This is a genomic window from Pseudomonas sp. FH1, assembly GCF_000510895.2.
Lineage (GTDB): Bacteria > Pseudomonadota > Gammaproteobacteria > Pseudomonadales > Pseudomonadaceae > Aquipseudomonas > Aquipseudomonas azotoformans_A.
In genome coordinates, this window is record NZ_AOHM01000001.1 from 1 (window position 1) to 55,911 (window position 55,911).

The window sequence follows — 55,911 nt, forward strand, 5'->3', positions numbered from 1 at the left end:
GTTACGCAGCGAGCCTGGAGAGTGTCTAGGAAACCCGGGGCGATTCAATGCTTGCAGGTCTTGAGGCTAAGCGCCAAAGATTGGCTCCTTGAGAATCTGACAGAAAAATCTGAACGACCACCTCAACTGTCTTACGCCGCCAGTTCCCCCCCGTGGCCCCTCTCGCGCCTGAGCCTTATCGCATGGGCGCGCATGGGGTCCTTATCGTGCGCCTGGGCGCCTCTGTAAGTTCTGCCGAGCGTTCCCCAAGAACGCCCTGCGCTGTTACAACTCAAGGACCAACTTAGGTTACAAACCTCTGGCAAACCCTCTCAGACCTCGTTAGGATTTGCCCACCTGAGTCCTTGCAGACTTACTGACTGGCAAACCTGATCTCCCTGGTCTCCCCCATCAACAACCCCTGATTCTGCTCCGTCACTTCCCTGATGTAGTCCCACAACAACGTAATCCGCTTCAACTTCCTCAGATCCTCCCGGCAATACATCCAGAACTGGCGAGTGATGGAAATCTGCTCCCCCAACACCGGCAACAACCGTGGATCCTGCGCCGCCAAAAAACACGGCAATATCGCCATCGACCGCCCTTGCTGCGCCGCCACGTACTGCGCGATCACGCTGGTACTGCGCAGGCTGGCGCTGGCGCCGGGCACCACGTTGGCCAAGTACAACAGCTCCGAGCTGAACGCCAAGTCATCCACATAGCTGATAAACGGATGCTCGGCCAAATCCGCCGGTTTGCGGATCGGCGGGTGTTGGTCGAGGTATTCCTGGGTCGCGTACAGCTGCAGTTTGTAGTCGCACAATTTGCAGCACACATAGGGCCCATGTTCCGGGCGTTCCAGGGCGATGACGATGTCGGCTTCGCGCTTGGACAGGCTGATGAAGTGGGGCAGGGGCAGGATGTCCACCGAGATTGCGGGGTAGGTGTCGACGAAGTGGCTCAATTGCGGGGTGACGAAAAAGCTGCCGAACCCTTCGGTGCAGCCCATGCGTACATGGCCCGACAGCGCCACGCCGGAACCGGAGACTTGCTCGCAGGCCATGTGCAGGGTGCTTTCGATGGACTCGGCGTAGCCCAGCAAACGCTGGCCTTCGGTGGTGAGGACGAAGCCGTTGGTCCGGGATTTTTCGAACAGCAACGTACCGAGTGACACTTCCAATGAACTGATGCGCCGCGACACCGTGGTGTAGTCCACCGCTAGGCGCTTGGCGGCCACGCTGGCCTTGCGGGTACGGGCCACTTCGAGGAAAAACTTCAGGTCATCCCAGTTCAGGGAGCCCAGCGACGTGATGTTTTTTTGCATATTGGTCCGGCTTTTATGTGCGTTCTTATTAGAGATTTGCACATCTATACTCCAAAAACAGTCCGAACGCCTCATTTCCCAAGGCGGTTACGCGCCTTGTCTCTGTATAAATATAAGATTGGAGACCACATGAACGCATCTGCCGATATTTCCGTGCAACAGGTCAAGTTGCTGATCAACGGCGAGTGGGTCGAGTCCAAGACCACCGAGTGGCAAGACATCGTCAACCCGGCCACCCAAGAGGTGCTGGCCAAAGTCCCGTTCGCCACCGCCGATGAAGTCAACGCTGCCATCGACGCTGCCCATCGTGCCTTCCAGACCTGGAAGCTGACGCCGATCGGCGCACGCATGCGCATCATGCTCAAGCTGCAAGCCTTGATCCGCGAACATTCCAAGCGCATCGCCGTGGTGCTCAGCAACGAGCAGGGCAAGACCATTGCCGATGCCGAGGGCGATATTTTCCGTGGCCTGGAAGTGGTGGAACACGCCTGCTCCATTGGCACCCTGCAAATGGGCGAGTTTGCTGAAAACGTTGCCGGTGGCGTCGATACCTACACCCTGCGCCAACCCATTGGCGTGTGCGCCGGCATTACGCCGTTCAACTTCCCGGCGATGATTCCGCTGTGGATGTTCCCGATGGCGATTGCTTGCGGTAACACCTTCGTGCTCAAGCCGTCCGAGCAGGACCCGTTGTCGACGATGCTGCTGGTGGAGCTGGCGCTGGAAGCTGGCGTGCCGGCTGGCGTGCTCAACGTGGTGCACGGCGGCAAGGATGTGGTGGATGCGCTGTGCACCCATAAAGACATCAAGGCCGTGTCCTTCGTCGGCTCGACCGCCGTGGGTACTCATGTGTATGACCTGGCCGGCAAACACGGCAAGCGTGTGCAGTCGATGATGGGCGCCAAGAACCACGCCGTGGTGCTGCCGGATGCCAACCGCGAACACACCCTCAATGCCCTGGTCGGCGCCGGTTTCGGTGCGGCGGGTCAGCGTTGCATGGCCACTTCGGTGGTGGTGCTGGTGGGCGCGTCCAAGCAATGGTTGCCGGACCTGAAAGCGCTGGCGCAAAAACTCAAGGTCAACGCGGGCAGTGAAGCGGGCACCGATGTCGGCCCGGTGATCTCCAAGCGTGCCAAGGCACGCATCCTGGAACTGATTGAAAGCGGCGTAAAAGAAGGCGCCAAGCTGGAACTGGACGGCCGCGACATCAAGGTGCCGGGCTTCGAGCAAGGCAACTTTGTCGGTCCGACCCTGTTCTCGGGCGTGACCACCGATATGCAGATCTACACCCAGGAAATCTTCGGCCCGGTGCTGGTGGTGCTGGAAGTGGCGACCCTCGACGAGGCCATCGCCCTGGTCAACGCCAACCCGTTCGGCAACGGCACCGGCCTGTTCACCCAGAGCGGCGCGGCGGCGCGCAAGTTCCAGAGCGAAATCGACGTGGGCCAGGTCGGCATCAACATCCCGATCCCGGTGCCGGTGCCGTTCTTCAGCTTCACCGGTTCGCGCGGTTCCAAGCTCGGCGACCTCGGCCCGTACGGCAAGCAAGTGGTGCAGTTCTACACCCAGACCAAAACCGTCACCAGCCGCTGGTTCGATGACGACACGGTCAACGATGGCGTCAACACCACCATCAACCTGCGCTGATTCCGGGAGACGACCATGAAGATTGCATTTATCGGCTTGGGCAACATGGGCGCACCCATGGCCCGCAACCTGATCAAGGCCGGCCATGCGCTGAACCTGTTCGACCTGAACCAGACGGTGCTCAAGGAGCTGGCCGAGCTGGGTGGCACCATCAGCGATTCACCGCGTGATGCGGCCACGGGCGCTGAACTGGTGATCACCATGCTGCCCGCTGCTGCCCATGTGCGCAGCGTGTGGCTGAATGAAGACGGTGTACTGGCCGGCATCGGCCCAGGCGTACCAGCGGTGGATTGCAGCACCATCGACCCGCAGACCATTCGCGATGTGGCGGCTGCGGCGGCCAAGCAAGGTGTGACCGTGGCCGACGCCCCCGTCTCCGGCGGCACCGGCGGCGCCGCCGCAGGGACGCTGACCTTCATGGTCGGCGCCACCCCCGAACTGTTCGCCACCCTGCAGCCGGTGCTGGCGCAGATGGGCCGCAACATCGTGCATTGCGGTGAGGTCGGCACTGGGCAAATCGCCAAGATCTGCAACAACCTGCTGCTGGGGATCAGCATGGTCGGCGTCAGTGAAGCCATGGCGTTGGGCGATGCGCTGGGCATCGACACGCAAGTGCTGGCGGGGATCATCAACAGCTCGACCGGGCGTTGCTGGAGTTCCGACACCTACAACCCATGGCCGGGCGTCATCGAAACCGCGCCCTCGTCGCGGGGGTACACCGGTGGGTTTGGTGCTGACCTGATGCTCAAGGATTTGGGCTTGGCCACCGAAGCGGCGCGTCAGGCCAAGCAACCCGTGATTCTGGGCGCTGTGGCCCAGCAGTTGTATCAGTCGATGAGCCAGCGTGGGGAAGGGGGCAAGGACTTCTCGGCGATTATCAACAGCTATCGCAAGCCCAAATAAGGTTGTAACAACGCTTACTGTGGCGAGCGGGGCAAGCCCGCTCGCCACAGGTTGAGTGGCGAGCGTTAGAGAGGGCTCAAGCAAACACAAAATACTTACGCACCGTCTCGACCACTTCCCACGTCCCCTTCATCCCCGGCTCCACCACAAAGATATCCCCAGCCCGCAAGTGAATCGGCTCCAGGCCTTCCGGGGTGATGATGCAGTAGCCTTCCTGGAAGTGGCAGTATTCCCACTTCACGTAGTCCACGTACCACTTGCCCGGGGTGCAGATCCAGGTGCCCATGATCTTGCTGCCGTCTTCGCTGGTGTAGGCGTTGAGGTTGACGGTGTGCGGGTCGCCTTCGAGCTTTTCCCATTTGCAGGCGTCCAGGACCGGCAGGGGATGGGTGTCGCGCAGTACGGTGATGGGCTTGGACATGATGTCTCCAGGGCAGGGAATGGAAAGATCCACCCTAAGGCCTTGGGCGTTGGGTCAGTGGTCTGAACTCGACATCGGGATGCCCAGAAGCGCAGCGGTGTTTATTTGATATAACCCATCGCCAATCCGCCATTTCCTCGCAGTAAGTGCGAAAGATTTCCCGCTTCGCGCCAGAGTTCGCAAGAAAATTCGCAGCAGGCCCTCGTATCATTCACCCCAGTAACCGCCGAGAGCCTTGAAATGAACCCAATAAAAACGTGGTGGGATATCAGCCCGCCCTTGAGTACGGCGACCCCGACCTGGCCGGGGGATACGCCGTTCCAGGAAGAGCGCGTGTGGCAGTTTGGCCCGGAGTGTCCGGTGAATGTCGGGCGTATCACGCTATCCCCACATACCGGCGCCCACGTGGATGCGCCGCTGCATTACAGCGCGGACGGCGCGCCGATTGGCGAGGTGTCGTTGGATGTGTACCTGGGGCCATGCCGGGTGCTGCATTGTCTGGACAGCGGTGCGCTGGTGCAGCCGCATCAGTTGGAAGGCCGTGTGGATAACTTGCCCGAGCGCGTGCTGCTGCGCACTTATCCACAAGCGCCGCTGACTGAATGGGATTCGAATTTCACCGCCATCGCTCCGCAAACCATCGAGCTGCTAGCCAGCCTGGGTGTGCGCTTGATCGGCATCGATACGCCATCCCTGGACCCGCAGCAGTCCAAGACCATGGATTCCCACAACGCCGTGGCCCGTCATGGCATGGCGATTCTCGAAGGCATCGTGCTCGATGACGTACCGGAGGGCGACTATGAATTGATCGCACTGCCGCTGCGGTTTGCCAACCTCGATGCCAGCCCGGTCCGCGCAATCTTGCGCCCGCTCAAGGAGCCCACGCGATGAGCCAATGTCCTTTCTCTGCTGACTACCAGCCGCCTGAAGAATGGCATAACGCCGAACTGAATTTTTCCGAGTCCATGAGCTACGGCGATTACCTGGACCTGGGCAAAGTCCTCAGCGCCCAGCATCCGCTGTCGCCGGACCACAACGAAATGCTCTTCATCATCCAGCACCAGACCTCCGAGCTGTGGATGAAACTGATGCTCCACGAACTCAAGGCCGCCCGCGAACACGTGCGCCTGGGCGAGCTGCCGCCGGCGTTCAAGATGCTGGCGCGGGTGTCGCGGATCTTCGATCAACTGGTGCACGCCTGGGCGGTGCTGGCGACGATGACGCCGTCGGAGTACAAGTCGATCCGCCCGTTCCTGGGGCAGTCGTCGGGGTTTCAGTCGTTCCAGTACCGTGAGATCGAATTTATCCTCGGCAATAAAAGCGCGGCGCTGTTGCGGCCCCACGCCCATCGGCCAGAGCTGTTGAACGAGTTGAAAGTGGCGATTGCCACGCCGTCGCTGTATGACGAGGCGATCAACCTGATGGTCAAGGCGGGTCTGGCGATTGATCCGAAACGCGCCGAGCGCGACCCGACGGCGGCGACGGTTCACGATGAATCGGTGGAGGCGGCGTGGCGCGAGGTGTATCGCAATCCGAGCCGGTATTGGGATTTGTATCAGTTGGCCGAAAAGTTTATCGACCTGGAGGACTCGTTCCGTCAGTGGCGCTTCCGCCATGTGACCACGGTCGAGCGGATTATCGGCTTTCAGCCGGGAACCGGTGGCACGGAAGGGGTGGGGTATTTGCGCAAGATGCTAGATACCGTGCTGTTCCCAGAGCTGTGGCGAGTACGCTCAACGCTCTAAACAAAAAGCCCTGGAATTCCGGGGCTTTTTATTGGCTGTCAGTCAGTAATCAGGCGACTGCCATCTTGGCCTTTCTGACCCGCAACCGGTAGGCAATGTAGATAATCCCCACCCACACCGGCATCGCATACACCGACTCGCTGATGCCCGGAATCGCCAGCATCACGCTGATGATCATCACCATGAACGCCAGGCACAGGTAGTTGCTGAACGGGAACCAGAAGGTCTTGAACGATGGCGTCAGGCCTTGTTCGCCCATGGCTTTGCGGAACTTGATGTGGGTGATGCTGATCAGCGCCCAGTTGATCATCAGTGAGGCAACCACCAGCGCGAACAGCAGTTCCAGCGCGCTCTGCGGTGCCACGTAGTTGACCACCACGCACAGCATCGTCACCAGCGCCGAAATCGCCAGGGCGCGGATCGGCACACCTTGCTTGTTCAGCTTCATCAGCGATTTCGGTGCATCGCCTTGCTCGGCCAGGCCGAACAGCATGCGGCTGTTGCAGTACACGCCGCTGTTGTACACCGACAACGCCGCGGTCAGCACCACGAAGTTGAGGATGTGCGCGGCGGTGTCGTTGCCGATCAGCGAGAAGATCTGCACGAACGGGCTACCGCTGTAGGCATCGCCCGAGGCGCCGAGGGTTTGCAGCAACTGGTCCCACGGGTACAGCGACAGCAGTACGGTCAGGGCGCCGACGTAGAAAATCAGGATCCGGTAGACCACCTGGTTGATCGCCTTCGGGATCACCTTGCGCGGCTCGCTGGCTTCGGCGGCAGTGATGCCCACCAGCTCCAGGCCACCGAACGAGAACATGATGAACGCCATGGACATCAACAGCCCCATGCCGCCATTCGGGAAGAACCCGCCGTGGCTCCACAGGTTGCTGACCGAGGCTTGTGGGCCGCCGGTGCCGCTGAACAGCAGGTAGCAGCCGAGCACGATCATGCCGACAATCGCCACCACCTTGATGATCGCGAACCAGAACTCGGCCTCACCGAAGAACTTCACGTTCAGGGTGTTGATCAGGTTCACCGCGACAAAGAACACCAGTGCACTGACCCAGGTCGGGATCTCCGGCCACCAGAACTGGATGTACTTGCCCACCGCCGTCAGTTCGGCCATGCCCACCAGCACGTAGAGTACCCAGTAGTTCCAACCCGCCAGGAAGCCCGCGTAGCCGCCCCAGTATTTGTGCGCGAAGTGGCTGAAGGAACCGGCCACCGGCTCTTCAACGATCATTTCGCCGAGCTGGCGCATGATCAGGAACGCGATGAAACCGGCAATCGCGTAGCCCAGGATCATCGACGGCCCCGCCGACTTGAGCACCCCGGCCGAGCCGAGGAACAACCCCGTGCCGATCGCCCCTCCCAAGGCGATCAGCTGAATGTGCCGGTTCTTCAAGCCACGCCTGAGGCCTACCGGGTTAACCATGTCATCCGCCATTAACATTCCCTTCTACTTGTTTTTCTCAGGGTTGAGTGCACGCCGCATCAGCCCCTCAGAAGTACTGAGGGTCAGATATTACTCTGCGTAAACTTTTCGTAATACAGCTGAACGCCATCAAGTGCCTGATCCGCCAGCCATTGCTGGATGGATTCGACCATTGGAGGGGGGCCGCACAGGTACATATCCGCCGAACTGTCCCGCAATTCGGCCAGGTCAAAATGCTCAGTGAGGTAGCCGCGCTTGCCGGGCCAATCCTCTGAAGGTGCGCTGAGGACTTCGGTGTAGCGGAACTTCGGAATTTTTGCAGCATAACCCTGGATACGCGCCGCTTCGCACAAGTCTTCGGCACCGCGCACGCCGTAATACAGGTGCACCGGTTGGTCACAACCCTTGGCGGCCAGTTCATCGAGCATGCCCAGCAAGGCCGATAACCCCGTGCCACCCGCCACCAGTACCAATGGCTGGGTGACGTGGCGCAGGTAGAAGGCGCCAAGGGGCGCTTCCATCAACAGCTCATCGCCCACTTGGCAACGCTCGCGCAGGTAGTTGCTCATCACCCCATCGGGCAACAGGCGCACTAAAAATTGCAGGTGATTGCCCGGCAGGTTGGCGAAAGAATAGGACCGCCAACTGTCCGTGCCAGGCACCGCTAGGCGGGCATATTGGCCCGGCAGAAAGTCCAGCGCCTGATCCAACTGCACCTGCAGGATCGCCGTGCTGGCCGACACCTGCTCCACCGCGCTCACGCTGCCCTTGACCCGAACCGGCCCCGGCGCGTTGCACAGACTCGAATCAAAGTCGAAATAGAACGTCGCGTCGGACTTCACCCGCGTCTGGCAACTGAGCATCTTGCGCTGTTGCAGGTCGAGGCTGGACAGCGCCTCTTCGTCGACATAGTCCTGGCTGTAATCGCCGGATTCGCAACGGCCCTGGCAGGTGCCGCACACACCTTCACGGCAATCCAGTGGGATCTTGATGCCGTTGCGCAGCGCTGCATCCAGCAGGATTTCATGGGAGCCCACCGGGAAAAACAGGGTTTTGCCGTCGGCAAAACTGAAGGCTACTTTGTGATTCATTCGCGAAACTCCACGCATGTATTGCTGGCGCATAACTTGTGGCGAGGGAGCTTGCTCCCGCTGGAGTGCGCAGCGCTCACAAGATTTTGGGGCCGCTACGCAGCCCAGCGGGAGCAAGCTCCCTCGCCACAAGGTGTGATGTGCTGGGTTAGAGGTGATAGAAATCCAGCACCGAGTTGATGGTGTCGTTGAGCAGCAACGCATGCTTGCGGGTGATCAACCAACTGTCGCCATTCGGCTTGAGGCTGTAGGTCGCATGTCCGTAGAACTGCTCTGACGTAGCCAGTCGGTAAAACAACGTGTGCCAGTTCAGCCGCACCTCCAGCGTTCCCTCCGCCTGCTCCGCCACGCGCACGTTATTGATCAGGTGCAAGGTGCGCGGCATCGGTGTCGCCGACGCGGCTTTGCCGGTGCGCAAACGGAACACACGGTCTTCCAGGCCCGAGCGGTTGGCGTAGTAGATCAACGACATCTCGCGCTTGGGATCACGGGTGTAGACGTGTTCCGAGTCCCACTGCGGCAGGTGGAACTCGCTCTGCGGGTCGAACAGCTGCACATAGGCGTCCCAGTCCTGGGCGTCGCACAGCTCGGATTTGCGGTAGAAGAACTGCTCGATCTGGTACTGCAGTTGCGCATTCATCACTTCACCTCCCGCAATGTCAGTGCTTGTCTGTCCAGGCCCTTGAGCAGGAACTGCTGCCAGTTGCGATGCTGGTTCACGTAGAGGCCTTCATGGGTGAATTCGGTGCCGGTCATGGCCGGTTGGATGCCGATGGCTTCGCTGTTGGGCGTGGGGCCGGTTTCCCAGCGATGGCTGCCCCGTGAGATGTCGCTCCAACGTTCCAGGCGGCCCTGGAAGCCGCGTTGGGCTTCGCGAAATTCCACCAGGTCATCCGGTGTGCCCATGCCCGACACGTTGAAAAAGTCCTCGAACTGACGAATACGGTTTTCGCGATCCGCGTCGGATTCACCCTTCACCCCCAGGCACTGGCTGATGATCTCGGTTTTGTTCCACGCCACCGGGCGGATAATGCGCAGCTGCGAGCTGATCTGGTCGAGGAAGAACAGGCTGGGGTAGATATTCAGGTTGCGCAGGCGGTGCATCATCCACTCGGCCTTTGGCTGGCCGTGTTCTTCCACCAGGCGCGGCATGATCGTGGCGTAGCCGGAGCGCACGCTGGGGTTGGGCATGTCGCTGAACAACACACTGTGACCATTGTTGAAGGCAAACCAGCCGTCATCGGTGTTGGCGTCACCCGCGCCAAGCTTGCTGTAATCGAGGGTGCTGCCTGCGCCGGTACCGTTCTCGGTGTTCACCTGCTGGCGATGCTGCACCGTGGCCACGTAGTTGTAGTGCACGGTGCTGACGTGATAACCGTCCAGGCCGTTCTCGTTTTGCAGCTTCCAGTTGCCGTCGTAGGTGTAGGCGGATTTGCCCGGCAATACCTCCAACTCACCGGTAGCGGACTGGGCGACCATCATGTCGAAGAACACTTTGGCGTCGCCCAGGAAGTCTTCCAGGCTGTCGGTGCCTGCCACATCCAGGCTGATGAACACGAAGCCTTTGTAGCTCTCGATGCGGGCTTTTTTCAGCCCGCGCGTCGCCTTGTCGAAACCCTCCGGGTATTCCCCCGGCGCCTTGACCTTCACCAGCCGGCCATCGCTCTTGTAGCACCAGGCATGGAACGGGCAGGTGAAGGTGGACTGGTTGCCCTTGCCGACCCGCGTCAAGGTTGTGCCGCGATGCTGGCAGGCGTTGATCAGCGCGTTGAGGTGGCCTTCGCCGTCGCGGGTGATGATCATTGGCTGGCGCCCGGCGCGCATCGTCACGAAGTCGTGGTTATTGGCCAGTTCGCTTTCGTGGCAGGCGTAGATCCAGTTCTTTTCGAAGATCAGTTCCATCTCCAGATCGAACAGTTCCGGCTCGGTGAACATGTCACGGGCGATGCGGAACACTGCATCCGCCGGGCGAAAATCCAGACAACCTTCGATAAATGTTTTCCACTGCTCGACGCTTCTTGCACCACTCATGGGAGGCACCTTTTGATAGGGCTAATCGGTGGTTTATTAGAGGCAGCGGGGCAGGGCGCGGGCTATCCGCTTAGTGGGGGAACCTGCGCCGGATAATTGGGCAGCAAATACCCAACCCGGTGCGCAGCGGTGACGGGATGCGCTACTGTCTGGCAGGGCAAGGGTCGAAAAAGTAAGCGTCTTATCCACTTAATCGACCCTTGCTATCCATCCGCTGGCGATTGCGCCGGCGTGGCGCATTATTTGCTGTCGAACAACAACGACGCGCCGCCAGAGCGCGCAACAGCCTAACCGCCGTGGGTGCACCCTGATGAGCAGCCAAACGATTCAACGCTTCGACCTGGAGGGCGCACGCAGCTGGATGTCCGGCATCTGCGGGCCCCATCGCCTGGCCACCGCCACGCCCGAGCGCCTGCGTTTCCACCACAGTGCCAACATGTTCAAGTCTCGCGCCACCACCTTGGGCGTGATCGAATACGGCACCGACGTGACCATCGACATCGAAGACGCGGAGCACTTCAGCAGCTACAGCCTGAGCCTGCCGTTGGTGGGCGAGCAGGAGTTGAGCAAGAACGGTGAGCGCCTGAGCTCCAACCGCGACCAGGGCGTGATCATCTCGCCCAACGAGCATCAGGTGCTGGCGATTTCCGGCGACTGTCGCAAGGTGCAGGTGGTGATCACGCGGGCGGCGATGAGTGAGTCGCTGGAAGGTTTGCTGCAACGGCCGATTGAGGCGCCGCTGCGCTTTGAGTCGGTGATGGACGCGGTGGACGGCGCTTCGGCGGCGTGGTGGCGCATGGCACGCTACTTCATCGCGGAGTTGGAACACGGCAGTGAATTGTATGAGCAACCGGCGTTTTCCCGTGACCTGGAAAGCTCGCTGATCAAGGGCCTGATCCTGGCCCAGCCGAACAATTACTCCGAAGAGCTGCGCGATGTCCTCGGTGTGAAACTGCCGCATTACCTGATCCGTGCGCGCCAGTACATCCACGACAATGCTCGGGACGCCGTGCATCTGGAAGACCTGGAGGCCGCGGCCGGCGTATCGCGGTTCAAGTTGTTTGATGCCTTTCGCAAATACTTTGCGCTGTCACCGATGGCCTATTTGAAAAAGCATCGGCTCTCTGCGGTGCGCCAGGCCATCCTTGAACAGGGCTCCACCAGCACCATCTCCGAGATTGCCCTGGGCTGGGGCTTTACCCACCTTGGGCGGTTTTCGGCGGAGTATCGCAAGTTGTTCGATGAGTCTCCGAGCCAGACCCTGCAGCGTAATGATGCCCGGCGCCTGCGTGGCTAGATCAACTCTTCCACCAGTTGCAGGCAATGACTGAGCCCCGGCGACTGGTCATTCACCCGTCGGCTGAGGATGATCGGCGAGGTTGCCGTGGCCTCCACCACCGGCGTGTAGCCGATGTCCGCACGGTGCAGCACTTGCACCGAGGCGGGCACCAGCGTCACGCCCATGCCGGCGCCGACCAGGCCAATGGCGGTCTGCAATTCGTTGGTCCACTGCGCCACCTTAAGGCTCAGGCCATGGGCGTCGAACAGCGCGATCACATGGTCGGCGTAGCTGGGGCGCGGGTTGCCGGGGTAGAGCACAAAGGGCTCGGCGGCCAGTTGGGCGAGGGTGGCGGGCGCATCGAGCAACGGGTGGCCTGCAGGCAGCACGGCAACCAGCCGATCCTCCACCAAAACGCGCTGGACGATGGCCGGGTCGTCGATGCGAATCCGCCCGAACCCCACGTCGATGCGCCCGGCCTTGAGCGCTTCGACCTGCTGCAAGGTGGTCATTTCCGCCAGCCCCAACTCCAGCTCCAGCGCCTCATGGGTGCGCAGCCGGCGGATCAGTTCCGGCAGCACGCCATACAGGGTCGAGGGCGCAAAGCCGATGCCCAGCCAAGTCTTCTCGCCTTGGCCGATGCGCCGGGTGTTGTCGCAGACCTTGCTCAGTTGTTCCAGCAGCACGTTGGCATGCTCATAGAAGAACCGCCCGGCTTCGGTCAGCCGCAACGGTCGGCCACGCTCCAGCAGGATCACCCCCAACTCATCTTCCAATTGCTGGATCTGCCGGCTCAACGGCGGCTGGGCGATGTGCAAACGTTCGGCGGCGCGGGTGAAGTTGAGGGTTTCCCCCAGCACCTGGAAATAGCGCAGATGACGCAATTCCATAACCACTCCTTTCATACCTTGAGGGTATTGCTTCAGACCCATTCTATATTGGAAGCCTTTAAAAATACGGCACAGAATCGGCTCAAACCTAAAAAGAACCCAACGGGTATAGCCATGCCGATTTGCGCCATCGAGTCGATCGACACGATCATCGTCGACCTCCCCACCATTCGCCCGCACAAGCTGGCGATGCACACGATGCAAAACCAGACCTTGGTGATCATCCGCCTGCGTTGCGCCGACGGTATCGAAGGCATCGGTGAAGCCACCACCATTGGCGGCCTGAGCTACGGCAATGAAAGCCCTGATAGCATCAAGGTCAACATCGACCGCCACTTCGCGCCGCTGCTGATCGGCCAGGACGCGAGCAATATCAACGCGGCCATGTTGCGCCTGGAACGCAGCATTCGCGGCAACACCTTTGCCAGGTCCGGGATCGAAAGCGCCTTGCTCGATGCCCTGGGCAAACGCTTGAACCTGCCGGTCAGCGAACTGCTCGGCGGCCGTGTGCGCGATGCCTTGCCAGTGGCCTGGACCCTGGCCAGCGGCAACACGGAAAAGGACATTGCCGAAGCGGAAAAGATGCTCGACCTGCGCCGCCACCGCATTTTCAAATTGAAGATCGGCGCCGGTGAAGTCAGCCACGACCTGGCCCATGTGATCGCGATCAAAAAAGCCCTGGGCGACCGCGCCAGTGTGCGCGTCGACGTCAACCAGGCCTGGGATGAGGCGGTGGCACTGCGTGCCTGCAAGGTGCTCGGCGACAACGGCATCGACCTGATCGAACAACCCATCTCCCGCAACAACCGTGGCGGCATGGTGCGGCTCAACCTGTCGAGCCCGGCGCCGATCATGGCGGATGAGTCCATCGAATGTGTCGAGGATGCCTTCAACCTGGCCCGCGAAGGTGCGGCCTCGGTGTTTGCGTTGAAGATCGCCAAGAACGGCGGCCCGCGCGCCGTACTGCGTACGGCCGCCATTGCCGAAGCGGCGGGCATCGGCCTGTACGGCGGCACCATGCTCGAAGGCGGCATCGGCACCCTGGCCTCGGCCCATGCCTTTCTCACGCTGAACAAACTGGCATGGGGCACCGAGTTGTTCGGCCCGTTGTTGCTCACCGAAGACATCCTCACCGAACCGCCGGTGTACCGCGATTTCCAGCTGCATGTTTCCACCGCACCGGGCCTGGGCCTGGCCATCGATGAAGAGCGCCTGGCGTTCTTCCGTCGTGACAAACACTAAGAGGCGCCTGCCATGTTGTTCCACGTAAAAATGACCGTGAACCTGCCCCTCGATATGAATCCCGAGCGCGCCGCTGCGCTCAAGGCCGAAGAAAAAGCCTTGGCGCAGCGCCTGCAACAGCAAGGCAAATGGCGCCACCTGTGGCGCATCGCCGGGCATTACGCGAACTACAGCGTGTTCGATGTCGACAGCGTGCAGGACCTGCACGATGTGTTGATGCAACTGCCGCTCTTTCCCTACATGGCCATCGAAGTGAATGCCCTGTGCCGTCACCCGTCGTCGATCCATGAGGATGACCGCTAAGCCGGTTTTCACCCTAATAACTACAAGATGAGGAATGCACCATGTCCATCCGACTGTCCCAGACTGCCCATGCCCAACAGTTTCTCGAAGAAGCCAGCGGCAACCTCAATGACGGCGGTAACCCGCGTACCAAGGCGCTGATCTACCGGATCCTGCGCGACACCGTGAACATCATCGAAGACCTGGAAGTGACCCCGGAAGAGTTCTGGAAGGCGGTCAACTATCTGAACGACTTGGGCAAGAACCAGGAAGCTGGCTTGCTCGCCGCCGGGCTGGGCCTGGAGCATTACCTCGACCTGTTGATGGACGCCGCCGACGAGGAAGCCGGCAAATCCGGCGGCACACCGCGCACCATCGAAGGCCCGTTGTATGTGGCCGGTGCGCCGCTGTCGAAGTATGAGGCGCGACTGGATGATGGCAAGGACGACGCGGTGCCGCTGTTCATGCGCGGGCAAGTACGCGACACCGAGGGCAAGCCGCTGGCGGGGGCGATTGTGGACGTGTGGCAGGCCAATACCGGTGGCACCTATTCGTGGTTCGATCCCACGCAGTCCGAGTTCAACCTGCGCCGGCGCATCGAGACCGATGCTCAGGGCAACTACCGGTTTCGCAGTATCGTGCCGTCGGGCTACGGCTGCCCGCCGACCGGGCCGACCCAGCAACTGCTCGATCAACTGGGGCGCCACGGGCAGCGGCCGGCGCATATTCACTTCTTCATTTCGGCGCCGGGGCATCGACACCTGACCACGCAGATCAACCTGTCGGATGACCCGTACCTGCATGATGATTTTGCCTATGCGACGCGGGATGAGTTGATCGCCGAGATTCGCTTCAGTGAAGATCCGCAGTTGGCGCGAGAGTTTGGCGTGGAAGGGCGGTTTGCGCAGATTGATTTCGACTTTGAGTTGCAAGTGGCGGATGCGCCGGTAGAGCAAAAGCGCATGCAGCGCGTGCGCGCCCTTGAGGACTAAACGCGGTTAAAAATGTGGGAGCTGGCTTGCCTGCGATAGCAATGGTGCATTCACCACCGTCATCGCAGGCAAGCCAGCTCCCACAGAGTGCGGTGGTGTTGCCGCTATTTGCGGATGACCAGGTCCAACACCTCATCCCGATCCTTGATCTTCTGCAGCACAATCTCCGAGCGTATATCCATCACCCCCGCCGTGCGGTTCAGGTGGTTCACGATAAAGTCCGAAAAATGCTTGAGGTTGCGGGCCTGCACCCGCAGCACATAGTTGCTGGCGCCGGTGATCACGTAGGCGCTGGCCACTTCCGGCCAGCCCTGCACTTTCTTGATGAACGTCTCATGCCAATCCTCCACATCCTGGCGTAACGACAGGTGGACGATGGCCTCCAGCTCGATCCCCAATTGCTCCGCATTCAGCACTGCGCGGTAGCCGCTGATGATTCCCTCGCTCTCCAGCAAGCGCAAACGGCGCAGGCAGGCGGACGGCGACAGTGCGACTTTTTCCGCCAGTTCCTGGTTGCTGATGCGGCCATCCTGTTGCAGGAAATGCAGGAGGCGCAGGTCGGTGGCGTCGAGAATCATGGTTAGAATAAATCCGCGTGATTGGGGGTTAAATTCGAATTTCCTACAGCTTAATTAGCCTGTTGCTACTCACTTTGCACGAAAATTCTCTAAAACTTCGTTCATTATTTGGTCCATTCTTACTTATAAAAACCAGGATCGCCCATGACCCCTCGAAGCCATTGCCAAGCCCTCGACGCCCAGGACCCGCTGGCACCGTTGCGCAGCCAGTTCGCCTTGCCGGAGGGCGTGATCTACCTCGACGGCAACTCGCTCGGCGCCCGCCCGGTGGCGGCGTTGGCGCGGGCGCAGGCGGTGATTGCCGAAGAGTGGGGCAACGGGCTGATCCGCAGCTGGAACAGCGCCGGCTGGGCGGATTTGTCCCAGCGCCTGGGCAATCGCCTGGCGCCGTTGATTGGTGCGCGTGACAACGAAGTGGTGATCACCGATACCACCTCGATCAACCTGTTCAAGGTGCTGAGCGCCGCATTGACCGTGCAGCGTCAACGCCAGCCGCATCGCAAGGTGATCGTCAGCGAGGCGAGCAACTTCCCTACCGACTTGTACATCGCAGAAGGCTTGGCTGAACTGCTGCAACAGGGCTATTCCCTGCGCCTGGTGAACAGCCCGGACGAACTGCCCCAGGCGGTCGATCAGGACGTGGCGGTGGTGATGCTCACCCACGTCAATTACAAGACCGGCTACATGTACGACATGCAGGCGCTGACCGCCTTGAGCCATGAGTGTGGCGCGCTGAGCCTCTGGGACCTGGCGCATTCGGCAGGCGCTGTGCCCATCGACCTGCATCAGGCCGGCGCCGATTATGCGATCGGCTGCACCTACAAGTACCTCAACGGTGGCCCGGGTTCCCAGGCGTTTGTGTGGGTGAGCCCGGCGTTGGTAGATGTGGTGCGTCAGCCGTTGTCGGGCTGGTTCGGGCATACCCGGCAGTTCGCCATGGAGTCGACGTATGCACCGAGTGCCGGTGTCGCCCGTTACCTGTGCGGCACTCAACCGATCACTTCGCTGGCCATGGTGGAGTGCGGTCTGGAGATTTTTGCCCAGACCGATATGGCGAGTTTGCGCAGCAAGTCCCTGGCGTTGACCGACCTGTTTATCGCGTTGGTCGAAGCCCGTTGCGCTGCCCATGACTTGAAGTTGATCACCCCACGTGAGCACGCCAGACGTGGCAGCCATGTGAGCTTTGAACACCCCGAAGGCTACGCGGTGATCCAGGCCTTGATCGCCCGTGGGGTGATCGGTGATTACCGTGAGCCGCGCATCATGCGGTTTGGTTTTACGCCGTTGTACACGAGCTTTACCGAGGTGTTTGACGCTGTGGAAATCCTTGGCGACATCCTCGACAACCACACCTGGGACCAGCCGCAATTCAAAGTCCGCAACAGCGTCACCTGACACACCTACCGACCACCTGTGCAATCACAATAATAAAGGGGCACACCACGTGACCACGCCAGACAACGGCTTTGCAGAGATCACCCACCGCGAACTGGGCCTGCGGCGCCAGCTCACTTCCGGCCAGATGAGCATGATCGCCATCGGCGGCGCCATTGGCACCGGGCTGTTCATGGGCAGCGCCTACGCCATCGGTTATGCCGGGCCCAGTGTCTTGGTGAGCTACGCCATCGGCGCATTGATCACCTTGCTGTTGATGGGGTGCCTGGCGGAGATGACGGTGGCCCATTCCACCTCGGGCTCCTTCGGTGCCTATGCCGAGTTCTACATCAGCCCGCTCGCCGGGTTCCTGGTGCGTTATGCCTACTGGGCGGCGATTGTGTTGGCGGTGGGCGCCGAGGTCACGGCGGTGGCGATGTACATGAAGTACTGGTTCGCCAACGTGCCGGAATGGGTGTGGATCGTGTCGTTTTCCAGCGTGTTGATCCTGCTCAATGCGATCAGCGTGAAGACGTTTGGCAACTTCGAATACTGGTTTTCGACGATCAAGATCAGTGCGATTGTCGGCTTCATCATCCTTGCCGTGTACGTGGTATTCGGCTCCGGCAACCCGGAGTATGGCGTGCAGAACTACACGGCCCACGACGGCTTTTTCCCCCATGGCCTGAGCGGCATGTGGATGGCGGTGATCGTGTCGATCTTCAGCTATTTGAGTGTGGAGATGATCGCCGTGGCCGCCGGTGAAGCCGCCGACCCGGAACAGGCGGTGAAGAAAGCCTTCCGTGCGACCATCGTGCGCCTGGTGGTGTTTTACCTGCTGACCCTGGCGCTGATGCTGGCCATCGTGCCGTGGAACCAGGCCGGGCAGACCCAGAGCCCGTTCGTCACGGTGATGCAGACCATCGGCATTCCCGGTGCGACCGGCGTGATGAACTTCGTGATCCTGATCGCCGCGCTCTCGGCGATGAACAGCCAGCTCTACATCACCACCCGCATGATGTTCAGCCTGTCCCGCGCCGGCTTTGCCCCCAAGTCCATGGGCGCGTTGAGCAAGAGCGGCATCCCGTTGAACGCGTTGCTGCTGTCCAGTTCGGGCATTGCGCTGGCGACGTTGCTGAACGTGGTGTACCCGGAAAGCTCGTTCACCCTGATGATGGCGATCTCGATGTTTGGCGCTATCTTCACCTGGTTCATGATCTTCCTCACGCACCTGTTCTTCCGGCGCTACCGCAAGCGTCACGGTGGGCCGAAATTGTCGTTCCAACTGCGGCTGTTTCCCTACAGCACGTTGCTGGGGCTGGTGCTGATGGGCGCGGTGATGATCACTACGTATTTCACCGAGGCATTCAAGATGACACTGGTGTTTGGCGTGCCGTTTCTGCTGATTCTGTCGGCGGTGTATTACGGGTTCTTCCGCAAGGGCAGGGCCAAGGCATCGAACAAGGCCTTGGCATAACCGGGCAGTTGTTCGAACGAACGCGCACATAACAGCAGTTTCCTACAGGCCCACTCCTCTTGCAGAGGGTGGGCCTTGACGCTGGGTTCCAGCGGCCAACGTTCCAGCGCGGCCTGGGGCACGATACCCAGGCCAGCGCCGCGGGCGACCATGCGAATAACCCCATCAAACCCTTCGGCACGGATGCGCGTCTGCATACGAAAGCCGGCGTGCAGTGCCTGTTCTTCAAGATAAACCGTCAACGCGCTGTGAGTGGCGAGGCCGACAAAGTCGTGTTGCAGGCTATCGACAAAACTCCCAGCGGTGAACGGATGATCCAGCGGTGCGATCAGCACCAGCGGGTCGTCGCGAAAGGGCAGAGTCTGCAGACCGTGAGTGTCCACTGCGTCGGAGATGATCCCAATATCCGCCGTGCCCTGGCGCAAGGCCTGGGTGATGCGCAGGCTCGGCAGCTCCTGCAGGTCGATATCGAGGTTGGGGTGCTCGCACAGAAAGTCCGCCAGCAGTTCCGGCAGGTATTCGCTGAGGGCGGTGGTGTTGCACAGCAGGCGCACCTGGCCTTTGATGCCGTTGGCGTACTCCGCCAGGTCCTGCTGCAGGTGTTCGGCTTGTTGCAGCAATAAGCGGGCGTGGCGGGCCAGGGCTTTGCCGGCGGGCGTTGGGGTGACACCTCGGCGGTTACGCTCCAGGAACTCGATACCCAACGAAGCCTCCATCGCCCGGATACGCGCACTCGCGGCGGCCAGGGACAAATGGCTGCGCCCGGCACCGGCGGTGATGTTGCCGGTGTCGAGGATGTGCAGATAGAGGCGCAGGTCGATCAAGTCAAAGTGCATGGCACCAGCCTAAGGGAAAACAAGAGTCTGCCTCAGTATATGGCGCATTTCCGACCTCACCGAAAAACCGCACAATCCCCCCATGAATACCTTCCTCACGTTCTACCAAGACATCGGCCCCGCCATGACGCTGCTGGTGATCGGCACCTTCGTGCTGGCCGGCACTGTCAAGGGTGTGATCGGCCTGGGCTTGCCGACAGTCTCCATGGGCTTGCTCGGCCTGGCTATGTTACCGGCGCAGGCTGCGGCTTTGCTGATCATCCCGTCGACGATCACCAACCTGTGGCAACTGACGTTCGGCGGGCATTTGAGCGCATTGGTCAAACGCCTGTGGCCGATGTTGCTGCTGATCTTCCTCGGTACCGGGTTGGGCACCTTGTGGCTGGGCATGAGCGGGGGAAGCTGGGTGGGGCATGCGTTGGGCGGTGCGTTGCTGGTGTATGCACTCAGCGGATTGTTCCTGCCGACGTTCAAGGTAAAACCTGAGACTGAACGTTGGCTGGGTCCTATGTGCGGCATCGTCACGGGAGTCATTACTTCAGCGACCGGCGTGTTCGTGATTCCCGCCGTGCCCTATCTGCAGGCCTTGGGCTTGAACCGTGATCAGTTGGTGCAGGCGCTGGGGCTGTCGTTCACGGTTTCCACCCTGGCGTTGGCCGCCGGGCTGGCCTGGCGCGGCACGCTCGGTGGCGGGGAGGTCAACGCCTCGCTGCTGGCGCTGGTGCCGGCACTGCTGGGCATGTGGCTGGGCCAGGCGGTGCGTCAGCGCATCAGTGCCGTGTTGTTCAAGCGCGTGTTTTTCGTTGGCATGGCCTTGCTGGGGGCGCATCTGCTGATCAGCGGTTAACAATTGGTGGTGCATTTGTGCTTTCTGGTCAAATGTATTTTGCCGTGCCGCCGCTTATTCCGAGGGGCCAATGTCGATAGCCTGCCGGCAGACATTTTTAACCCTTACGGATGCCCTCCCATGAAAAAAATCCTCCTGCTCAACGGCGGCAAAAAATTCGCTCATTCCGATGGCCGCTACAACAGCACCCTGCATGACGCCGCCGTGGCCGTGCTGGACCGTGCCGGTATCGACGTGAAAGTCACTCACATCGACGAAGGCTACGACGTGGCCGAAGAAGTGGCGAAATACCTCTGGGCCGACGTGATCATCTACCAGATGCCCGGTTGGTGGATGGGCGCGCCGTGGATCGTCAAGAAATACATCGACGAAGTCTTCACCGAAGGCCACGGCAGCCTGTACGCCAGCGACGGTCGCACGCGCTCCGACTCGTCGCAGAAGTACGGCAGCGGCGGCCTGATCCAGGGCAAGCAGTACATGCTCTCGCTGACCTGGAACGCGCCGCAGCAAGCCTTCGACGACCCGACCGACTTCTTCGAAGCCAAGGGCGTGGACGCGGTGTACTTCCCGTTCCACAAGGCCAACGAGTTCCTTGGCATGACCGGCCTGCCGACCTTCTTGTGCGTGGACGTGATGAAGCGCCCGGCGATCGAGGCTGACGTAGCACGCTATGAGCAGCATCTGGCGCAGGTGTTCAATTTCTCGGTGTAAGCTGCTGGGAACCGATAACGAGGAGCGCCTGTGAAAGCCCGATCCGATGAGCTACAGATCTTCGTCAGCGTGATTGAATGCGGTTCGATTTCCGCTGCCGCAGAACAAGTCGGGCAAACGCCCTCGGCGGTCAGCCGCACCTTGTCGCGGCTGGAAGCCAAGCTCGACACCACGCTGATCAACCGCACCACGCGGCGCATGGACCTGACCGAGGAGGGCAAGTACTTCTTCGAACAGGCCAAAGTGATCCTGGCGCAGATGGATGAGCTGGAGGAACGCCTGTCGTCACGCCAGAAGAAACCGGCGGGGCGCCTGCGCATCAATGCGGCGGTGCCCTTTATGCTGCATGGGATCGTGCCGTACATTGCGGAGTTTCGCAGTCTTTACCCGGATATCCAGCTGGAGCTGAACAGCGATGACCTGATCATCGACCTGCTGGAGCAGAGTACCGACATCGCCATCCGCATCGGTGTGTTGGCCGACTCCACTCTGCACGCACGTGCGCTCGGCTGTACGCCGCTGCATATTCTCGCTAGCCCCGACTACCTCAAGCAATACGGCACGCCGACCACGGTTGCCGAATTGGCGGACCACACCTTGCTGGGGTTCACCCATACTGAAACCCTCAACCACTGGCCGCTGCGCCATGTGGAGGGCGACCGCTGGTTGATCCAGCCCGGCGTGGCCGCGTCCAGTGGTGAAACCGTGCGTCATTTGGCGCTGGAAGGGCAGGGCATCTGCTGCCTGTCGAACTTCATGACCATCGACGACATCGAAGCCGGACGCCTGGTGCCAGTCTTGGAAGCGTTCAACAGCGGTTATCGCCAGCCGATCCACGCGGTGTTCTACCGTAACTCGCAGCTGGCCTTGCGCATCCAGTGTTTCCTCGACTTCATGCAGGCCAAGCTGGCGCGGTATGCCTGCTGATTCGTGACCTTCGCGCAAGAGTGAATTGGGCAATAGGGGCTTATTCGTCAGGGATCGGCCCTTGATACTGGTCCTATCACTTACCCAGTCAGGAGCAGTCTCCATGAACGTATTCGTTACCGGCGCAGCAGGTTTTATCGGGGGTTCCATCGCAACCGGCCTGGTCAAGGCTGGTCACAGTGTCACCGGCCTGGTGCGCAGCGCCGAGCAGGCGGCCGAGATGACCGCATTGGGTATTACCCCAGTGATCGGCACCCTGGATGACGCCGCTGTATTGACCGAGCAAGCGCAAAAGGCCGATGCGGTGATCAATGCCGCGAGCAGCGACCATCGCGCTGCCGTGGAAACCCTGCTGGCAGCCTTGAAGGGCTCGAACAAGCCATTCCTGCACACCAGCGGTTCAAGCATTGTCGGTGATGCGTCGGGCGGCAAGTCCAGCGATGTCATCTACTTTGAAGACAACCTGCCGGAGCCGACCGTCGACAAGGCGGCACGCGTTGCCATCGACAACCTGATCCTGGCGGCGGCCAACGACGGCGTGAACTCGGCGGTGATCTGCAACACGCTGATCTACGGTCACAGCCTGGGTGTGAAGCGCGACAGCGTGCAATTGCCGCGTTTGCTCAAGCAGGCGCGCAAGAGTGGGGTAGTGCGCCATGTGGGCAGCGGGCAGAACATCTGGTCCAACGTGCACATCGAAGACGTGGTGGCGCTGTACCTGCTGGCACTGACCCAGAACGTACCGGGCACCTTCTACTTCGTGGAAAGCAGCGAAGCGGCGTTTATCGACATGACCACCGCCATTGCTGAAGCCCTGAACCTGGGCAAACCGCAGGATTGGCCATTGGCCGACGCCGAAGCCGAGTGGGGCTATGAAATGGCCAACTATGGCCTGGGCTCCAACAGCCGGGTGCGGGGCAAGCATGCCCGTGAACTGCTGGGCTGGGCGCCGAAGCGGACTTCGGTGGTGGAGTGGATTCGCAACGAGATGGTGTAAGTCTCCCTGTGGCGAGAGGGCTTGTTGTGGCGAGCCCGCTCGCCACAATCACAGATACAGCCACAACCGTAACCACAACCACAGGGTGTAGCTCGCCTTAAAAATCTGGTTCTGCCCCGGTCAATTCCGTACCATTCCCCGCCTTATCCCCCGCATTACCCTGGTACCTCATGAACCTCACCCGTCTGCGCGCCGATGCCCTGGCCGGCCTCACCACGTCGTTTGCGTTGCTGCCCGAATGCATCGCCTTTGCCCTGGTGGCCCACCTCAACCCGCTGATGGGGCTCTATGGCGCCTTTATCATCTGCACACTGACCGCATTGTTTGGCGGCCGCCCCGGCATGGTGTCCGGTGCGGCGGGCTCGATGGCGGTGGTGATCGTGGCGCTGGTGGTGCAACACGGCGTGGAATACCTGCTGGCGACGGTATTGCTCGGCGGGTTGATCATGGTCGCCTTCGGCCTGCTGCGCCTGGGCAAGCTGGTGCGCATGGTGCCGCATCCGGTAATGCTGGGGTTCGTCAACGGCCTGGCGATCATTATCGCCCTGGCGCAGTTGGAGCATTTCAAGAGCGGTGAACACTGGCTCAGCGGCACGCCGCTCTACGTGATGATCGGCCTGGTGCTGGTGACCATGGCCATCGTCTACCTGCTGCCGCGCATCACCCGCGCGGTGCCACCTGCATTGGTGGCGATCCTCGGCGTGGGCCTGGCGGTGTACCTGCTGGGCTTGCCGACTCGGACCTTGGGCGACATGGCCCACATCGCTGGTGGCCTCCCCAGCTTTGCCCTGCCGCAGATCCCCTGGACCCTGGAAACCCTCGGCATCATCGCGCCCTATGCGTTCCTGATGGCCATGGTCGGCCTGCTGGAAACCCTGCTGACCCTCAACCTCACCGATGAAATCACCGAAACCCGTGGCTACCCGGACCGCGAAAGCGTGGCCCTTGGCGCGGCGAATATGGTCTCGGGCCTGTTCGGCGGCATGGGCGGCTGCGCGATGATCGGGCAAACCGTGATCAACCTCAGCTCGGGCGGGCGCGGGCGTTTTTCCGGAGTGTTTGCCGGGGTCATGATCCTGCTGTTCATCCTGTTCCTGTCGCCGTTTATCGAGCGGATCCCGCTGGCGGCGCTGGTGGGTGTGATGTTCGTGGTGTCCCAGCAGACCTTCGCCTGGGCCTCCTTGCGGGTGATCAACAAGGTGCCGCTCAATGACGTGCTGGTGATTATCGCGGTGACGGTGATCACTGTGTTCACCGACCTGGCCACGGCCGTGCTGTGCGGGATCGTGATTGCGGCGCTGAACTTCGCCTGGCAACAGGCGCGCGAGCTGTATGCCGATGAACACCTGGAGGCCGATGGCAGCAAGCTCTATCGCTTGCATGGCACCTTGTTCTTTGCCTCGACCACGCCGTTCCTCAACCAGTTCGACCCGGCCAACGACCCGGCCCAGGTGACGCTGGATTGCCGTCACCTGAGCTTTGTCGACTATTCCGCCATTGCGGCGCTGATGACCCTGCGTGAGCGTTACACCAAGGCCGGCAAGCACCTGCGGGTGCTGCATTTGTCGGAGCGCTGCAAGAAGCTGCTCAAGCGCGCCCGGGTCCATCATGAGTAAGTGATCACGGCCCGACCAGGTCTTCCAACTCCTGGGCGCGGGTCTGGGTCATGTCCAGCAGGCAAGCGGAGCCGTTGACCTGGTCGATGGTGCCACCGGTCGCGGAGCCGGCGAAGCCGCAATTGGCATCACGGTATTTTATCCACAGGCGCTGCACGTCTTGCAGTTGCTGCTTGCGCGCACCTTCCTGGGCGGCGAGGGCAGTCTTGTAGGCCTTGTTCAGGCGCGTGTCCTGCACCTTGGCTTCCTTGGCGTTGCAATTGACCATGTCCGCGGTCGTGTTGGCGCTGTCCATGCATTTTTTCAACGCCGCGTTATCGGCGGCCGACGCAGTGCCGCACAGGGCAAGAAACAAAGCGCTGACGGCGAGGGAGGTGCGAATCATGTTCGATTTTCCTGGGCATGAGGGGAGGCGCATTCTATGACTCGATGGCGGCGTTTGAGTTTCCAGCATCTTCTGATCTTCATGTAAGAACACCCCTCGAATTTTCATGGGCGACCGTTGGGCATATCCCAACGCGACAGCGCTTATCTGTGGGCGAAAATTACTTTCATAAAAATTGAAAATACTCCTCGGTAATGATTTATGAGTTTCACAACCAATTCGACGTGACCCTTTCCGAGGAGTACCGCATGGCCGCATCACCGGGCTTCGGGCTATTGGCATACGCTGCCATCGCCATCATTGCTTTGATCGTGCTGATTGCACGTTACCGGCTCAACCCGTTTATCGTCATCACCCTGGTGTCCATTGGCCTGGCGCTGATGGCCGGGATGCCGGCGGACACCATTATGGGCTCGTATGAAGCGGGCGTCGGCAAGACCTTGGGGCATATCGCCCTGGTGGTAGCGCTGGGCACCATGCTCGGCAAGATGATGGCCGAGTCCGGCGGTGCCGAGCAGGTGGCGCGCACGTTGATCAACCGTTTTGGCGAGCGTAACGCGCACTGGGCCATGGTGTGCATCGCCTTCCTGGTGGGGCTGCCGCTGTTTTTCGAGGTCGGTTTTGTGCTGCTGGTGCCGATTGCCTTTACCGTGGCGCGGCGTGTGGGCGTATCGATCCTGATGGTCGGTTTGCCGATGGTCGCTGGCCTGTCGGTGGTGCATGCGCTGGTGCCGCCGCACCCGGCGGCGATGATGGCCGTGCTGGCGTACAACGCGTCGGTGGGGCAGACCGTGCTCTACGCGATTCTGATCGGTATCCCCACGGCAATCATCGCCGGTCCCGTCTACGCCAAATTCATCGTGCCGCGTATTCATTTGCCGGCAGAAAACCCGCTGGAACGCCAATTCATCGAGCGCGAGCCGCGCACCCGCTTGCCGAGTTTTGCGCTGACCATGGGCACCATCCTGTTGCCGGTGGTGCTGATGATGATCGGCGGTTGGGCCAATGTGATTTCCACGCCGGGCACCGGTTTCAATCAGTTCCTGTTGTTTATCGGCAACTCGGTGATCGCGCTGTTGGTGGCGACCTTGGTGAGCTTCTGGACCTTGGGGATCGCTCAAGGCTTCAACCGCGAATCGATCCTCAAGTTCACCAATGAGTGCCTGGCGCCGACCGCGAGCATCACTTTGTTGGTGGGCGCGGGCGGCGGTTTGAATCGCATCTTGGTGGACGCGGGGGTGACCAACGAAATTCTCGGTCTGGCCCATGCTTTCCATCTGTCGCCGTTGGTGATGGGCTGGCTGTTTGCGGCGTTGATGCGTATTGCTACGGGCTCGGCCACCGTCGCTATGACCACCGCGTCCGGCGTGGTGGCGCCGGTTGCGATGGGGCTGGGTTATCCACACCCCGAATTGCTGGTGCTGGCCACCGGCGCGGGTTCGGTGATCTTTTCCCACGTGAACGACGGCGGCTTCTGGCTGATCAAGGAATACTTCAATATGACGGTGATCCAGACCTTCAAGACTTGGACCGTGCTGGAGACTCTGATATCGGTGGTCGCCTTCGGTCTCACCTATGGTCTGTCCTGTATCTTGTAACCCGGAGCCCCCCATGGACATCCTCTACCAGATCCGCGCCCGCCAGGACTCCTTCAGCGCCGGCGAAGGCCGTATCGCCAAGCTGATGCTCGATGACGTGGGCTTTGCCGCGTCGGCCAGCCTGGAGGCGTTGTCCCAACGGGCCGAGGTGAGCACGGCCACCTTGTCACGCTTTGCACGCAGCGTAGGGTGTCGGGATCTGCGGGATTTGCGCCTGCAATTGGCCCAGGCCAGTGGCGTCGGCAGCCGCTTCCTCGACCCTGCGGGGTTGCCGGAGCAGTCGGCGTTTCATCGGCAGATCCTGGGGGATATCGAGGGGACCTTGCGTCAGCACTTGTCGGGGTTCAACCAGGCGAGTTTCGTCGATGCGGTCAACCTGCTGGGCAAGGCGCGAATGATCCATGCGTTCGGCATGGGCGGCCCGTCGAGCCTGTGCAGCGATGAGTTGCAGGTGCGTCTGGTGCGCCTGGGTTATCCGATTGCCGCTTGCCACGACCCGGTGATGATGCGCGTCACGGCGGCGACGCTGGGGCCCGAGCATGCGCTGATTGTGTGCTCCCTGACCGGCCTCACCCCTGAGTTGCTCGACGTGGTGACGCTGGCACGTAACTACGACGCGCGCATCGTCGCCATCACCCTGGCGGATTCGCCCTTGGCGCAGTTGGCCGATGTGCTGCTACCACTGCAACCGGCCGAAACCAGTTTTATCTACAAGCCCACCGCGGCGCGCTACGGCATGCTGCTGGCCATCGACCTGCTCGCCACCGAGCTGGCCTTGGCCCTGCCGGACGACAACCAGGAACGCCTGCGCCGGATCAAGCTGGCCCTGGACGATTATCGCGGCGGCCCCGACAGCCTGCCGCTTGGAGACTGATATGAAGTACGACACATTGATCCGCCAGGCGCTGATCATTGATGGCAGCAACACCCCAGGTTATGTGGCCGATGTGGGGCTGCGCGACGGGCGCATCGAGACGATCGGTGATTTGTCGGCGGCGATGGCCGAGCATGAAATCGATGCGAGCGGACGCGTGTTGGCGCCGGGTTTTATCGACGTGCACACCCACGATGACACCGTGGTGATCCGCCAGCCGCAGATGCTGCCCAAGCTCAGCCAGGGTGTGACCACGGTGATTGTCGGCAACTGTGGTATCAGCGCGTCGCCGGTGACGTTGCGCAGTGATCCGCCGGACCCGATGAACCTGTTGGGCAGCGCTTCGGCGTTTGTTTATCCGCGTTTCAGCGACTATCGAGCGGCGGTCGAAGAGGCTCATCCGGCGGTTAACGTCGCCGCACTGATCGGCCATACTGCGTTGCGCAGCAACCATATGGACGACCTGCACCGCACCGCTTCAGTGGATGAAATCGCCGCCATGCGCGTGCAGCTGCAAGAGAGCCTCGAAGCCGGTGCCCTCGGCTTATCCACAGGCCTGGCCTACGCCAGTGCGTTCAACGCCGAGACCGATGAGGTGTTGCAACTGAGTGAAGAGCTCACCGCGTTCGGTGCGGTGTACACCACCCATTTGCGCAGCGAGTTCGAACCGGTGCTGGAGGCGATGGACGAGGCGTTCCTGATCGGCCGGCATGCCAAGGCGCCGGTGATCATTTCCCACCTTAAATGTGCCGGTGCCGGTAACTGGGGGCGTAGCCCGCAGCTGTTGGCGTCGCTGGAACTGGCGGCTAAAACCCATCCCGTGGGGTGTGATTGCTATCCGTATGCGGCGAGTTCTTCGACCCTGGACCTCAAGCAGGTGACCGACGCGTTTCGGATCACCATCACCTGGTCGACGCCGCATCCCGAAGTGGGCGGGCGTGATTTGCAGGATATTGCCGCTGAGTGGGACGTTGCGTTGATCGACGCAGCCCGTCGGCTACAACCGGCAGGGGCGGTGTACTACGGGATGGATGAAGAGGATGTACGACGGATCCTGGCGCATCCATTGTCGATGGTCGGGTCGGACGGGTTGCCGGAGGATCCGTTTCCGCATCCGCGCTTGTGGGGGGCGTTTCCACGGGTGTTGGGGCACTTCAGCCGGGATGTGGGGTTGTTCCCACTGCACACCGCCGTGCACAAGATGACGGGGTTGTCGGCGGCGCGGTTTGGTTTGGCTGAACGCGGTGAAATCCGTGAAGGGCACTGGGCCGACCTGGTGTTGTTCGACCCGTTGCGCGTGCGCGATGTGGCTGATTTCAAGGCGCCGCAGCGCGCGGCGGAAGGCATTGATGGGGTGTGGGTCAACGGCGTGTTGAGCTACAGCGACGGGCAGGCGAACGGTCAGCGGCCGGGTCGGTTCCTGGCGCGCAGTGGGGATTTGCGTCGGGGTTTTTCGTCTCTATAGTGGTCGCTCAATTAAACGGAGCGGTTGCCATGCACTTAGGAAAAGTCATCCCCATCCTGCGGATTTTCGACGAGGCCAAGGCGTTGGAATTCTACGTCGATTTTTTGGGGTTCAAGGTGGATTGGCAGCATCGTTTCGAGGCGAATTTTCCGCTGTATTTGCAGGTTTCGCTGGGCGAGTGTGTGTTGCATCTGACCGAGCATCATGGTGACGCATCGCCGGGCGCGGCGGTGCGGATTCAGGCGCAGGGTGTGGACGCTTACCAGCAGCAGTTGCTGGGCAAGGATTATCGGTACGCCAAGCCAGGGGTTGAGGAAATGCCGTGGGGCTCGCGGGAGATGAGCATCAAGGATCCGTTTGGGAATCGGGTGGTGTTTGTTGAGGAAGGCGAGGGTTGAGAGGTAAATCGCAGGCAATAAAAAACCGCCTTAGTAGGGCGGTTTTTTTTGCAAACCCAGTTAGTGGCTGGGGGTGCGATCTCAAAGATGCGTTGACCCGCAGGCGGATACTACCGCCAGCCAATTTATCGCGCAAGGTTAGGCGATGGTCGGCACTGATGATCTTGAGCATTTCATTTTGTCGATTTCCGCTGCAAAAGTTTGCAATAGATCTTCGAAACAAATACCGGGTGTTTAACCACTGTCTGTCACACCTTCTTGGCGGATTTTGGTTAGGCTTCACCCCGTTCTGCGTTGGTTGCTTTTAGGTGAGCCGGGTACGCGCGCGCGAATTTTTGGACTGATCGCCACGGGCTAGTAATCCGTGCCGGATTCATGCGAGATGCCCACTAGCCCGGCCGCCTCAAAGATGCGATGACCCGCGTCCAAAGGCTCACATGTTCCGGTAAGTGCGCTGGAGGTAAGGCCCAACCTAGGGAGGGCCGAGTATGTCTAAGTTTGCACGACGTACGTGGAACCTCGTAGTGAACTGCCTGCGTGCTTATCACGTCTGGAAGTTCCTGCGGGACAGCTTCGATGACCGCTAAGGTCTGAGAAGTGGAGCCGCCCCGGTTTAGGCTGAGGCGGCTTTTTGGTTTCTTACACCCGGAAATGGCTGACCATCTGCTGCAACTGGCTACCCAACCGTGCCAGTTCAACACTCGACTTGGCGGTCTCGTCACTTGCCGTAGCGGTCTGCTCCGACACATCCCGCACATTCACAATGCTGCGGCTGATTTCTTCAGCCACGGCGCTCTGCTGCTCGGCGGCGGCGGCGATCTGCTGGTTCATCGACTGGATATTCGACACCGTACGGGTGATGTTCTCCAGTGACACACCGGCCTTGCGCGTCAGTTCGACACTGCTGTCAGTGAGGCTGCGGCTGTTGTTCATCACGTTGGCCACTTGCTGGGTGCCGTTCTGCAAGCCGGCGACCAGGCCTTCGATTTCCTCGGTGGATTTCTGTGTGCGCTGGGCCAGGCCGCGCACTTCGTCGGCGACCACGGCAAACCCACGGCCGGCTTCACCCGCCCGTGCGGCTTCGATCGCCGCGTTGAGGGCCAGCAGGTTGGTCTGTTCCGCGACGGCCTTGATCACGTCCATCACGCTGCCGATCTTGTTGCTCTCTTGTTGCAGGTGGGTCATGGCGTCGGTGGAACGTGCCACTTCAGCGGCCAGACGCTCGATCTGGGCGATGGCCTCGGCCACCACTTTGTCGCCTGCGCGGGCTTGGCCGTCGGCATCGGCCGCAGCCAGGGAAGCCTGCTCGGCGTTGCGCGCCACTTCCTGCACGGTGGCAGTCATTTCGTGCATCGCCGTGGCGACCTGATCGGTCTCGATCTTCTGGCTGTTGACGCCGGCGCTGGTCTGCTCGGTCACGGCCGACAGTTCTTCAGCGGCGCTGGCGATCTGGGTCACGCCGTCGCGAATACCGCTGATCAATTCACGCAAGGTCGTGCCCATGCGCTGGATGCCTTGTTGCAGCACGCCCAGCTCATCGCGGCGAGTGACCTGGATGTTGTGGCTCAGATCGCCGGAGGCAATGCGCTCCACCACGGCCAGGGTTTCCTGGATTGGGCGAGTGATCTGGCGCGTGATGACCCATGCTGCGATCACGCCCACCAGCAGCGCCAGCAAGGTGCTGATCAATTGCAGGCTGCGGGCCTGGGCGCTTTCGGCGTCGCGGCGGGTCAGCTGGATGTCGTACAGTTTGTCGCTGATCGTGACGATATCAGCGCCTTGGGTGGTCATTTCGGCACGGGCGGTGACGATGTTGGCGTTGGCGGACTTGTAGTTCTGCACGGCGCTGCGATAGGCACCCAAGGCGGTTTCCAATGCGGTCAGCGCGCTTTGCTGGCTGGCGCCGAAGGCGGCGCTGAGGTCTTTCAAACCGGCGATGGCTTTTTCAATCTGTGCGGCTGCGCGGGCTTCAGTTTCCGGGCTGACGTTGCCGGTGTAGCCACGCACTTCGTAGCGAGCCAACTGAAATTGCATCTTGGCGTCGGCCACCGCCTGGAACTGAGCCAGGTGCTCCGAACTGTCAGGCATTTGCTTCACGCTGGTTTCCAATGCGTTGATCTGTGCATTGGCGATATCCGCCTTGTCGCCCATCACCTGGCGAGAGGCGTTGCCGTTGCGGTAGGCCTCGCGCATTTTGTTCAGTGACTGTTGGTAAGCGGTGATGATGGATTTCTGCTCGTTGAGCAGCTTGAGGTTTTCCGGGCTCTTGAAGCTGTCGAGCAATTTCTGTTGCTGGGCAGCGAAGGCGTCCAGGTTGGTCTGTACATTCTGGGCCACGGCTTCGTCGCCATTGGCCAGCATGTACTGCAGGCGCACGATACGCAGTTTGGTCAACGAAGCATTGAGCTGAGTGATATCGCTCATCCAGTTGCTGCGGTCGATCAGGCCGCCCAGGCTGGTCCAGCCGGTCAGTGCCAGGATCGAGGTAAGGACCAGCACCAGGCCGAAGCCCAGGCCCAGTTTGAGATTGACGCTGATGTTGCCGAACCAGCTATTCATCGAATGCTCCGCAAAGTTGATGTCTGTCTGCTGGACGGTGTTGTTGTTTGAGCCAGCCAAAGTGTGTAGGTGGGTATCGGCGGCGAGACGTGAATCTGAAATGGTTTTTCAATGGGCCGATGAAAGGTGAACCCCGCCCGATTGCCGGGCGAGGTTAAACGTTGCACGTGTCAGGTTATTTGTCGCAGTCCCGCGCCTTGAGGAGGGTCGGCCTTGAGTGTTTCGATCAGTGCCGATAAATCATAAAAGCGCTGATTTTTTAGCGCGCTCCAGTATTCGATGAAGTACTGGCCTTTGCCGTTGATCTGAAACGGGGTTGTGACGATTTGGCCGCTGCGTGAGCGGTGAACCAGGTTGACGTCGAATTCGCTCGGATACTCGATGAAGAACTGCCCAGGTTCAGTGAGCCTGGTGCGGTCTGGCAGTGTTGGGGTGCGAGTCGCAGGGGCTTTGAGGTTGCCCACGTCAATCCTGAAGTCACTGCGTAAGGCGACGATTGAGCGCGTGTCCGTTACGTGGCCCCAGCCGCCGCCGCGTAGCCGTTTTGCGCGCTGGGGAGTCGTATCGTACACATGCAGACTGATCGCATCCTGCAACTCGACGAGGCCCGGTACACCCTTGTGCATATCGGTGTGGGCGGTGCCCACAAAGGCCACCCATTTGTGGGCGCCCTTCGCGAGTTGGTCAGCCTTGATCACTTCATTAGCGAAGTAGCTGAACAGTTCGAGCCTGCCGACTTTGCCAGTGAGGCCTTTGACGTGATAGCTGGCACTGCAGTCCAGTGCACGCACGCGGATCCCAAACTTATGCGCCGTTTTGACTATGTTCGTGTAGGTGTAATCGCCGCCGTACATTGGCATACGGTCGCTATCGAGTAACTCCAGGTAGTTTTTCAGGGCCTTCGGCATTTTCGAGGTGCGGTGATAAATATCCAAGGCCTCTTGATGCAAGTCGGTGAGCAAGTGCTCTATGTAGAGTGTTTTGACGCCTTGCTTTTTCAGCAGCTCCATGTGCTCGTTCAATAGTTGTTTGGCAGATCTCTGGATGTGACTTTCGCCAATCACCAGGCCGAGTTTCTGTCGATATACCTGCTCAAAAAATGCCTGTTCGCTTTGCGTAGAAATCGTCGTCAGTGGCGTGCGTGGGGTCGCTGGGTAGTGGCTGAAAGCGTTTTCAGCAGTACTGGCCAACTCGCTGCGTACGCTTCTGAATCTGGCCAAGGCCCCGGATTCGGGCGAGGTGGGGTCCATGAATATGTAACCCGTGTCCAGCCCATGAGGAGCCGCTTGCATCTGCTCAATGAGCGGTCGAATGTCGTGCGGCAGGTCGAACTGGGCGAAATGAGTCACGGCAGCAGACGGTGGCGAAACGGTTCCCGAGGTGCTGGGTGTCGGGACGTCAATCGGCATCGACAAGACGTAGTCACCTTTGGATAGACCCCGCGCATTCGTATCGGGCACCACGCCAGTGGGCGTTGTGGACGGTACATCCGTAATCCGCAGGGCCAGGGCATATTCCAGGTCCGCCAGCCCTACGACGCGTGCATAGGTGCCCAGCCGCTCCGACGCCACCAACGCAACCCAACCTTCGCCTGGGTTGTTGCTCAGGTTGTGCTCAATGATGGTGTGTGAGTAGAAATTACGTAGCCTGTTACTGCGCGGTGAGAAATAGGTGCCGGCGCGCCGGCTTGGCGCGTGATCCAGATGGTAGGACACGGCACCATCCAGGCCATCTATCTGCACATTGAGCCGCTGGGTTTCATCCAGCAATTTGCTGTAGTTGAAGGGGGCGCCCGACAGGTTCAGAACCTTGTCGGCTTCGGCCAGTTGCTGCTTTATCTGCTGCAGGGCACGGGCTTTGTTGCCTGTGACCTGGTTATTGAGGATTCTCAGCTTGTTATAAAACAGGTCTCGGGGCAGGTACTCGATGTACACGCGTTTGAGCCCTTGTTCGACCAGCGTGGACAGTTGTTCGATCAACAGTTGCAGGCTGGTGGCCGGGTTCTTGCCGGAGCCGATGAGCAAACGGTTATCGCGGGCGAACAAGGTATTGACGATATTGCTGTGCGTGGCATCGGGGGCCAGTACTGGTACGGGGTCTTTGAGCGTGGTGGGAGGGCGTGGGGCCTGGAAGAAGGTCTCGGCGCGCTGGGTCACACTCTTAACCTTCTGGGCGTAGGCGCTGCGCAGTACGGAAGTACCGACAATGGACGCTTCTTGGAATAGGTCGTCAGGATCAGTCGCCGAGACTTTGTATTCCGGGCTGATCATGTGGCGAAAGTCTGTGGCGTGCTTTCCCGTCAGGTCAAAGTCTTCCAGCGGGCTGGTCTGCTCGTTTACCAGCGCTTCGTATTTCTTTCCGCCGTGGCGTGCGGTCGGGCGTACCCATTGTCCGCTAGGGTTCCGTTCTACCTGGCGAGCGGTCGAATGGAGCTGGCCGGTGTCCTCATCAAGGCGGTACAACACATAGCGGCCCTCGGAGGTTGGCGTTTTCGATACCCATAGCTTGCGCCCTTCGAACAGCACAGGTTGCATGCCTTCTGGCGTGAGCGCGTCGAGTTGCCCGATCAAGGCGCTTTGCGTCGCTTGCGGGCCGGGTTTTATGACCGGGCGCAAGGCGCGCAGCGATTTCAACGCGTCTTTTACAACAGGCCGAACATCAAACAACACCGAGCCACCAACATTGGCCAGGTAACCGATGTAGTGGTCCAGGGCTGCGCCCTTATCATTTTGGTAGTAGGCATTCAGGGCGAGCATGGCGTCCTTGAACGCGAGCAACCCGCCGAGGGCCAGGCTGAGCACGGGAAAAGGCATCGTGGCGATAGCCGCTACCCATTCGATGCAGGTCCACAGAATGCCGGTGATCATTTGCGCGCGATTGACGGTGGTGCCGTGCACGTCATCGATCTTGCGTTGCAGGCTCATGTTGTAGAACTCATGGCGCAAGTCGCTGAGGGGCGAGATCTGGGCGATCCCATCGTGCCGGGGCGGGCTGGGTGTGCTGCGATTGATATCGTGCGGCAGGCCGTTTTTGGCGTTTTGCAGAAACAGCCCGATGCGTGCCATTGATGGCTTTGGCACCCGCGCACACCAGTAGGTGGGCATGCCCTCGACTTTTTTGAGCAGGTAATTGAACAGCCGTGCTTCGCGAAAGGCAATGCCGTCCGGTGCGTCGGGGGTGTAAAGCAGCACCGGGTTATCCGCGTGGCTGAACAGGTAATTGCCGATCACCCAATCGCCATTGATAACCAGCCGATGCACCTTATAGGTGTTGCGCTCGCTAGTGACGGTACTTGCCAGGCTGTCGATGGCCTGTTCAAGCCATGTCAGATCGATGCTGGCGATATGCCCTTGGAGTCGCGATTCGAGTGCGGCGTTTTTCATTTGCAGTTGCTGGATCGCCAACACCGCGTCGCGGCGCTCGGCGTAGCCCGCGCTACTGCTGCTTTGCAAGCGTCGGCGCACTTCATCAGTGTAACGTTGACCAATCCACACACCGGTCACCGAGCGTGCAACGTTCTGCGCGGTCAGCGGGCTGATGTCCACGCCGGGCGGGCCACGAAAGGTGGCGGACCTTGAAAATTTCTCGTCGAGAAAGCCGATGCCGTCGTCGTACCCGTCACGGAACAGCGTGGTGTAGGAGACAGGCTCATCCCCGGCGCCGAGCAAAGGTTTGGGGGCGTAGGCGAAAACGGTGTCTGGGTCGATGTCGTTTTGACGACGGCCCAGCAGAGTGTTCAGGCTGAGCTTGGCCTTTTCATACAGGTAGCTGTCGAAGCTCGGGAAATTGGCTTCCGAGTCCGGCCGTGCGTTGTAGGTGCGCAACGCGCCCGTCGCGTCGTCTCCCAGCTTGGTCAGGCGCGTGTGATCCGCTGCCGATGCGGCGCGATACCAGGCGGGAGTGGCCAGCTCATAGTCGTCCTGTAGCTGTGTCAGCCGGTGCGCGGCCATGGCGTCCAGGCAATCGGCGTGGCTGCAGGGTTTACCAAACGTTACTTCCTGGTGTTCCAAGGCGTCAGGCCGGAAGCCGATCCCCTGAATAACCTTGCTCATGGCGGGGCGAAAGCGCAGGGGCACTTGCTCCAACACGTAGTCGGTCATCCCGCGCCCTTTGATCTGCGCCTTGTCATCCAGCCAGCCGAGAATATGGGTCTGGCATTCGAGCAGGCTGTCGAACCCACGGAACTGCTGTGCGCGAGGCGCGTCGGGTGTGCACAGCAACAAGCGTTTTACCTGCCCATTGGTGTCATCTTCGCGCAGCAGCCACAGGTCTTTGAGTTGCGCGCCGTGGAACAGCACGGTTTGAGCGCAGAGTTGTGGGCGTGGGTGTTCTCGCAGTTGTTCAAACAGCTGGAAATCCGCTGAGCTGAGGTGGCCTTGCAGTTTGGCGAGGTAAGCCATGCTCACCAGGCGCTGATCGAAAAAAGTGCGCACGGCCTGTCTGATTGCCGCCGAGCCCAACACGGCTTTCTGGACGTTGGCAAAGTCCAGGCGTGGTTGCAGGCCTTGCAGTGGGAGGATCAGGTCTTGCACGGTGACGTAGGCATGGGCCTCGCCAAGTGGGGCGCCGGCATAACTCAGGGTGCTGTGTTCGAGGAAGTCTGAACCTGCGATCGCATCACCTGGGTGCAGGCCACGCAGGGTCAGTTCCATCAGGGAGCGTTGTTGGACGTAGGTGCCGACTTTGGGGACTGTGCGTCGAGTGGTGATCTGCAGTTGCTCGGGGGCCAGGTCGTGGACGTCCCACTGGCTCGCCAGGTATTCCGCCCACTGGTGCCGGGCCAGGGCGTGGGGCGTCGAGGCCGGGCCGAACAGGTCCAGGAATGTCTGGCGCGCTTGGTTGTAACTGCGCAGATGTTGGTCGAGCGTGCTGCGTTGGTCGTTGCCTAAGCTGCGGTACCAGTCGGGCAACGTGTTGAACAGGTCGCGCTCAAGCAGCAGTTGGGCCCTGAAGTCCAGGCGCATGTTCAACTCTGGCAGTGCGGCCTTGATGGCATGGTCGAGGTGTGCCTTGAGCTGAGCTGCGTTGAGCTGGCCGTCTGCTGCAAGGTTCAGGGCGTAGCCGATATCGTTTGCGCGTTTGTCGAGTACGGCTTGATACGCGTGTTCAAACAGCGGCTCGTCTTCGATGGGCTGCAAGCCCAGAGGGAAAATGCCGATCGCGTCGAGGTGCTGATAGCGCACGGGCAGATGACGGTTCAACTCTGCAAGCCCTGCGCCCGTCGCCATCACTGATTGCAAACCTTGGTTGAGGTCAATGAGGGAGTCGAAGGCCTCCAGGCCGCGATGCGGGGTGAATAACAACACGGGGCCTGGATGGGCAGCGCTCAAGCTGTCGACGACAGGACTGGCTTGACGGGTGAGCACGAACGCGCCGGCGAACGCCACTGTCTGGTCCTGATAGTCGAAGGTCAGTGCATACATACCTGGGCGAAAGGTCGGCCCGCGTGAGCAGTCTTCGAGCATGATCTGATCGGCAGGGGACAACAGATAGTCGCTGACGTTGAGGCGGGTCTCCTGTTCCAGGGCGCTGATGCCAGCGGTGAAGGTCATGAAGGTTTTACGGCTCTGGCCATCGACGGTGCTGGTTTCATCAAGGCGCTGAAGCTGTTGCACCAGCCGGGTTTTCAATGTGGCCAACCGTTGTTGACCGCCAGCCTGGCTGAGATCGGAGTGTTCCAGGTCTGCGTAAAGCCGTTGCGCCTGCTGCTCATAGGCGGTGTTTACGCGCTTGAGCGTGGCATTGGTGGTTTCCAGGGCACTTCGCTCAGCCGGCAAGGTGACAGGGCGTTTGCTGTGCGTGCGAAGTGTGGGGTCAATTTCCAGCAGGTGGCTGTGAATTTGCTGCAGCGTGGGTGATCGGTGACGGTTGTTCGGCGTACTCATTGCACGGCCCCAAGGTGATGAATGGAATCATCAGCATGGCGAGGGGCTGCGGGTGTCCGGCTGTAGATAGGTATACAGGGGCGCTCATCAAGGCCGGGTGTTGTGTGCTAGTCTGCTGGCCCTTTTAGTTTTGGATGACCAGGAAAGCGCGGCCTACGTGCGGCTTTTTGTGTGTCGTCCTACAGCGGAGCACCTTCATGTCCGAAGTTAATCTGTCCACCGACGAAACCCGCGTCAGCTACGGCATTGGCCGTCAACTGGGCGACCAACTGCGCGACAACCCACCACCGGGCGTGAGCCTGGACGCGATCCTGGCTGGCCTGACCGACGCGTTCGCCGGCAAGCCAAGCCGTGTGGACCAAGAGCAAATGGCCGCCAGCTTCAAAGTGATCCGTGAAGTCATGCAAGCCGAAGCGGCTGCCAAGGCTGAAGCGGCTGCTGGCGCTGGCCTGGCCTTCCTGGCTGAAAACGCCAAGCGCGATGGCATCACCACCCTGGCTTCCGGCCTGCAATTCGAAGTGCTGACCGCAGGTGACGGCGCCAAGCCGACCCGTGAAGACCAGGTACGCACTCACTACCACGGCACCCTGATTGACGGCACTGTGTTCGACAGCTCCTACGAGCGCGGCCAGCCTGCAGAATTCCCGGTAGGCGGCGTGATCGCCGGCTGGACCGAAGCTCTGCAACTGATGAATGCCGGCAGCAAATGGCGCCTGTATGTGCCGAGCGAACTGGCTTACGGCGCTCAAGGCGTTGGCAGCATCCCGCCGCACAGCGTTCTGGTGTTTGACGTCGAGCTGCTCGACGTTCTGTAAGACCTGCTGATTACCTGTGGGAACGAGCCTGCTCGCTCCCACAGTGTTTTACTGGTTTTTTCATGGATGGAACTTGCCATTCAGCTCAGTCGCTGGGCGCAACGCTCGGGCATAGCAGAACAGAAACAGATTGCGCACCACTTCCTTCAGCACGCCGGGTTCGCTCGAACTCAGCCCGTTGACGTCCAGGTCGCCCTGGTCCTGTAGTTCATTCAGCGCTTCTTCTTCCAGTACCGCACAGACTTCACCGGTTTCCCGATGCAGGATCCGCAGGTAAGGGTGTGGTCGGTCCAGCCAGGCGTCTATCAAATAAGTCATGGGTCTCATCTCCTTGATGGGTTTCAATGAGAATAATTCTTATTCGTAGAATAGCAAGTGCCTATTGGCGGTTTCTGGGTTTTTCTGTGTGGATATTGCGCGGGATCAAACAAGAGGGCGAAACGCCATCCCGCGGCAGGCGCGGGATGGAGGCAGCCTATTCAGACTTTGCGCACGAACTCGGACTTGAGCTTCATCGGGCCGATACCGTCGATCTTGCAGTCGATATCGTGGTCGCCGTCGCACAGGCGGATGTTCTTGACCTTGGTGCCGACCTTGACCACCAGGGACGTGCCCTTGACCTTGAGGTCCTTGATCACGGTGATGGTGTCGCCGTCCTGCAGCACATTGCCGACGGAGTCTTTTTTCACGGCGTCATCGCTGGCCGCTTCGGCCTCGCCATTGGCGGACCACTCATGGGCGCATTCCGGGCAGATCAGCTGGGCGCCGTCTTCGTAGGTGTATTCGGAATTGCATTTCGGGCAGGGTGGCAACGTGCTCACTAAGGCTCCTTGAGAGTCAGGATGGCTAAAGGGCGCACATTATATAGGGTTTTGCGGTCTTACAGGTTGTATGAAATCTAAATGTGGGAGGGGGGCCTCCCACATAGGCCCGCGTTTTAGTGCGTACGCGCAACCGCGAACTCACTCAGCTCGACCAGGGCGTCGCGGTATTCGCTGGCGGGAAGGGCTTGCAGGCATTGGATGGCACGGGCCACGTAGTCACGCGCCAGTTGCGCGGTGTACTCCAGCGAACCCGAGGCTTCCACGGCGGCGCGGATGGCCTCCAGGTCTTCGATCCCGCCTTTCTGGATCGCCTTGCGCACCAGGGCGGCCTGTTCCGGCGTGCCTTCGCGCATGGTGTAGATCAGCGGCAGGGTTGGCTTGCCTTCAGCCAAGTCATCACCGACGTTCTTGCCCAGGGTTTCAGCGTCGCCCTTGTAGTCGAGCAGGTCGTCGACCAGTTGGAACGCGACGCCCAGGTGATCACCAAAGGTGCGCAAGGCCTCGGCCTGCTCGGCCGTTGCGCCGCACAGTGCAGCGGCGCTATGGGTGGAGGCTTCGAAGAGCATCGCGGTTTTGCCGCGGATCACTTCCATGTAGGTTTCTTCGGTGGTGCTGGCGTCACGGACCTTCGACAGTTGCAACACTTCGCCTTCGGCGATGATGCGGGTGGCCTGTGAAAGAATCTTCATCACCGGCATCGAGCCGAGTTCAACCATCATTTCGAACGAGCGCGAGTACAGGAAGTCGCCCACCAGCACGCTTGGGGCATTGCCCCACATGGCGTTGGCGGTCTCGCGGCCACGGCGCATGCCGGACATGTCGACCACGTCGTCATGCAGTAGGGTCGCGGTGTGCAGGAATTCGATCGTGGCGGCCAGCAGGCGCAGGTCATCGCCTTCGCGACCCAGAGCCTTGCCGCACAGCAGCACTAATAAAGGACGCAGGCGCTTACCGCCCGCCGACGTAATATAGTCGCCAATTTTGGAGACCAGCGGCACTTTAGACGTCAGCTGCTGCTTGATGATGCCGTCGACGGCGCTAAAATCGTCCGCGACCGCGCGGTAGAAAGCTTGGGGTTGCATCAGCGACAGTCGCTCCAGAAGGGTTGCGCGGCATGCTAGGACCCAGGCCCCCCAGTGTCAAGGCGCGATAGACGGCCCCTTGCAACACCCATTTACCTTGCGTACAATCGCGCACCCTGAACTTCCTGGGCAGCACCTGCCTTACGCAATTGCATTAGGGACGTCCATCCCATGCAGCCATGCCAGCCAATACCTCTTCTTATAAAGCGCTGGGTGAGCAGGATTATCGGAGAAATACCATGTCGTACGCAGTAATTGTTACTGGTGGCAAGCAATACAAAGTCGCCCCAGGTGAATACCTGAAGATCGAAAAACTGGAAGTCGCTACCGGCGAATCCGTTACTTTTGATCGCGTTCTGTTGGTCGCCAATGGCGATGACGTGAACATCGGCGCTCCAGTTGTTGCTGGCGCTACCGTTGTGGCTGAAGTGATCTCCCAAGGTCGTCACGATAAAGTCCGCATCATCAAGTTCCGTCGTCGTAAGCACCACATGAAGCGTATGGGCCACCGCCAGTGGTACACCGAGATCAAAATCACCGGTATTCAGGCTTAATTTCAGCCTAATTCCTCACTAGGAGAATTGACTCATGGCACACAAAAAAGCTGGTGGTAGTACCCGTAACGGTCGCGACTCAGAAGCCAAACGCCTTGGCGTGAAGATGTATGGCGGCCAGAAAATCATTCCGGGCAACATCATCGTGCGTCAGCGCGGCACCCAATTCCACGCCGGTTACGGTGTAGGCATGGGTAAAGATCACACCCTCTTCGCGAAAATCGAAGGCGTGATCAAGTTTGAAGTAAAAGGCGCGTTCAACCGCCGTTACGTGAGCGTTGTCGCAGCTTAATTGCGAGATCGCTGGAAAAGCCCTGTCTTGCGACGGGGCTTTTTCGTTTGTGGGGTGAGTCTCTTGCAAAGCTGTTTGTAATGGGCTCAGGCGCTGGTTTTGCGGTCGCTGATTGAGGTCGCTGCGCTCATTTTTGCAAGAGTCTTATGTCTTGGTTTCTTAAGCTCGTCCGTGCGGCGAGAGGCGTTTTGTTATGAAGTTCGTTGATGAAGTTTCCATCCGAGTAAAAGCAGGCGACGGCGGTAACGGTTGCATGAGTTTCCGTCGCGAAAAATTCATCGAAAACGGTGGCCCCAACGGCGGTGACGGCGGTGACGGCGGTTCCATCTACATGATGGCCGACGAAAACCTCAATACCCTGGTCGACTACCGTTACACCCGGCACTTCGATGCCGAGCGTGGCTCCAACGGCGGCAGCACCGACTGCACCGGTAAGAAAGGCGAAGACCTGGTACTGCGCGTACCGGTCGGCACCACGATCATCGACTCCGCGACCCAGGAAGTGATCGGCGACCTGACCAAGGCCGGCCAGAAGCTGATGGTGGTACAGGGCGGCTGGCACGGTCTGGGTAACACCCGATTCAAGTCCAGTACCAACCGCGCGCCACGCCAGACCACGCCAGGCAAGCCGGGCGAGCAGCGTGACCTCAAGCTGGAAATGAAAGTACTGGCTGACGTGGGCCTGCTGGGTCTGCCGAACGCTGGCAAAAGTACCTTCATCCGCTCGGTTTCGGCCGCCAAGCCGAAAGTCGCCGACTACCCGTTCACCACCCTGGTGCCAAACCTCGGTGTGGTCAGCGTCGACCGTTGGAAAAGCTTCGTGATCGCCGACATTCCCGGCCTGATCGAAGGGGCTTCCGATGGCGCAGGCCTGGGGATTCGCTTCCTCAAGCACTTGTCGCGTACCCGTTTGCTGCTGCACCTCGTCGACATGGCGCCGCTGGATGACACCAGCGCACCGGACGCCGCCGAAGTGATCGTCAGCGAACTGACCAAGTTCAGCCCGGCCCTGGCCGAGCGTGATCGCTGGTTGGTGCTGAACAAGTGCGACCAGATCCTGGAGGAAGAGCACGAAGAGCGCGTCAAGGAAATCGTTGACCGCCTGGAGTGGGAAGGTCCGGTCTACGTGATCTCGGCCATTGCCAAAGAAGGCACCGAGCGCCTGACCCGCGACATCATGCGCTACCTCGAAGACCGCGCCGACCGCCTGGCGGCCGATCCTGTGTTCAAGGCTGAGCTGGCTGAGCTCGATCAACAGATCGAAGACGAAGCCCGTGCCCAGCTGCAAGCGCTGGACGACCAGCGTGCCCTGCGCCGCAGCGGCGTGAAGTCGGTCCACGACATCGGTGACGATGATTGGGACGAAGAAGACGTGGATGATGAAGACGGTCCTGAAATCATTTACGTGCGCGACTGAGTCGTTGCGATAAACTTGAACGCCGCTCCTGTTGGAGCGGCGTTTTAGTATCCGGGTTTAACGTTATGGGCCGCGCTGGGTCGCGCAGCCCTCAATCTAAGGTTGAAGATGATGCGGAGCAAAGTGACAGGTGCGCAGCGCTGGGTCGTAAAGATCGGCAGTGCGTTGCTGACGGCGGATGGCAAGGGGCTCGATCGCGCAGCCATGAGCGTCTGGGTCGAGCAGATGGTGGCCTTGCATGAGGCCGGTGTGGAGTTGGTGCTGGTGTCGTCCGGGGCGGTTGCCGCCGGGATGAGCCGCCTCGGCTGGACCGCGCGACCCAGCGCGATGCACGAACTGCAAGCCGCCGCCGCCATTGGTCAGATGGGCCTGGTGCAAGCCTGGGAATCGAGCTTTGCCGAGCACGGCCGCCATACGGCGCAGATCCTGCTGACCCACGATGACCTGTCCGACCGCAAGCGCTACCTCAACGCCCGCAGCACCTTGCGCGCGCTGGTGGAGCTGAAAGTCATCCCGGTGATCAACGAAAACGACACCGTGGTTACCGACGAAATCCGTTTTGGCGACAACGACACCTTGGCCGCCCTGGTGGCCAACCTGGTGGAAGCCGACCTGCTGGTGATCCTCACCGATCGCGACGGCATGTTCGACGCCGACCCGCGCAACAATCCGGAGGCCCAGCTGATCTACGAAGCCCGCGCCGATGACCCCGCGCTGGACGCCGTGGCCGGCAGTGTCGGCGGGGCCCTGGGCCGTGGTGGCATGCAGACCAAGTTGCGTGCGGCGCGTCTGGCGGCGCGTTCCGGTGCCCACACCATCATCGTCGGCGGGCGCATCGAGCGCGTGCTGGATCGTCTCAAGGCCGGCGAGCGCATCGGTACGCTGCTGTCGCCGGAACGCGGCATGCTGGCGGCGCGCAAACAGTGGCTGGCCGGTCATCTGCAAACCCGTGGCACTCTGGTGCTGGACGCTGGCGCCGTGTCTGCGCTGTCCCAAGGCAATAAGAGCCTGCTGCCGGTCGGCGTCAAGTTGGTACAGGGCAGCTTCCGCCGGGGCGAGATGGTGGTGTGCGTGGCGCCGGACGGTCGTGAGATCGCCCGTGGCCTGGCCAACTACAGCGCGCTCGAAGCGCAGAAAATCATTGGACAATCCTCCGATGCGATTGTCGGACTATTGGGTTACATGGCCGAACCGGAACTGGTTCACCGCGATAACCTGATCCTGGTCTAACCAAAGGAATACACCATGCGTGTCATGAAGGGATTGCTCGGCCTGCTGTTGGCCATGCCATTGTTGGCCTCTGCTGAAGAAATCGGCCAGGTGTCGACGGTGTTCAAGTTTGTCGGCCCCAACGACCGGATTGTGGTTGAAGCCTTCGATGACCCCAAGGTCGACGGCGTGACCTGCTACCTGTCCCGCGCCAAGACCGGCGGCGTCAAAGGCGGCCTCGGGCTGGCCGAAGACCGCGCCGAAGCCTCGATTGCCTGCCGCCAGGTCGGCCCGATCCGCTTCAAGGGCGAACTCAAGGACGGCGACGAAGTGTTCAAGGAGCGCACCTCCCTGGTGTTCAAGACCATGCAGGTGGTGCGCTTCCTCGACAAGAAGCGCAACACCTTGGTTTACCTGGTGTACAGCGACCGCCTGATCGAAGGCAGCCCGCAAAACGCCGTGACCGCCATTCCGATTTTGCCCTGGCCGACCGCTCAGTAACCCGCAGGCGGGTTTTGCAATCGGCGTCTATGATTGCAGGCTTGCGGGTTGTAATCTCGACGTGCCGCAATGCGAAGAACATGGGATATCTGGAGTTCGTCATGAGTGCTTTCCACGACCTGAAACTCAAAGCTTTGGACGGACAAGAGCTGCCGCTGGCGCCCTTCAAGGGGCAAGTGGTGCTGGTGGTCAACGTGGCGTCCAAATGTGGTTTGACCCCGCAATACGCCTCGCTGGAGAACCTCTACCAGCAGTACAAGGACCAGGGGTTTACCGTGCTTGGCCTGCCGTGCAACCAGTTTGCCGGCCAGGAGCCGGGCTCTGAAGAAGAGATCCGCGAGTTCTGCAGCCTTAGCTACGGCGTGACCTTTCCTTTGGGCAGCAAGCTCGACGTGAACGGCCCGGATCGTCATCAGCTCTACCGCTTGCTGGCGGGGGAGGGCGCCGAGTTTCCTGGGGACATCACCTGGAACTTCGAGAAGTTCTTGCTGGGCAAGGATGGGCGAGTGCTCGCACGCTTCTCCCCGCGCACGGCGCCGGACGATCCGACGATAGTCCAGGCCATCGAAAAAGCCTTGAGCTGAACAACCCTTCTGCAGGAGCCAGGCTGGCTCCTGCACTTTTACCCCTTAATCACCCAGATCAATAGTGCTACCCAGCACCTCGCGCTCCCCATATTATCCACATCATAAACCCCGACTTCCGTGGAGTGCCCCATGCCCGTCCAAGCCTTGTTCAAACCCTTCCAGCTCGGTGCGTTGCAACTGTCGACCCGCGTTGTCATGGCGCCGATGACCCGCTCGTTTTCGCCGGGCGGTATCCCCAACTCCAAAGTCATCGAGTACTACCGCCGCCGCGCCGCTGCTGGAGTGGGCCTGATCATCACCGAAGGCACCGTGGTCGGCCACCAGGCCTCGAACGGTTACCCCAACGTCCCGCACTTCTACGGTGAAGCCGCCCTGGCTGGCTGGAAGAAAGTCGTCGACGCGGTACATGCCGAAGGCGGCAAGATCGTCCCGCAGCTGTGGCATGTGGGCAGCGTACGTCGCATCGGCACCGAGCCGGATGCCAGCGTGCCAGCCTACGGCCCGATGGAAAAACTCAAGGATGGCAACGTGGTCGTGCACGGCATGACCCATCAAGACATCAAGGAGGTGATCAACGCCTTCGCCCAAGCCGCCAAGGATGCCCAGAGCATCGGTATGGATGGCGTTGAGATCCACGGCGCCCACGGCTATCTGGTCGATCAGTTCTTTTGGGAAGGCAGCAATCAGCGTACCGACGAATACGGCGGCAGCCTGGCCAACCGCTCGCGCTTTGCCATCGAGCTGATCCAGGCCACCCGCGCCGCCGTCGGTCCGGACTTCCCGATCATCTTCCGTTTCTCCCAGTGGAAGCAGCAGGATTACACCGCGCGGCTGGTACAAACTCCTGAGGCGTTGGGCGAATTTCTCAAGCCGTTGTCTGACGCGGGTGTGGACATTTTCCACTGCTCCACGCGCCGTTTTTGGGAGCCTGAATTCGAAGGGTCCGACCTCAACCTCGCCGGCTGGACTCGCCAGCTCACCGGCAAACCGACCATCACTGTGGGCAGTGTCGGCCTGGATGGCGAGTTCCTGCAGTTCATGGTCAACACCGACAAGGTCGCGCAACCGGCCAGCCTCGAGAAGCTGCTGGAGCGCCTGAATAACGATGAGTTCGACTTGGTGGCGGTAGGGCGTGCGCTGCTGGTCGATCCGGATTGGGCGTTGAAGGTGCGCGAAGGCCGCGAGGGCGACATCCTGCCCTTCAGTCGTGAGGCGTTGACGACCCTGGTGTAAGCGGCGACAGGGCGGGCACCGGGTGCCCGTCCTTGCAGACCCCGCGCAACTGGCGTTCGAATTGCTCGATGATCGCCGGCCAACCCTGGCGACTCGCATGCTGACGTGCATTCAGGCGCATGCGACGCAGGCTTTCGGCGTCCTCCAGCAGCCAGTTGGCCGCCTCGCAAAACGCGTTCTCATCCCCCGGCATCGCCAGCACGCCGTTGTAGCCATGGCGAATATGCTGCGTCGCCGCTGCCTGATCGTAGGCCACCACACCCAACCCCGACGCCATCGCTTCCAGCACCACATTGCCGAAGGTTTCGGTCAGGCTGGGGAACAGGAACACATCACCTGACGCGTAGTGCCGCGCCAGTTCCTCACCGCGCAAGGTGCCGCAGAAGATCGCCTCCGGCAGTTCTTTCTCCATCGTCGCGCGTTGCGGGCCATCACCGACGATGATCAGCTTCATCTGACGCAGAGGATAGGTGTCCTGCAAGGTCTCGAAGCAGCGCTTGAGCAACCCCAGGTTTTTCTCCTGGGCCAACCGGCCCACATAGAGCACGGCGGTTTGTTCACTGTTCAGCGCCCAACTTTCCCGCAATGCATTGTCGCGTTTGGCCGGGTGGAACAACTGGCTGTCCACTCCGCGCGACAACATGCCCAGACGCTCGAAATGCTTGCGTTCCAGTTCCAGGCGCTGGCTGGCGCTGGGCACTAGGGTCAGGGTCGAGCGGTTATGGAACCAGCGCAGATAGTGAGTGACCATCCGGCTCAGCATACTCATGCCATATTGGTTCGAGTACTGCTGGAAGTTGGTGTGAAAGCCGCTGACCACGCTGATCCCCAGGCGACGTGCGGCGCGCAGCGCGGACAAACCTAGCGGTCCTTCCGTGGCGATGTACAGCACGTCCGGGCGGTGACGGGTCCAGCGCCGCAGCAATTTGTGCATCGACGACTGCCCCCATTGCAGGCCCGGATAACCCGGCAGCGGCCAGCCACGGCACAGCAGCAAGGCGTCGTCGCTGGGGCGGCTCTGGTCGACGCCCTGGCGCGGACGCACCAGCTCGACTTGATGGCCACGGGCACGCAAACCCTCGCACAGGCGACCAAGGGTATTGGCCACCCCGTTGATCTCTGGCGGGAAGGTTTCGGTAATGAGGGTGATGTGAAGCGAGGCTGTCGTCATGACCCACAGTGTCGCCGTGGGCCATGTCGTCATTGTGTCATCGAGATGATGGATTTATGACTGGGTCACTTTTTGCTGCTGTGCCATTGCCTCGGCACCTTGTTCACGCACCCAGAACAACGTGGCGCCGGCCACCGCTGCGGGCATCATCAACAGGTTGACCACCGGCACCAGCAGTACCAGATAGACGATCCCGCCGAAGCTCATGCTCTGCCAGCGTTTCTGGCGCAGCCAGGCGAGCATCTCGTTCCAGCCCAGCTTGTGGTTATCCGCCGGGTAGTCGATGTACTGGATCGCCATCATCCACACGCCAAACAACAGCCACAGCGGGGCGGCGATCAGGTTGACCACGGGTATGAACGACAGGATAAACAGGCCAATGGCCCGTGGCAGGAAGTAGCCCAGCTTGCGCATCTCGCGGGCCAGGGTGCGCGGGACCATGGCGATCAACTCGCCCCAGCTGAAGGCCGGGAAATCATCGGTGCCGCGTACCACCACTTCCACTTTCTCCGAGAGAAAGCCGTTGAAGGGCGCGGCGATGATGTTGGCCAGCATGGTGAACGTGAAAAACACCATCAACACCACCAGCACGACAAACAGGGGCCAGAGCAGGTAGTTCAGAAAGCTCAGCCAAGTCGGCAGCGTCGGCATCAGATGATCGACCCACAGGCTGAACTGATGACCGGCGAAATAGATCAAGCCGACGAACAGCACCAGGTTGATCACCAGCGGCAGCAGCACAAACAGGCGCAGGCCGGGGCTCAACACCAGTTTGAGGCCTTCACGCAGGTATTGCGGGCCGGAAAGAGCAGGGGCGGGCATGGAGAACTCCGAACAAAGTGACGAACGCGCCGACCTTACCGGCTTTGTTTAACAGGCGAAAGCGGCGACATCAGTGGTAACAAAGGTGTTGATCAACAGTGGTGACTGCATAGAGACCACCTATGAGCTGGATTGTTATTCCGTATTTCCTTAATCTTGCCCCCCTCGATACGCTGCACCCATTATTTTTCAGGGTCTGCGAGTTGAAGCCTTCCCCAAGTGCTTCGTGGTCCCTTTTTTATTCCAGCCGCCTTGTAGTCTGGGTGGTCGATAGGAGTGAGTCATGTCTGATACCCGTCATTCGCGAGTGATTATCCTGGGTTCCGGCCCTGCCGGTTACAGCGCTGCGGTCTACGCTGCCCGGGCCAACCTCAAGCCGCTGCTCATCACTGGCATGCAGGCGGGTGGTCAACTGACCACCACCACCGAAGTCGACAACTGGCCGGGCGACGTCCACGGCCTGACTGGCCCGGTGCTGATGGAGCGCATGAAAGAACACGCTGAACGTTTCGAAACCGAGATCGTGTTTGACCACATCAACCAGGTCGACTTCTCCAAGAAGCCTTACAGCCTGACCGGCGACAGCGGCGTGTACACCTGTGACGCGCTGATCATCGCCACCGGCGCCAGCGCCCGCTACCTGGGCCTGCCATCGGAAGAAGCGTTCATGGGCAAGGGCGTTTCCGCCTGCGCGACCTGCGATGGTTTCTTCTACCGCAACAAGCCAGTCGCCGTAGTCGGTGGCGGCAACACCGCCGTGGAAGAAGCGCTGTACCTGGCCAACATCGCCAGCACCGTGACCCTGGTTCACCGCCGCGAGACCTTCCGCGCCGAGAAGATCCTGATCGACAAGCTGCACGCCCGTGTGGCTGAAGGCAAGATCATCCTCAAGCTCAACGCCACCCTGGACGAAGTTCTGGGCGACAACATGGGCGTGACCGGTGCCCGCCTGAAGAACAACGACGGTAGCTTCGACGAGCTGAAAGTCGACGGCGTGTTCATCGCTATCGGCCACACCCCGAACACTTCGCTGTTCGAAGGCGTGCTGGAAGCCAAAGACGGTTACCTGGTGGTGCAGGGCGGCCGCGAAGGCAACGCGACTGCCACCAACATCGAAGGCATCTTCGCTGCCGGTGACGTGGCCGACCACGTCTACCGCCAGGCCATTACCTCGGCCGGCGCCGGTTGCATGGCGGCACTGGATGCCGAGCGTTACCTCGACGGTTTGAAGGATGCGTCGTTCTAAATCGTTGAAATAAAAAAACCGGCTGAGAGGCCGGTTTTTTTATGTCCGCGATTTGATCAGCGACGGGTCAGCGGCAGTGCGCTGAATTTCACACCGGCCAAGCCATTCGCAATCAACGCACGGATATTGCCGTGATCGCTGCCCTCAGGCGTCGCCACTACCGAGCGGTAATGCTCACCAAACGCCAGCAGTGCTTCCTGATCGCTCAAGCCTTCCAGCAACGCCAGGCCTAAGGTCTTGCACGAGCCTTCATTCTGCCCAGCGGCATTTTCCACGTCGCCATTGGTAAAGGCTTGCGGCTGGTAGTCATAACCTGCAGTGACGAACGCCAGGGTATCGGCAAAAACATGTTCGCCACTGTTGAGGCTGGCGCGCAGGGTGTTCAGATCAGTCATGGGTTTTTCCTTTGGCGAACGCCGCCTGTTGGTCGGCGCTGGCTTCTTTCTGGTATTGGGCTTTCCACTCGGCGTACGGCATGCCGTACACCACTTCACGGGCGTCATCGAGGCTCAGCTCGATCTGGCGCTCGTCGGCCTCGGCCTTGTACCACTTGGACAAGCAGTTGCGGCAAAAGCCCGAGAGGTTCATCAGGTCGATGTTCTGCACATCCTTGCGGCTGTCCAGGTGCGCCACCAGCCGGCGGAAGGCGGCGGCTTCGAGTTCGAGGCGTTGTTGATCGTTCATAGTGGTCTCTTCGAGACAGCTTCAAGCGGGCAAGCTTCAAGCTGCAAGTTGGAATGGGTTGGCTTTAGCTTGCAGCTTGTAGCTAACGGCTTGCAGCTAACGTTATCGAAACCGACTCGGCAAAGCGCAAGGCATGGGGCTTGTCCACTTCGACTTCGGCGTACAGCACCGACTCATTGCCCATCACCAGGTCCAGCAGCTCCTGGGTCAGGCGCTCCAGCAGGGCAAAGCGGTTGCCCTCGACGTGGGCGATGATCGCCTTGGTGATGGTGCGGTAGTTCAGCGCATGGTCAATGTCATTGTCGCGCACGGCTTCCTGGGCGGCATACAGGATGGTCAGGTTGATCAGCACATCCTGCTTGTTGAGGATCTCGTCCTCGTTGATGCCGATGTACGTGCGCAGGCACAGGTCCTTGACCCGGATGCGCGCCATGCCTGGTTGAAGTTGTGGCATTGCTACTTGCTCCGTCCGATCAGTTGCAGGAACTCCATGCGCGTGGTGTTCGACTCGCGGAACGCGCCGAGCATCACCGAGGTGTTCATGGTTGAATTCTGTTTTTCCACGCCGCGCATCATCATGCACATGTGCTGGGCTTCGATCACCACGGCTACCCCGGCGGCCTGGGTCACGTCCTGGATCGCGTCGGCGATCTGTCGGGTGAGGTTTTCCTGGATCTGCAGGCGCCGGGCGAACATGTCGACGATGCGCGCCAGCTTGGACAGGCCCAGCACCTTGCCGGTGGGGATATAGGCCACATGGGCCTTGCCGATGAAGGGCAGCAGGTGGTGCTCGCACAACGAGTACAACTCGATGTCCTTGAGGATCACCATCTCGTCATTGTCGGAGGTAAACAGCGCACCGTTGACGATCGTTTCCAGGCTCTGCTCATAGCCGTGACACAGGTACTGCATGGCCTTGGCGGCGCGCTTGGGGGTGTCGAGCAGGCCTTCGCGCTCCGGGTCTTCGCCCAGGCCTTTGAGGATCTCGCGGTAGTGATGGGGCAGGGTCATACAACATCCTCACAAACGGCTTACTTGATATGCCGCCCGCCGTTGACGGTCAGGGTGGTACCGGTGACATAGGGGTTATCCAGCAAATAGCGCACGCTCTGGTAGATCACCTCGGGGCCGGGTTCGATGCCCAGTGCCGACTTGGCCAGTACCTTGGCGCGGTAGGCGGCGTCGTCGCCTTCGTTGAACATCACCATTGCCGGGGCGATGCCGTTGACCTTGATCGACGGCGCGAACTGCGCGGCAAATGACAGCGTGAGGCTGTCGAGGCCGGCCTTGGTGGCGCAATAGGCAATGTGCTGGCGGCTGCCCTTGCGCACCACGTCATCGCTGATGTGCACGATGTCTGCGGGAGAAGAGCGTTGCAGCAAAGGTGAACAATGCAGGTTGATCAGATACGGCGCAAGCATGTGCACGCTGAACATGTCGGTAAAGGCGTGACTTTCTTCGTCGGGCGTTTCGGCGATCCAGGCCGAGGCGTTGTGGATGATCGCGCGCAGGCGTTGGGTATGGGTGTTCAGTTCAGCGATAAACGCCAGGATGCCGGCCTCGCTGGATAAATCGGCAAACACCCCAATCGCTCCGCGTTCGCGCAGGGCCTGTACGCCGGGCCGCTCGCTGCGGTAGCTGAAAATCACCGGATGGCCGTCGTCCAGCAGGCGCTGGGCGCAATGCAGACCGACACGCTGGCCGGCGCCGGTGATCAGGATCGGGGCGTTCGTTGCAGTCATGGGAGGCTCGAGTCGCTGGCAGATTGAAACTATACCAGCGACTGGGCGCCCCTGTACTCAAGCAGCGGCTTCGCCGGCCTTGCGTGGGGTCGGTACAGGATGCAGCCAATTGGCCAACAGATGGGTCGACAGCGGGATGAACCAGTACACCATCAGCGGCGTAAGGGCCATGGTGCTGACCAGCACGCGCGGCGCCAGGTCGAGCCCGTTGAGCAAAGGGCCCAGGACAAAGTTGAACAGCAGCGACACCGGGAAAAACGCCAACCAGATCGCCACCGCCTGCTTCCAGCGTGGTGGGCGGGCGCCGACTGCGCCGAACCAGCCATCGATACCGCGTACGCGGTGCTCGGACGGGTTGGCAAACAGCTCGCTGCCACGGCTTAACCAGGTACTGCGGGAGGCCGAAAATTCCCAGGCATGCAGGGTCTTTTCATCGGCGAAGCGGAAAATGATCTGGAATTCATCATCGTTGGGCGGCGGCGCGAGGACACCTGAACCCAGGTAGCCGGGAAAGTCCGTGGCCAATTGCTCGCCTTCGCGCAGCCAGGCCATCAGTTCTTCGTAGCGACCCTTGGCCACGCGGCGCGCAACCATCAGGGTGACGGGAGAGGTAGACATTGTGCATCTCCAAATAAGCGAGTGCGCTGGGCCGGGTAGGCGGCACACAAACGAGGCTGCGGGGTGTTGCAGCGACGTAGAAAAAACAGGCAAGGATTATTCCTGTTTTAGCGAAATACACCAGATACTTTGGTCGGTTCGTCGTTCAGCTTGTGTCGATCCGCTGAAAAAGCGTTAAATGGGATCCAAATCGACACGGATGTTTTTGACCTCTGATGCCCGAAACTATTGCTCCTCAACGCGAAACGATTTCCGACAACGGAAGCGCTTGCGACGATCTTTTCCCTATCCGCGAAGTCGCTCGGCTGACCGGCGTCAACCCGGTGACCTTGCGTGCCTGGGAACGGCGCTATGGCCTGATCCAACCCACCCGCACCGAAAGTGGGCATCGGTTGTACTCGCGCACAGACATCGACACTGTGCACCGGATTCTCGACTGGATTGAACGCGGCGTGGCGGTGAGCAAAGTGGGGCGGATCCTGGCGCGCGACGCGTTGCTCAGCGAACCGGATGCCGCCCTCGGCGCGGAAGTGGAATGGGAGCAATGGCGCGGGCAATTGCGCCAGGCAATCAGCGCATTCGATGACCGCCAATTGGACCGTTTGTACGGCCAGATCTTTTCCGCCTATCCCCTCGCCGTGGTGTTCCAGGACATTCTCATGCCGCTCTGGCAGGCATTGTTGCGTCACCAAGGCCGCTTCGGCCAGGCCAGCGAGTGGCTGTTCTTCGATAATTTCCTGCGCTCGCGTACGGCGCAACGTTTGCAGATGGCCGCCGCCGCGCCGATGCCTCGAGTGTTGCTGGCCGCCGTAGCCGGGGAGTGCCGCGAGCTGGAGTTGCTGGTCGCGGGTTTGTTGATGTCTGGGGAAAAACAAGCGGTCAAGGTCTTGGGCGTGGGACAGCCATTCGATGAGTTGACGCTGATCTGTGAAAAGACCCAACCCCGAGCCTTGGTGCTGTTTTCCAATCGCGCCCCCAGCAGCGAGCTGCCGTTGCGGCTCAAGCGTCTGGCGCTGACCCTGGATTGCCCGTTGTTGTTGGCCGGTGATGCAGCGGACTTGGCGCAGGAAAGCCTCGCCGGTTCATCCATCGGCTGCCTGGGTAATGAAGGCCGGTTGATGCAGCGCCGCTTGCAGCAGTTTCTGGGCGGTGGCCTGGATACCTGATCTCAGGCGTGGACTTCAGGATGGACCAGGCGGTGCTGGTGCAGGATGAACTGGCGCAGGCGCTCGGTTTCGTCGACGTCGCCCTGGCTCAGCCGATAGGCGAACAGCCCGCGCGCGGTTTCCCGTTCGAAGGTTCCGCGCAACGCAATGCGCTCGTAACCTGAAGGACTGAACCACAGTGAAAAGGTTTTCGGCGGCTTGACCCGGCCCCGAATCTCCACCAGCACACCCTTGAACGACACCTCGTGCACCCACAATGCACCCGGGGTGCCCTTGATATTTTCCAGTGCCACCGGGGTTTCCAGCGCCAGGCGCCAGGGGCGGATCATCGGCCCGTCCTCGAAAATACTCGGTACGCCCAGGCGCAGGTGAACCGCATGGAACTCATCTTCCACCAAGTGCAGCGGGAAGGTCAGTTGCTGGTTGTCAAATTGCGCCTGGAGGGTGACATGGTCATGGGCGGCGAGCCGGGTCAGCAAGTCGCGAATCTGCGCACCGCCGTTGACGGTCAGGCTCGACGAGGCATCCCGCAGGTTCAGTTGCGGGTTGTGTTGCATGTTCTGAATGAAGTCCAGTTCATCCTGGGTCAGAAGCGCGTCACGTTGCATCGCTCGTGCTCATTAGAGGGTACTAAAATGCCATTATCCCCCCTAATGACCTCCTTACCTAAATTTTGTTAGATCCGCTCGTCGCCTTGAGCACCGCCAGTTCAGCCTTGAGCTGCGCCAGTTCGGTCTCCAGCTGGGTGACGCGCTGCTGGGCTTTGACTTGCAGTGTGACGTCCTTTTGCACACCGACGAAGTAAGTCTGCTTGTCCGCTTCGTTGTACACCGACGATAGCGACAGCTCGTTCCAGAAGTGGCTGCCGTCCTTGCGGTAATTGCGCAGGATTTCCCGGCAGGCCCCGCCATTTTCCATCGCTTCCCGAATCGCCATCAGCGCAGGCTGGTCACGGTCGCCCGATTGCAGGAAACGGCAATCCTGATAGAGGATTTCATCCAGGGTGTAGCCGGTCAGGCGTTCGAATGCCGGGTTGACGTAGATCAGCGGCTTGTCCTTGCCTTCGCGCTCGGCGACGACGATGCCGTCGTTGGAAGCGTTGACGACCAGTTGCATCAGCTTGGCGTTAATCATTGAGCGGTCCATGGCTTGTTTTCGAGCCTGGAGTTTATGGCAACTGTCGAATGTTGCACGGGCTGCGCCGAAATAATTGCCCCAGCTGTTAATATCCCAGGCTTTCACTCAACTACAGGATCAGATTGATGAAAGTCGCCATCCTTTCCGGCTCGGTCTACGGCACCGCTGAAGAAGTCGCCCGCCACGCTGCCGATATTCTCAAGGCCGCCGGCTTCGAGGCCTGGCACAACCCCCGCGCCACGTTGGCGGATGTGCAAGCTTTCGCGCCGCAAGCTTTCCTGGCGGTGACGTCCACCACCGGCATGGGCGAGTTGCCCGACAACCTGCAGCCCCTGTATTCGATGATTCGCGATCAACTACCTGCCGCCTGGCGTGGCCTGCCCGGTGCGGTGATCGGCCTGGGCGACGCCAGCTATGGCGATACCTTCTGCGGCGGCGGCGAGCAAATGCGCGAGCTGTTTGGTGAACTCGGCGTGCGCGAAGTGCTGCCGATGCTGCGCCTGGATGCCAGCGAAAGCGTCACCCCGGAAGCCGACGCTGAACCGTGGCTGGCCGAGTTGGTCACTGCACTGCGCGGCTGACCGGAAATTCCCGCAATAACGCCAGCCAGGCCTGGGCGGCTTTCGACAGATAGGCGCCCGCACGCCAGGTAAACGCAATGTCCCAGCGCAGGTCGTCGGGCGCCTTGAGCGTCAGGCGCACCACGCCCGGTCGCACCAGCCCACGGGCAACCACACTGGGCAACAGCACCACGCCCTGGCCCGCCGCGACCAGGGCGGCGAGGAAATCCGCCTGGCCGCTACGGCCGATTTCCCTCGGAGTGAAACCCACCTGCTGGCAAGCCTGGATCAACCGATCATTGAGCACAAAGCTGCGCTGGTACATCAGGAACGGCGTGTCCGCCAGTTCCTCCAGGCGCACCTGGGCGTTCTGCGCCAGCGGGTGATCCATCGGCAGCAGGGCGTCGAGCGGCTCATCGCAGAAGGCTTGCCGGGCGAAGGCCGGATCACTGGAATTCAGGCA

The 55,911-nt window shown here is 60.5% G+C and carries 56 protein-coding genes (1 of these 56 only partly in view); 30 read left to right on the top strand and 26 right to left on the bottom strand.

Annotation, left to right across the window (positions count from 1 at the left end; genetic code table 11):
• Positions 1 to 352 precede the first annotated feature (352 nt).
• Positions 353 to 1,303: a LysR family transcriptional regulator gene (locus tag H096_RS00005; protein ID WP_033896160.1), complete on the bottom strand. Its 951-nt coding sequence runs from the start codon at positions 1,301 to 1,303 to the stop codon at positions 353 to 355.
• A 129-nt stretch (positions 1,304 to 1,432) separates the two neighbouring features.
• Here H096_RS00005 and H096_RS00010 point away from each other — a divergent pair, with 129 nt between their 5' ends.
• Both H096_RS00010 and mmsB read left to right on the top strand, forming a co-directional pair.
• Complete coding sequence (locus tag H096_RS00010) at positions 1,433 to 2,950, top strand: CoA-acylating methylmalonate-semialdehyde dehydrogenase (protein ID WP_016974890.1); 1,518 nt, start codon at positions 1,433 to 1,435, stop codon at positions 2,948 to 2,950.
• Positions 2,951 to 2,965: 15 nt separating this feature from the next.
• Positions 2,966 to 3,853 (top strand): 3-hydroxyisobutyrate dehydrogenase, encoded by an 888-nt coding sequence (gene mmsB / locus H096_RS00015; protein ID WP_033896162.1) that lies wholly within the window; start codon positions 2,966 to 2,968, stop codon positions 3,851 to 3,853.
• Between the two features lie 76 nt (positions 3,854 to 3,929).
• Here mmsB and H096_RS00020 read toward each other — a convergent pair whose 3' ends face one another.
• A complete protein-coding gene (locus H096_RS00020; RefSeq protein ID WP_010206533.1) occupies positions 3,930 to 4,274 on the bottom strand; it encodes a cupin domain-containing protein in 345 nt (114 codons plus the stop codon).
• A gap of 240 nt (positions 4,275 to 4,514) precedes the next feature.
• Between H096_RS00020 and kynB the strand changes: the two genes are divergently transcribed.
• Together kynB and kynA are read left to right on the top strand one after the other, a co-directional pair.
• Positions 4,515 to 5,165, top strand: coding sequence for an arylformamidase (gene kynB, locus H096_RS00025; protein WP_033896163.1), 651 nt, complete (start codon positions 4,515 to 4,517; stop codon positions 5,163 to 5,165).
• The gene (kynA, locus tag H096_RS00030; protein WP_033896164.1) at positions 5,162 to 6,019 is read left to right on the top strand and encodes a tryptophan 2,3-dioxygenase; all 858 of its coding nucleotides are present in this window, start codon (positions 5,162 to 5,164) and stop codon (positions 6,017 to 6,019) included. Before kynB ends, kynA begins: the two co-directional genes overlap by 4 nt.
• 49 nt (positions 6,020 to 6,068) lie before the next feature.
• Here kynA and H096_RS00035 read toward each other — a convergent pair whose 3' ends face one another.
• The 4 genes from H096_RS00035 to antA all read right to left on the bottom strand — a co-directional run bounded on the left by H096_RS00035 (position 6,069) and on the right by antA (position 10,576).
• Entirely contained in the window at positions 6,069 to 7,466 is a 1,398-nt protein-coding gene (locus H096_RS00035) for an amino acid permease (protein ID WP_033896165.1), read from the bottom strand.
• A gap of 71 nt (positions 7,467 to 7,537) precedes the next feature.
• Entirely contained in the window at positions 7,538 to 8,545 is a 1,008-nt protein-coding gene (gene antC / locus H096_RS00040; RefSeq protein WP_033896166.1) for an anthranilate 1,2-dioxygenase electron transfer component AntC, read from the bottom strand.
• A gap of 148 nt (positions 8,546 to 8,693) precedes the next feature.
• The gene (antB, locus tag H096_RS00045; protein ID WP_033896167.1) at positions 8,694 to 9,185 is read right to left on the bottom strand and encodes an anthranilate 1,2-dioxygenase small subunit; all 492 of its coding nucleotides are present in this window, start codon (positions 9,183 to 9,185) and stop codon (positions 8,694 to 8,696) included.
• Complete coding sequence (gene antA, locus H096_RS00050; RefSeq protein ID WP_033896168.1) at positions 9,185 to 10,576, bottom strand: anthranilate 1,2-dioxygenase large subunit; 1,392 nt, start codon at positions 10,574 to 10,576, stop codon at positions 9,185 to 9,187. Before antA ends, antB begins: the two co-directional genes overlap by 1 nt.
• Before the next feature lie 310 nt (positions 10,577 to 10,886).
• On the opposite strand from antA, the gene H096_RS00055 reads away from it, so the two are divergent.
• Positions 10,887 to 11,873 (top strand): helix-turn-helix domain-containing protein, encoded by a 987-nt coding sequence (locus tag H096_RS00055; protein ID WP_033896169.1) that lies wholly within the window; start codon positions 10,887 to 10,889, stop codon positions 11,871 to 11,873.
• On the opposite strand, the gene H096_RS00060 is transcribed toward H096_RS00055, so the two are convergent.
• Positions 11,870 to 12,745 carry a LysR family transcriptional regulator gene (locus H096_RS00060; RefSeq protein WP_033896170.1) on the bottom strand — a complete coding sequence of 292 codons (876 nt, stop codon included), beginning with the start codon at positions 12,743 to 12,745 and terminating at the stop codon, positions 11,870 to 11,872. The two genes, H096_RS00055 and H096_RS00060, sit on opposite strands and share 4 nt — an antisense overlap.
• A gap of 114 nt (positions 12,746 to 12,859) precedes the next feature.
• Between H096_RS00060 and H096_RS00065 the strand changes: the two genes are divergently transcribed.
• From H096_RS00065 to catA, 3 genes are read left to right on the top strand one after another with little or no spacing between them, the layout of a single operon-like run.
• The gene (locus tag H096_RS00065; protein WP_033896171.1) at positions 12,860 to 13,987 is read left to right on the top strand and encodes a muconate cycloisomerase family protein; all 1,128 of its coding nucleotides are present in this window, start codon (positions 12,860 to 12,862) and stop codon (positions 13,985 to 13,987) included.
• A gap of 12 nt (positions 13,988 to 13,999) precedes the next feature.
• Entirely contained in the window at positions 14,000 to 14,290 is a 291-nt protein-coding gene (catC, locus tag H096_RS00070; RefSeq protein ID WP_033896172.1) for a muconolactone Delta-isomerase, read from the top strand.
• A gap of 41 nt (positions 14,291 to 14,331) precedes the next feature.
• Positions 14,332 to 15,261 (top strand): catechol 1,2-dioxygenase, encoded by a 930-nt coding sequence (catA, locus tag H096_RS00075; protein WP_033896173.1) that lies wholly within the window; start codon positions 14,332 to 14,334, stop codon positions 15,259 to 15,261.
• A gap of 104 nt (positions 15,262 to 15,365) precedes the next feature.
• On the opposite strand, the gene H096_RS00080 is transcribed toward catA, so the two are convergent.
• On the bottom strand, positions 15,366 to 15,839 hold the full coding sequence (locus H096_RS00080; RefSeq protein ID WP_016974903.1) for an Lrp/AsnC family transcriptional regulator: 474 nt from the start codon (positions 15,837 to 15,839) through the stop codon (positions 15,366 to 15,368).
• Positions 15,840 to 15,983: 144 nt separating this feature from the next.
• Between H096_RS00080 and kynU the strand changes: the two genes are divergently transcribed.
• Both kynU and H096_RS00090 read left to right on the top strand, forming a co-directional pair.
• Positions 15,984 to 17,234 (top strand): kynureninase, encoded by a 1,251-nt coding sequence (kynU, locus tag H096_RS00085; protein WP_033896174.1) that lies wholly within the window; start codon positions 15,984 to 15,986, stop codon positions 17,232 to 17,234.
• Between the two features lie 49 nt (positions 17,235 to 17,283).
• Complete coding sequence (locus H096_RS00090; protein WP_033896175.1) at positions 17,284 to 18,690, top strand: amino acid permease; 1,407 nt, start codon at positions 17,284 to 17,286, stop codon at positions 18,688 to 18,690.
• Here H096_RS00090 and H096_RS00095 read toward each other — a convergent pair.
• The gene (locus H096_RS00095) at positions 18,636 to 19,526 is read right to left on the bottom strand and encodes a LysR substrate-binding domain-containing protein (protein ID WP_033896176.1); all 891 of its coding nucleotides are present in this window, start codon (positions 19,524 to 19,526) and stop codon (positions 18,636 to 18,638) included. The two genes, H096_RS00090 and H096_RS00095, sit on opposite strands and share 55 nt — an antisense overlap.
• Positions 19,527 to 19,608: 82 nt before the next feature.
• Here H096_RS00095 and H096_RS00100 point away from each other — a divergent pair, with 82 nt between their 5' ends.
• The 5 genes from H096_RS00100 to H096_RS00120 all read left to right on the top strand — a co-directional run bounded on the left by H096_RS00100 (position 19,609) and on the right by H096_RS00120 (position 24,624).
• Positions 19,609 to 20,373 (top strand): sulfite exporter TauE/SafE family protein, encoded by a 765-nt coding sequence (locus H096_RS00100; protein WP_033896177.1) that lies wholly within the window; start codon positions 19,609 to 19,611, stop codon positions 20,371 to 20,373.
• Positions 20,374 to 20,493: 120 nt separating this feature from the next.
• Positions 20,494 to 21,084: an NAD(P)H-dependent oxidoreductase gene (locus tag H096_RS00105; protein WP_033896178.1), complete on the top strand. Its 591-nt coding sequence runs from the start codon at positions 20,494 to 20,496 to the stop codon at positions 21,082 to 21,084.
• A gap of 30 nt (positions 21,085 to 21,114) precedes the next feature.
• On the top strand, positions 21,115 to 22,011 hold the full coding sequence (locus H096_RS00110; RefSeq protein WP_033896179.1) for a LysR family transcriptional regulator: 897 nt from the start codon (positions 21,115 to 21,117) through the stop codon (positions 22,009 to 22,011).
• A 103-nt stretch (positions 22,012 to 22,114) separates the two neighbouring features.
• On the top strand, positions 22,115 to 23,008 hold the full coding sequence (locus H096_RS00115) for an NAD-dependent epimerase/dehydratase family protein (RefSeq protein ID WP_033896180.1): 894 nt from the start codon (positions 22,115 to 22,117) through the stop codon (positions 23,006 to 23,008).
• 170 nt (positions 23,009 to 23,178) lie between these two features.
• Complete coding sequence (locus H096_RS00120) at positions 23,179 to 24,624, top strand: SulP family inorganic anion transporter (protein ID WP_033896181.1); 1,446 nt, start codon at positions 23,179 to 23,181, stop codon at positions 24,622 to 24,624.
• A 4-nt stretch (positions 24,625 to 24,628) separates the two neighbouring features.
• On the opposite strand, the gene H096_RS00125 is transcribed toward H096_RS00120, so the two are convergent.
• Entirely contained in the window at positions 24,629 to 25,009 is a 381-nt protein-coding gene (locus H096_RS00125) for a lysozyme inhibitor LprI family protein (RefSeq protein WP_016976197.1), read from the bottom strand.
• A gap of 248 nt (positions 25,010 to 25,257) precedes the next feature.
• Between H096_RS00125 and H096_RS00130 the strand changes: the two genes are divergently transcribed.
• From H096_RS00130 to H096_RS00145, 4 genes are read left to right on the top strand one after another with little or no spacing between them, the layout of a single operon-like run.
• A complete protein-coding gene (locus tag H096_RS00130) occupies positions 25,258 to 26,607 on the top strand; it encodes a gluconate:H+ symporter (RefSeq protein WP_156717459.1) in 1,350 nt (449 codons plus the stop codon).
• 13 nt (positions 26,608 to 26,620) lie between these two features.
• Positions 26,621 to 27,481: a MurR/RpiR family transcriptional regulator gene (locus H096_RS00135; protein ID WP_033896183.1), complete on the top strand. Its 861-nt coding sequence runs from the start codon at positions 26,621 to 26,623 to the stop codon at positions 27,479 to 27,481.
• Position 27,482: 1 nt separating this feature from the next.
• Complete coding sequence (locus tag H096_RS00140) at positions 27,483 to 28,946, top strand: D-aminoacylase (RefSeq protein WP_033896184.1); 1,464 nt, start codon at positions 27,483 to 27,485, stop codon at positions 28,944 to 28,946.
• Positions 28,947 to 28,975: 29 nt separating this feature from the next.
• Complete coding sequence (locus H096_RS00145) at positions 28,976 to 29,344, top strand: glyoxalase superfamily protein (RefSeq protein WP_033896185.1); 369 nt, start codon at positions 28,976 to 28,978, stop codon at positions 29,342 to 29,344.
• 639 nt (positions 29,345 to 29,983) lie between these two features.
• On the opposite strand, the gene H096_RS00150 is transcribed toward H096_RS00145, so the two are convergent.
• The gene (locus H096_RS00150; RefSeq protein ID WP_033896186.1) at positions 29,984 to 31,903 is read right to left on the bottom strand and encodes a methyl-accepting chemotaxis protein; all 1,920 of its coding nucleotides are present in this window, start codon (positions 31,901 to 31,903) and stop codon (positions 29,984 to 29,986) included.
• A 170-nt stretch (positions 31,904 to 32,073) separates the two neighbouring features.
• On the bottom strand, positions 32,074 to 37,788 hold the full coding sequence (locus tag H096_RS00155) for a membrane-targeted effector domain-containing toxin (RefSeq protein ID WP_051421930.1): 5,715 nt from the start codon (positions 37,786 to 37,788) through the stop codon (positions 32,074 to 32,076).
• A 197-nt stretch (positions 37,789 to 37,985) separates the two neighbouring features.
• Between H096_RS00155 and H096_RS00160 the strand changes: the two genes are divergently transcribed.
• Positions 37,986 to 38,603: an FKBP-type peptidyl-prolyl cis-trans isomerase gene (locus H096_RS00160; RefSeq protein WP_017531131.1), complete on the top strand. Its 618-nt coding sequence runs from the start codon at positions 37,986 to 37,988 to the stop codon at positions 38,601 to 38,603.
• A gap of 60 nt (positions 38,604 to 38,663) precedes the next feature.
• Here H096_RS00160 and H096_RS00165 read toward each other — a convergent pair whose 3' ends face one another.
• From H096_RS00165 to H096_RS00175, 3 genes are all read right to left on the bottom strand, one after another.
• Entirely contained in the window at positions 38,664 to 38,921 is a 258-nt protein-coding gene (locus H096_RS00165) for a hypothetical protein (protein WP_003194088.1), read from the bottom strand.
• Between the two features lie 161 nt (positions 38,922 to 39,082).
• Complete coding sequence (locus tag H096_RS00170) at positions 39,083 to 39,424, bottom strand: zinc ribbon domain-containing protein YjdM (protein WP_008022504.1); 342 nt, start codon at positions 39,422 to 39,424, stop codon at positions 39,083 to 39,085.
• 116 nt (positions 39,425 to 39,540) lie between these two features.
• Positions 39,541 to 40,509, bottom strand: coding sequence for a polyprenyl synthetase family protein (locus H096_RS00175; protein WP_028617908.1), 969 nt, complete (start codon positions 40,507 to 40,509; stop codon positions 39,541 to 39,543).
• A gap of 239 nt (positions 40,510 to 40,748) precedes the next feature.
• Between H096_RS00175 and rplU the strand changes: the two genes are divergently transcribed.
• The 7 genes from rplU to H096_RS00210 all read left to right on the top strand — a co-directional run bounded on the left by rplU (position 40,749) and on the right by H096_RS00210 (position 46,302).
• Positions 40,749 to 41,063 carry a 50S ribosomal protein L21 gene (gene rplU / locus H096_RS00180; protein ID WP_007950961.1) on the top strand — a complete coding sequence of 105 codons (315 nt, stop codon included), beginning with the start codon at positions 40,749 to 40,751 and terminating at the stop codon, positions 41,061 to 41,063.
• Between the two features lie 34 nt (positions 41,064 to 41,097).
• On the top strand, positions 41,098 to 41,355 hold the full coding sequence (gene rpmA, locus H096_RS00185) for a 50S ribosomal protein L27 (protein WP_003176049.1): 258 nt from the start codon (positions 41,098 to 41,100) through the stop codon (positions 41,353 to 41,355).
• A 193-nt stretch (positions 41,356 to 41,548) separates the two neighbouring features.
• Complete coding sequence (cgtA, locus tag H096_RS00190; RefSeq protein WP_016976186.1) at positions 41,549 to 42,772, top strand: Obg family GTPase CgtA; 1,224 nt, start codon at positions 41,549 to 41,551, stop codon at positions 42,770 to 42,772.
• A gap of 111 nt (positions 42,773 to 42,883) precedes the next feature.
• Positions 42,884 to 44,002, top strand: a complete 1,119-nt coding sequence (gene proB, locus H096_RS00195) for a glutamate 5-kinase (RefSeq protein ID WP_033896188.1) — start codon at positions 42,884 to 42,886, stop codon at positions 44,000 to 44,002.
• A gap of 15 nt (positions 44,003 to 44,017) precedes the next feature.
• A complete protein-coding gene (locus tag H096_RS00200) occupies positions 44,018 to 44,482 on the top strand; it encodes a CreA family protein (protein WP_015885841.1) in 465 nt (154 codons plus the stop codon).
• Positions 44,483 to 44,583: 101 nt separating this feature from the next.
• Positions 44,584 to 45,066 (top strand): glutathione peroxidase, encoded by a 483-nt coding sequence (locus tag H096_RS00205; RefSeq protein WP_033896189.1) that lies wholly within the window; start codon positions 44,584 to 44,586, stop codon positions 45,064 to 45,066.
• 132 nt (positions 45,067 to 45,198) lie between these two features.
• On the top strand, positions 45,199 to 46,302 hold the full coding sequence (locus H096_RS00210) for an NADH:flavin oxidoreductase (RefSeq protein WP_033896190.1): 1,104 nt from the start codon (positions 45,199 to 45,201) through the stop codon (positions 46,300 to 46,302).
• Here H096_RS00210 and H096_RS00215 read toward each other — a convergent pair.
• Both H096_RS00215 and cysZ read right to left on the bottom strand, forming a co-directional pair.
• Complete coding sequence (locus H096_RS00215) at positions 46,271 to 47,473, bottom strand: glycosyltransferase family 1 protein (protein ID WP_033896191.1); 1,203 nt, start codon at positions 47,471 to 47,473, stop codon at positions 46,271 to 46,273. The two genes, H096_RS00210 and H096_RS00215, sit on opposite strands and share 32 nt — an antisense overlap.
• Before the next feature lie 54 nt (positions 47,474 to 47,527).
• Positions 47,528 to 48,295 carry a sulfate transporter CysZ gene (gene cysZ / locus H096_RS00220; RefSeq protein ID WP_033896192.1) on the bottom strand — a complete coding sequence of 256 codons (768 nt, stop codon included), beginning with the start codon at positions 48,293 to 48,295 and terminating at the stop codon, positions 47,528 to 47,530.
• Between the two features lie 283 nt (positions 48,296 to 48,578).
• Here cysZ and trxB point away from each other — a divergent pair, with 283 nt between their 5' ends.
• Positions 48,579 to 49,541 carry a thioredoxin-disulfide reductase gene (gene trxB, locus H096_RS00225; protein ID WP_010206474.1) on the top strand — a complete coding sequence of 321 codons (963 nt, stop codon included), beginning with the start codon at positions 48,579 to 48,581 and terminating at the stop codon, positions 49,539 to 49,541.
• Positions 49,542 to 49,597: 56 nt separating this feature from the next.
• On the opposite strand, the gene H096_RS00230 is transcribed toward trxB, so the two are convergent.
• From H096_RS00230 to H096_RS00255, 6 genes are all read right to left on the bottom strand, one after another.
• A complete protein-coding gene (locus H096_RS00230; protein WP_033896193.1) occupies positions 49,598 to 49,936 on the bottom strand; it encodes a HopJ type III effector protein in 339 nt (112 codons plus the stop codon).
• Positions 49,929 to 50,225, bottom strand: coding sequence for a DUF1244 domain-containing protein (locus H096_RS00235; protein WP_010206472.1), 297 nt, complete (start codon positions 50,223 to 50,225; stop codon positions 49,929 to 49,931). Before H096_RS00235 ends, H096_RS00230 begins: the two co-directional genes overlap by 8 nt.
• Positions 50,226 to 50,307: 82 nt before the next feature.
• Positions 50,308 to 50,679, bottom strand: a complete 372-nt coding sequence (gene folX, locus H096_RS00240) for a dihydroneopterin triphosphate 2'-epimerase (protein ID WP_033896194.1) — start codon at positions 50,677 to 50,679, stop codon at positions 50,308 to 50,310.
• A 2-nt stretch (positions 50,680 to 50,681) separates the two neighbouring features.
• Positions 50,682 to 51,236 (bottom strand): GTP cyclohydrolase I FolE, encoded by a 555-nt coding sequence (gene folE / locus H096_RS00245; protein WP_033896195.1) that lies wholly within the window; start codon positions 51,234 to 51,236, stop codon positions 50,682 to 50,684.
• Positions 51,237 to 51,256: 20 nt separating this feature from the next.
• A complete protein-coding gene (gene folM / locus H096_RS00250; protein WP_033896196.1) occupies positions 51,257 to 51,967 on the bottom strand; it encodes a dihydromonapterin reductase in 711 nt (236 codons plus the stop codon).
• A 57-nt stretch (positions 51,968 to 52,024) separates the two neighbouring features.
• The gene (locus tag H096_RS00255) at positions 52,025 to 52,585 is read right to left on the bottom strand and encodes an antibiotic biosynthesis monooxygenase (protein WP_033896197.1); all 561 of its coding nucleotides are present in this window, start codon (positions 52,583 to 52,585) and stop codon (positions 52,025 to 52,027) included.
• A 215-nt stretch (positions 52,586 to 52,800) separates the two neighbouring features.
• Here H096_RS00255 and H096_RS00260 point away from each other — a divergent pair, with 215 nt between their 5' ends.
• Positions 52,801 to 53,751, top strand: coding sequence for a MerR family transcriptional regulator (locus tag H096_RS00260; protein WP_033896198.1), 951 nt, complete (start codon positions 52,801 to 52,803; stop codon positions 53,749 to 53,751).
• A 2-nt stretch (positions 53,752 to 53,753) separates the two neighbouring features.
• Here the strand turns inward: H096_RS00260 and H096_RS00265 are convergent, their stop codons facing one another.
• The gene (locus H096_RS00265) at positions 53,754 to 54,359 is read right to left on the bottom strand and encodes a hypothetical protein (RefSeq protein WP_033896199.1); all 606 of its coding nucleotides are present in this window, start codon (positions 54,357 to 54,359) and stop codon (positions 53,754 to 53,756) included.
• A 58-nt stretch (positions 54,360 to 54,417) separates the two neighbouring features.
• Positions 54,418 to 54,885, bottom strand: coding sequence for a PAS domain-containing protein (locus tag H096_RS00270; protein WP_033896200.1), 468 nt, complete (start codon positions 54,883 to 54,885; stop codon positions 54,418 to 54,420).
• A gap of 128 nt (positions 54,886 to 55,013) precedes the next feature.
• Between H096_RS00270 and H096_RS00275 the strand changes: the two genes are divergently transcribed.
• Positions 55,014 to 55,469: a flavodoxin gene (locus tag H096_RS00275; protein WP_033896201.1), complete on the top strand. Its 456-nt coding sequence runs from the start codon at positions 55,014 to 55,016 to the stop codon at positions 55,467 to 55,469.
• Here H096_RS00275 and H096_RS00280 read toward each other — a convergent pair.
• Positions 55,450 to 55,911, bottom strand: partial view of a LysR family transcriptional regulator gene (locus H096_RS00280; protein WP_033896202.1) — the 3' portion only. It continues 435 nt past the right edge of the window; only the last 462 of its 897 coding nucleotides appear in the window; the start codon falls outside the window, past its right edge — the gene reads right to left on this strand; the stop codon is at positions 55,450 to 55,452. The two genes, H096_RS00275 and H096_RS00280, sit on opposite strands and share 20 nt — an antisense overlap.

Coding starts and splice junctions, on each gene's coding strand:
- H096_RS00005 (WP_033896160.1), bottom strand. CDS start 1,303: ATGCAAAAAAACATCACGTCGCTGGGCTCCCTGAACTGGGATGACCTG.
- H096_RS00010 (WP_016974890.1), top strand. CDS start 1,433: ATGAACGCATCTGCCGATATTTCCGTGCAACAGGTCAAGTTGCTGATC.
- mmsB (WP_033896162.1), top strand. CDS start 2,966: ATGAAGATTGCATTTATCGGCTTGGGCAACATGGGCGCACCCATGGCC.
- H096_RS00020 (WP_010206533.1), bottom strand. CDS start 4,274: ATGTCCAAGCCCATCACCGTACTGCGCGACACCCATCCCCTGCCGGTC.
- kynB (WP_033896163.1), top strand. CDS start 4,515: ATGAACCCAATAAAAACGTGGTGGGATATCAGCCCGCCCTTGAGTACG.
- kynA (WP_033896164.1), top strand. CDS start 5,162: ATGAGCCAATGTCCTTTCTCTGCTGACTACCAGCCGCCTGAAGAATGG.
- H096_RS00035 (WP_033896165.1), bottom strand. CDS start 7,466: ATGGCGGATGACATGGTTAACCCGGTAGGCCTCAGGCGTGGCTTGAAG.
- antC (WP_033896166.1), bottom strand. CDS start 8,545: ATGAATCACAAAGTAGCCTTCAGTTTTGCCGACGGCAAAACCCTGTTT.
- antB (WP_033896167.1), bottom strand. CDS start 9,185: ATGAATGCGCAACTGCAGTACCAGATCGAGCAGTTCTTCTACCGCAAA.
- antA (WP_033896168.1), bottom strand. CDS start 10,576: ATGAGTGGTGCAAGAAGCGTCGAGCAGTGGAAAACATTTATCGAAGGT.
- H096_RS00055 (WP_033896169.1), top strand. CDS start 10,887: ATGAGCAGCCAAACGATTCAACGCTTCGACCTGGAGGGCGCACGCAGC.
- H096_RS00060 (WP_033896170.1), bottom strand. CDS start 12,745: ATGGAATTGCGTCATCTGCGCTATTTCCAGGTGCTGGGGGAAACCCTC.
- H096_RS00065 (WP_033896171.1), top strand. CDS start 12,860: ATGCCGATTTGCGCCATCGAGTCGATCGACACGATCATCGTCGACCTC.
- catC (WP_033896172.1), top strand. CDS start 14,000: ATGTTGTTCCACGTAAAAATGACCGTGAACCTGCCCCTCGATATGAAT.
- catA (WP_033896173.1), top strand. CDS start 14,332: ATGTCCATCCGACTGTCCCAGACTGCCCATGCCCAACAGTTTCTCGAA.
- H096_RS00080 (WP_016974903.1), bottom strand. CDS start 15,839: ATGATTCTCGACGCCACCGACCTGCGCCTCCTGCATTTCCTGCAACAG.
- kynU (WP_033896174.1), top strand. CDS start 15,984: ATGACCCCTCGAAGCCATTGCCAAGCCCTCGACGCCCAGGACCCGCTG.
- H096_RS00095 (WP_033896176.1), bottom strand. CDS start 19,526: ATGCACTTTGACTTGATCGACCTGCGCCTCTATCTGCACATCCTCGAC.
- H096_RS00100 (WP_033896177.1), top strand. CDS start 19,609: ATGAATACCTTCCTCACGTTCTACCAAGACATCGGCCCCGCCATGACG.
- H096_RS00105 (WP_033896178.1), top strand. CDS start 20,494: ATGAAAAAAATCCTCCTGCTCAACGGCGGCAAAAAATTCGCTCATTCC.
- H096_RS00115 (WP_033896180.1), top strand. CDS start 22,115: ATGAACGTATTCGTTACCGGCGCAGCAGGTTTTATCGGGGGTTCCATC.
- H096_RS00120 (WP_033896181.1), top strand. CDS start 23,179: ATGAACCTCACCCGTCTGCGCGCCGATGCCCTGGCCGGCCTCACCACG.
- H096_RS00125 (WP_016976197.1), bottom strand. CDS start 25,009: ATGATTCGCACCTCCCTCGCCGTCAGCGCTTTGTTTCTTGCCCTGTGC.
- H096_RS00130 (WP_156717459.1), top strand. CDS start 25,258: ATGGCCGCATCACCGGGCTTCGGGCTATTGGCATACGCTGCCATCGCC.
- H096_RS00135 (WP_033896183.1), top strand. CDS start 26,621: ATGGACATCCTCTACCAGATCCGCGCCCGCCAGGACTCCTTCAGCGCC.
- H096_RS00140 (WP_033896184.1), top strand. CDS start 27,483: ATGAAGTACGACACATTGATCCGCCAGGCGCTGATCATTGATGGCAGC.
- H096_RS00145 (WP_033896185.1), top strand. CDS start 28,976: ATGCACTTAGGAAAAGTCATCCCCATCCTGCGGATTTTCGACGAGGCC.
- H096_RS00150 (WP_033896186.1), bottom strand. CDS start 31,903: ATGAATAGCTGGTTCGGCAACATCAGCGTCAATCTCAAACTGGGCCTG.
- H096_RS00155 (WP_051421930.1), bottom strand. CDS start 37,788: ATGAGTACGCCGAACAACCGTCACCGATCACCCACGCTGCAGCAAATT.
- H096_RS00160 (WP_017531131.1), top strand. CDS start 37,986: ATGTCCGAAGTTAATCTGTCCACCGACGAAACCCGCGTCAGCTACGGC.
- H096_RS00165 (WP_003194088.1), bottom strand. CDS start 38,921: ATGACTTATTTGATAGACGCCTGGCTGGACCGACCACACCCTTACCTG.
- H096_RS00175 (WP_028617908.1), bottom strand. CDS start 40,509: ATGCAACCCCAAGCTTTCTACCGCGCGGTCGCGGACGATTTTAGCGCC.
- rplU (WP_007950961.1), top strand. CDS start 40,749: ATGTCGTACGCAGTAATTGTTACTGGTGGCAAGCAATACAAAGTCGCC.
- rpmA (WP_003176049.1), top strand. CDS start 41,098: ATGGCACACAAAAAAGCTGGTGGTAGTACCCGTAACGGTCGCGACTCA.
- cgtA (WP_016976186.1), top strand. CDS start 41,549: ATGAAGTTCGTTGATGAAGTTTCCATCCGAGTAAAAGCAGGCGACGGC.
- proB (WP_033896188.1), top strand. CDS start 42,884: ATGCGGAGCAAAGTGACAGGTGCGCAGCGCTGGGTCGTAAAGATCGGC.
- H096_RS00200 (WP_015885841.1), top strand. CDS start 44,018: ATGCGTGTCATGAAGGGATTGCTCGGCCTGCTGTTGGCCATGCCATTG.
- H096_RS00205 (WP_033896189.1), top strand. CDS start 44,584: ATGAGTGCTTTCCACGACCTGAAACTCAAAGCTTTGGACGGACAAGAG.
- H096_RS00210 (WP_033896190.1), top strand. CDS start 45,199: ATGCCCGTCCAAGCCTTGTTCAAACCCTTCCAGCTCGGTGCGTTGCAA.
- H096_RS00215 (WP_033896191.1), bottom strand. CDS start 47,473: ATGACGACAGCCTCGCTTCACATCACCCTCATTACCGAAACCTTCCCG.
- cysZ (WP_033896192.1), bottom strand. CDS start 48,295: ATGCCCGCCCCTGCTCTTTCCGGCCCGCAATACCTGCGTGAAGGCCTC.
- trxB (WP_010206474.1), top strand. CDS start 48,579: ATGTCTGATACCCGTCATTCGCGAGTGATTATCCTGGGTTCCGGCCCT.
- H096_RS00230 (WP_033896193.1), bottom strand. CDS start 49,936: ATGACTGATCTGAACACCCTGCGCGCCAGCCTCAACAGTGGCGAACAT.
- H096_RS00235 (WP_010206472.1), bottom strand. CDS start 50,225: ATGAACGATCAACAACGCCTCGAACTCGAAGCCGCCGCCTTCCGCCGG.
- folX (WP_033896194.1), bottom strand. CDS start 50,679: ATGCCACAACTTCAACCAGGCATGGCGCGCATCCGGGTCAAGGACCTG.
- folE (WP_033896195.1), bottom strand. CDS start 51,236: ATGACCCTGCCCCATCACTACCGCGAGATCCTCAAAGGCCTGGGCGAA.
- folM (WP_033896196.1), bottom strand. CDS start 51,967: ATGACTGCAACGAACGCCCCGATCCTGATCACCGGCGCCGGCCAGCGT.
- H096_RS00255 (WP_033896197.1), bottom strand. CDS start 52,585: ATGTCTACCTCTCCCGTCACCCTGATGGTTGCGCGCCGCGTGGCCAAG.
- H096_RS00260 (WP_033896198.1), top strand. CDS start 52,801: ATGCCCGAAACTATTGCTCCTCAACGCGAAACGATTTCCGACAACGGA.
- H096_RS00265 (WP_033896199.1), bottom strand. CDS start 54,359: ATGCAACGTGACGCGCTTCTGACCCAGGATGAACTGGACTTCATTCAG.
- H096_RS00270 (WP_033896200.1), bottom strand. CDS start 54,885: ATGATTAACGCCAAGCTGATGCAACTGGTCGTCAACGCTTCCAACGAC.
- H096_RS00275 (WP_033896201.1), top strand. CDS start 55,014: ATGAAAGTCGCCATCCTTTCCGGCTCGGTCTACGGCACCGCTGAAGAA.